Genomic DNA, 57,671 nt, shown 5'->3' with positions numbered 1-57,671 from the left:
GGCGAAGAAACATAAACTCTGGGTGATCGAAGATGCCGCGCAGGGCGTGATGTCGACGTATAAAGGCCGCGCGCTGGGCACCATTGGCCATATCGGCTGCTTCAGCTTCCACGAAACGAAGAACTACACCGCCGGGGGCGAGGGCGGGGCGACGCTGATTAATGATGCGGCGCTGGTTGAGCGTGCGGAAATCATCCGCGAAAAAGGCACTAACCGCAGCCAGTTCTTCCGTGGGCAGGTGGACAAATATACCTGGCGCGACATCGGCTCCAGCTACCTGATGGCCGATTTGCAGGCCGCCTATCTCTGGGCGCAGCTGGAGGCGGCGGAGCGCATTAACCAGCAGCGTTTACACCTCTGGCAAAATTACTACACCGCGCTGGAACCGTTTGCCGCGCGTGGACGGATCTCTCTGCCGGGCATCCCGGCAGACTGCGAGCACAACGCACATATGTTCTACCTGAAGCTGCGTGATAACGACGACCGCACCGCGTTGATTTCCTGGCTGAAAGAGGCCGAAATCATGGCGGTGTTCCACTACATCCCGCTGCACAGTTCGCCTGCCGGGCAGCGCTTTGGCCGTTTCCACGGTACCGATCGCTATACCCAGCAGGACAGTGACCGCCTGCTGAGGCTGCCGTTGTTCTATAACCTTTCTGATAATAATCAGAAAACGGTAATTGGCTCCTTACGCAGCTATCTTTCCTGATATGTCGTTGGCCAGAGCTTCCGTGTGGACCGCCGCGTCCACGCTGATTAAGATTGCTGCCGGGTTGCTGGTGGTGAAGATGTTAGCGGTGTCCTACGGCCCGTCGGGCGTGGGGCAGGCGGGTAACTTCCGCCAGCTGATTACCGTGCTGGGCGTGCTGGCAGGGGCAGGGATCTTCAACGGCGTGACCAAACTGGTGGCGCAGCACCAGCAGCAGCCGAAGGAGCTGCGTGCGGTGACCGGCACGGCGTCGGCGATGGTTCTCGGGTTTTCGCTGCTGCTGGCGGTCGGTTTCCTGCTGTTTGCCGCCCCCATCAGTCAGGCGCTGTTTGATGATGTGAAGTACCAGCAGGTGATTCGCATCGTGGCGTTTTTACAGCTGGGCATCGCCTGGGCTAACCTGGCGCTGGCGATCGTCAAAGGCTTCCGCGATGCGGCCGGGAATGCGCTGGCGCTGATTGTGGGCAGCATCATCGGCGTGGCGGCATGGTTTGTCTGCTACTGGCTGGGTGACTACGGCGGCGCGCTGGTTGGGCTGGCGATGGTGCCCGCGTTGGTGATGATCCCGGCGATGGCGGTGCTGGCCCGTCGTGACCATCTGCCGATGCACTATTTGCTGCCGGTGTTGCAGCCGCAGTATGCCCGTCAGCTCGGCAAGTTTACGGTGATGGCGCTGATTACTGCCGTCACGCTGCCGGTGGCGTGGGTGATGATGCGTAATTTGCTGCAGGAGCACGCGGGCTGGGAGCAGGTAGGGCTGTGGCAGGGGGTAAGCAGCATCTCCGACGCCTATCTGCAGTTTATTACCGCCTCGTTTAGCGTCTGGCTGCTGCCAACGCTGGCGAGACTGGAGAATAAAGCGGATATTTCTCGGGAGATTATTCGCGCGCTGCGCTTTGTTCTCCCGGCGGTAATGGTGGCCAGTTTCTGCGTCTGGCTGCTGCGCGACTTTGCCATCTGGCTGCTGTTCTCCAGCCAGTTTACCGGCATGCGCGATCTGTTTGTCTGGCAGCTGATTGGCGATGTGCTGAAGGTTGGCTGCTATGTCTTTGGTTATCTGGTGATAGCGAAGGCATCACTGCGTTTTTACATTCTGACCGAAGTGAGCCAGTTTATCCTGCTCACTGGATTTTCCCGCTGGCTGATCCCGCTGCACGGTGCGGCAGGGGCGGCGCAGGCATATATGGCGACCTATATCGCTTACTTTGCGCTCTGTGCAGGCGTATTTACTCTCTACCGTAGACGATAATGACCACAGTAATCCATCTTTTAGGCTCGGATATACCGCATCATAATCAGACGGTTCTGGGCTTTTTTAACCAGGTAATTTATGACGTGGTGCCCACGGCGGCCCCGCGTCAGTTCTGGCTGGTGTCAAACCAGCCCTCTGTGGCGGAGCAGTATCCCCAGTTACAGATACGCGTTTTCGCGGATAAAAACGCGCTGGCCGAAGCGGTTATCACTTTGGCTCGTCGCCAGCGTGAGACGCGCTTCTTCTGCCACGGCCAGTTTAATCCTAAGCTTTGGCTGGCGCTGCTGGCGGGGAAGATTTCGCGTTCACAGCTCTACTGGCATATCTGGGGAGCGGATCTGTACGAGGACGCGACCAGCCTGAAATTCCGCCTGTTCTATCTGCTGCGTCGGCAGGCGCAGAAGCGCGTGGCGCAGGTGTTTGCTACACGGGGTGATATCAATCATTTCCATCAGCGCCACCCGCGCGTGCCCGCGTCGCTGCTCTATTTCCCAACGCGCCTGGCGCAGAATGTCCCTGTCGCTCAGCCTCATCAAGGCCCACTGACGATCCTGCTGGGCAACTCGGGTGATGCCAGCAACCGCCATATCCAGGCGCTACAGGAGATCCATCAGCAGTTCGGTGATGAAGTGAAGGTTGTCGTGCCGCTGGGCTATCCGGCGAATAATGACGTCTATATCTCCCGCGTGCGTGCCGCAGCCGATGCGCTGTTTACCTCCAGTCAGGTAAAGCTGCTGACGGAGAAAATTGAATTCAGTGACTATCTGCAGCTGATCTCCGGCTGCGATCTCGGCTGGTTTATCTTTGAACGCCAGCAGGGGATCGGCACGCTGTGCCTGCTGATTCAGGCCAACATTCCGTTTGTCCTGAATCGTAAAAACCCGTTCTGGCAGGATCTGGTTGAGCAGCAGGTGCCGGTACTGTTTACCGGTGACGCGCTGGATGCCGCGACGGTCAGCGAGGCGCAGCGGCAGCTGAGCCTGATGGATAAGCAGCAGATTGCCTTTTTTGAACCGGGCTATCTGGCGGGCTGGCAGCAGGCACTGCGGCTGGTTGAGGGAGAAAGCGTATGAGTTTATTAGAATTTTCCGGGCTGCTGGTGGTCTGGCTGCTGGGCGCTGGATTTATCCTGACGCTGACCTGGCGCGAGTTCCGCCGGGTGCGGTTCAATTTTAATGTTTTCTTCTCGCTGCTGTTCTTGCTGACCTTCTTCTTTGGCTTTCCGTTTACCAGCGTGCTGGTGTTTGGCTTTAACGTCGCCGTGGTGCCGCCGGAATTCCTGCTACAGGCGTTGCTGGCGGCGAGCTGCTTCTATGCCATCTACTACGTAAGCTATAAAACCCGGCTGCGGGCACGCAGCACCAGGCCACCGCGGCAGGTGTTCACCATCAACCGGGTGGAGGCGAATCTGAGCTGGATATTGCTGGCGCTGGTCGCGCTGGGCACGGTCAGCGTGTTCTTCATGCACAACGGCTTCCTGCTGTTCAAACTGCACAGCTACAGTCAGATTTTCTCGGCGGATGTTTCGGGCGTTGCTCTGAAGCGCTTCTTCTACTTCTTTATCCCGGCGATGCTGGTGGTCTACTTCCTGAAGCAGGATTTTCGCGGCTGGCTGCTGTTTTTAGTCAGTACCGTTGCCTTCGGATTGCTGACCTATGTGATTGTGGGCGGTACGCGCGCCAACATTATTATCGCCTTCGCCCTGTTCCTGTTTATCGGCATTATCCGCGGCTGGATCACCCTGTGGATGCTGGTGCTGGCGGGCGTCGGCGGCATTGTCGGCATGTTCTGGCTGGCGCTAAAACGCTACAACCTGGATGTGAGCGGCTCGGAGGCGTTTTACACCTTCCTCTACCTCACCCGCGATACGTTCTCGCCGTGGGAGAATCTGGGGTTATTGCTGCAAAACTACGACAAAATCAGTTTCCAGGGGCTGGCACCGATCGTACGGGATTTCTACGTATTCATCCCCAGCTGGCTGTGGCACGGCCGCCCGTCGCTGGTGCTGAACAGTGCGAACTACTTTACCTGGGAAGTACTGGATAACCACTCCGGTCTGGCGATATCACCGACGCTTATTGGCTCACTGCTGGTCATGGGCGGCGCGCTGTTTATTCCACTCGGTGCCGTTGCGGTCGGGCTGATTATTAAATGGTTTGACTGGCTGTATGAAAAAGGCCAGCAGGAACAGAACCGCTATAAGGCCGCGATCCTGCAAAGCTTCTGCTTTGGTGCGGTGTTTAACATGATTGTACTGGCGCGAGAAGGTCTGGATGCGTTTGCTTCCAGAGTGGTGTTCTTCTGTGTCATTTTTGCGGTCTGCGTGGTGGTGGCGAAGCTGCTGTACTGGTTACTGGATAGCGCGGGCTTAGTCCGCGACCGTACCGGTATTCGCCCGCTTGCCGCACAGCCGGATGCGGCAAGCGGGCCGTTTTGATTTCAGACTTAAGGTAAATACCATGCATGCCTCTGTAACCGTGCCGCAGTATCAAATTCGTGGCCTGTCGCTGGCCGGGTTTCGCGATATGGCGGAGTTTGTTGATTACCTCAATCAGGATGGAAAGCTGAAGAGTGGAACGCTGGTAGCGATCAATGCGGAAAAGGTTTTGACGGCGGAAAATGATGCCGAAATCTTTAATCTCATTAACGCTGCCGAATATCGCTATGCCGACGGCATCAGCATTGTGCGTTCGATTCGTAAGAAGTACCCGCAGGCTCAGGTATCCCGGATTGCCGGGGCCGACCTGTGGGAGGCACTCATGGAGAGGGCCGGGCGCGAGGGTACGCCGGTATTTCTGATTGGCGGGCGTCCTGACGTGCTTGAGCAAACCCAGGATAAACTGCGCCGTCAGTGGAATGTGAATATTGTGGGGGCGCAGGATGGCTATTTCACGCCTGACCAGCGTGATGCACTGCTGGCGCGTATCGTTGCCAGCGGAGCAAAGCTGGTCACGGTGGCCATGGGATCGCCTCGGCAGGAGCTGCTAATGCGTGACTGCAAGGCTTTTTATCCGGATGCGTTGTATATGGGCGTGGGGGGCACCTACGATGTGTTTACCGGCCACGTTAAACGCGCCCCCAGAATTTGGCAAAAAATGGGTCTGGAGTGGCTCTATCGCTTACTTTCACAACCGTCGCGTCTTAAACGCCAGCTCAGATTGCTGAAATATCTCAACTATCACTGGAAAGGCGATCTTTAATTCTGGATAAATTGCGACGGTAATTCGTTGCTGCCGTGGTTTTTCCGTCCGAAAAGGCGGAAAAATGCTGCGAGTTTAGACGGAATGCACAAAGCGTAATCAAACGCGTTTTTTTGTGAAAAAAGCACTGGACAGGTAAGGCTCCTATCCGTAGTATGCACATCCGCAACGGCGCTACGCGCCCGTAGCTCAGCTGGATAGAGCGCTGCCCTCCGGAGGCAGAGGTCTCAGGTTCGAATCCTGTCGGGCGCGCCATTAAGTTTGTGCGCAAGAGCTGCGGTGGTATCATTACCGCGTTATAAGAAGTAAGAAGTCGGAAGTAGTTGTGGTGGCTATAGCTCAGTTGGTAGAGCCCTGGATTGTGATTCCAGTTGTCGTGGGTTCGAGTCCCATTAGCCACCCCAGATTTTGTTGAATGCGAAGGTGGCGGAATTGGTAGACGCGCTAGCTTCAGGTGTTAGTGTTCTTACGGACGTGAGGGTTCAAGTCCCTCTCTTCGCACCACAAAATCTTTAAGTAAAAAGAAGTTATGTTCGGCGAGTAGCGCAGCTTGGTAGCGCAACTGGTTTGGGACCAGTGGGTCGGAGGTTCGAATCCTCTCTCGCCGACCAATTTTAAAATCCTGCACTAGCGGGGTTTTTGCTTAAAGCCTGAGGGTTTTGAGCGATGCAGTAAGGTAGTACAGTTCGGCGAGTAGCGCAGCTTGGTAGCGCAACTGGTTTGGGACCAGTGGGTCGGAGGTTCGAATCCTCTCTCGCCGACCAATTAAGAAACCTGCTTGAAAAAGCAGGTTTTTTTTTCGTCTTTAATTTAGCCATTTTTATCTTACGGTTTCCCCCTTCTTAATAGTACCGCCATACCTGCTATTTTCGTTCGCACGATACACATTTGAATTTCGTCCATATCGGATTGAGCCAGTGGCGTGCACACTCTCTTCTATACAAACACTCCCCTATCCAATGATGTTTGCCGTTCTCACTAATTTTGCTTTTTGTCTCCAACTTGAGACATGTAATGCATTGTTTTTAAATAGATTTACCTAACTATGCAGTGGTTGTCTCCATCTGGAGACGCTTTATCAAGGCTGGTGTCCGTTTTTGACGACGGCGGTGGGATATGGAGTAATGCTAAAAATGACATTAAAAGTGATAAAAATCATAGCAGTAGAATATTAGGAATTATGGAAGTGCCATTCTGGCACAGGCTGTGCAACACTATACCTGTAGATGCTCATTCCACCCCTTATGTTTGCTGATGCTTCATAAACCTGGGAATGACGCAGAGCCACTTTACGGTACCCGTTGTCCAGCCAGCCAATATCGCTAACGCCTTATTGGAATCCAGGGCACAACGTTGAGTCGGGTACCAATCGGTTGTCTTAACCGACCTGATCGTTACACCTGTCTTCGGGCAGGTGTTTTTTTTTGCCCTAAGCGAAAAAAAAACCGCTATCTCAGAAAGATAGCGGTTTGATCAACCCGCAAACAGCAGCGCCACAACGAAGAGTCCGTGACGCTTCAGCCGTGGCTCAGGAATTATTTTTCAGCGTCAGCAACAAACCATCCCGCCGCATTGCCGCGGCCTCTTCTGGCTTGTGCTGGCGGTCCAGGGTATCAGCCAGCCAGGCATAGTCAAACGCATCAGGCCGCTGCTGTAGCGCAGCGCGGAAGGCTTCGCTGGCCTGTTCCCACTCACCGTGCTGCATCAGCAGCTGCCCCAGCGTGCTGTGGAGCAGCGGCGTGGCGCCGTGCTGCTTGATCTGCTGGCGGAGGGCTTTTTCCAGCTGCTCTGGATTGCCGGACTTCAGGCGCGGCATCAGCAACACCAGGCGTTCATCATACTGGCGCTTGAGACCGTCCAGCACAATTTGCTGCGCGGTCTCATGGTCGTCACAGACGATAAGATGATCCGCCATTGCCACCTGCAGTGCGGTTTCATGCCGCGTTTTACGGCTCTGATTTTGCCACCAGCGTTTCAGACCATCGCTGCCCTGATCGGCCATTGCCTGATTCATCAGGCCCAGCCAGGCCTGCTGCTGCAGAGCGATACGATGGTTGTCATCGCCGAGCTTCACTTTCTCCATCGCAGGCAGAATATCCAGCAGCGCGCTCCAGGCACCGGTGCGGATATAGGCCTGTTCCGCCAGACGTAGCACTTCCGGATGGCGCGGGGCGATCTCCAGAAGACGGTCGATCCCGTGACGCGCGGCATGATCCTCATTGCGCGCCAGCTGAATACGCACGCGGGTAATCTCCACCGGCAGCGGATCGCCATCGTTTAGCTCGGTAGCGCGTTCAAGATGCTGATTGGCTCGTGCTTCATCACCGCGCTGCTGTGCTGCTTCAGCCGCCAGCAGATAATTGATCATCGGCTGTTCTGCATGATCGGCATTGCGCGAAAGCAGTTTTTCAACCTGCTGATGGTCGCCTTCCGCCAGTTTCACCAGTGCGGCCTGGGTCTGTCGGCGCGCACTGCGGCGTTTCCTGCCGGTAAACCAGCCACGAGTGCGAGCTCCGGTGCGGAAAATACGGCGCAGCAGCCACTCAATACCAAGGATCACCAGCAGTGACAGAATCAAAATAATCACCAGGCCGGTCACGCTGGTTTCAATATTCCAGTTATCGGTCTGAATCAGCACGTAGCCCTGATGACCCGCGATCATTGGGCCGAGAACGACACCGGCAATCAACAGCAGAAACAGTAGAAGAACTTTTAACATCGTTATTCTCCCTGCTGCTGTGGAGTGGCCGGAGTCGCAGCGGGCTGCGCCAGCAGATTACGCACACGTGTCTGCATCAGCTTATCAAGCAGCGGCTGGCTCTCCAGTGAGTCAGGAACATCCATTGAGACGCTTTGCTGGCTGAGTTCATCCAGCTGATCGAGGAAGGCTTTGGTATTGGCATCGTTAGTGTCATACCAGGCGCGAACCCAGCCGGACACGGTATCAATCGACTGTTTATAGATCTCATCCTGATGACGCGGCACGGCCTGTGCGGCAATCAGCAGGCGTGAACGGATATTCTCACGCAGATAGACATCCTGGTTTGGTGCCAGCAGGGGTTCCGCAGTGGCATCGCGGCGGCGGATGGTAATAAAGTCATCCATGAAGTTATGCCAGCTTTTTACCAGATTTTGCCGCCATTCGCGCAAAGATGACGACAGTTCGCTGCTGTTCGCGTCCATCGGCGCATCGTCGTTATCATTATCGGCAAGACGCAGATTATCAATACCGTTAGACAGCTGGTTCAGCTTGAGGATGATGCCATCATAGTCAACCTGGCTGAGTGCAGAAAGGGTGCTGATATCGTGAGTGAGTGCACGGCGTGCCTCGAGCAGGCTCGGATCGTTCATGTCGGCCAGGCTGGCATCGGCGCTTTTCAGAAGCGCCGCCGCCGTTGTGACATCCTGATCGCTCCACAGCTTGCGGCCAGCCATTTTGACCAGGTAATCCGCCTGTGACAGCATCCAGGTATGCACATCGTTCCCGGAGATGGTCGCCACTTTTTGTTTCAGTTCGTCCAACTGCTGGCTAAGGGCTGCCTGCTGTTGCTGAGCCGTATCCAGCGCCTTGGTTTGCGTTGAAAGCTGCTCGACCAGCGACTGTTTATCGCGGGTAGACTGCTGCTGTAAATCGGCAATCTGAGCGGCAAGCGCCTGACGCGCTTCTTCCTGCTGCGCAGCCTGATGTTTGCCATTCAGCCACAGGCCGACACCCAGCGCTAATGCAATGGCAATTGCCACCGCGCCTAAAACGACGCCGTGATTTTTTGATTTATCCGAAGGCGGCTGCCCGGAGGTTGAGTCTTTAACCGCAGGGGTAACATCTTCAACCATGGCGGAGGAATCTTTTTGTTCCGTCATAATGGCTCATCCCATATTTAAGTGTGATATACCTTAATCTTCCCGCTCGCGAAATCTTAAGAGTATAAGTCCAGTGCGCGCAGCAGCGCGTCATTATCGGCACCCCCGGCGACACAGACGTTCGCCCAGCCCAAATCCCTGGCCAGAGTGGCTAAACGTTCACTGACGACCACCAGCCGACAGTGCAATAACCATGCATCCCGGTCGATGACGGGAAACAGGGCGTAGAGCTGTTGCAGCATTTCTCCACTGGTCACCACCAGCGTATCAATCCCGCGATCTCGCCATCTGCGGCCTTCTTCAGCACCGTGATAATGCTTTGCACAACGTTGATAGCATTCAATAAACTCTACCTGAGCGCCACGGTTATGCAAAGTTTCCCCCAGCAATTCACGGCCACCGTTACCGCGCAGTATTAGCGCTTTCCTGCCGGCGACCTGCTGAAGTTCAGGCAATTGGATCAAAACTTCACTGATTTCCTGCTCGTGCGGCCAGACGACCGAATGTCCGCTTACCGCGTGCATCGCCAACGCCGTGCTACGGCCTATTGCATAATAGTTCAGACTGGCGGGCCAGGTCTTGCCAACCTGCGTTATCGCCGGATTAGCATAGTGAATGGCATGCTGGGAAAGGATAAAGACCAGATCGTCTTGCCTGAGCGCGTCAAGCCGTGAGGGAAGGAGATCGAGCTGACTTCCCGGAGTGAATTCAATCAGGGGGAACGCCCAGGCAGCCTGCCCGCGGCTACGCAGCCTGCTGACCAGTTGGTCAGCGGCCGGTGACGGGCGGGTGACCAGGATATTCATGCTGGCGGATTTCCCTGATAAACTTCAGCCAGAATTTCCCTGGCACCGTTGTCCAGCAACTCTTCTGCCAGTGAGATCCCCATCTGTTCTGCATCGTCGCGTGGGCCTCGACGCTCACCGCAAATCATCCGACTGCCGTCCGGTGAACCAACCAGGCCGCGAAGCCATAATTGATCCCCTTCCAGCACCGCATAGCTGCCAATCGGCACCTGACAACCGCCTTCCAGACGCGTGTTCATTGCTCGCTCGGCACGGACCCGGCAGGCGGTATCTGCATCATTCAGTGCAGCCAGCAGGCTAATGGTTTCGGCATCGTCAAGGCGGCACTCAATGCCGACTGCACCCTGACCGACGGCGGGCAGCGATTCTTCAGCGGGCATAACCTGGCGGATTCGATCGCCCAGCCCAAGACGCTTCAGACCGGCCACGGCAAGAATAATGGCATCATATTCACCGGCATCCAGCTTGCCCAGGCGAGTACCGACGTTGCCGCGCAGAGAGCGGATCACCAGGTCCGGGCGACGGGCACTAATCTGGCACTGACGGCGCAGGCTTGAGGTGCCAACAATCGCACCATGTGGCAGTGCATCAACGGAAGCATAATGATGTGAGACAAAAGCATCATGCGGGTCTTCACGCTCGCAGATGGTCACCAGGCCCAGCCCTTCCGGGAATTCAACCGGTACATCTTTCATTGAATGCACGGCGATATCGGCGCGATCGGTGAGTATTGCCTGCTCAAGTTCTTTAACGAACAACCCTTTACCGCCCACTTTAGCCAGTGGGGTATCAAGGATCACATCGCCGCGTGTAACCATAGGCACCAGCTCAACGCGCAGCCCGGGATGGCAGGCGATCAAGCGCTGCTGTACATATTCTGCCTGCCATAAGGCCAGGGGGCTTTGTCTGGTTGCTATTCTTAAAATTTTGTCTGACATGCTCAATACCGTTTTGATCGTTCATTGATTATCCTATCATTTAACCGCGAAGGCTGTCAGTGAATAGCATTTAAACGACCGTCTGGAGAAGCATCGCGATGGTTTGGCGCAAAAATGTGCTAAACTGTTAACTAGCGCAACTTTCTTTACGGTCAATCTGTCTGATGTTAGATTGATCACGTTTCCAGCAATAATCTGCACGACTATTTTTAAAGCAAACGGCAGATTTTGGAAAAAAGAGTTCTTGTATACCCTTCTCTCTAAGGGTGTAAGCACTGGGATAATCAGGCGAGACGTCTTGTACCTCTACATTGAGACACTGAAACAGAGACTGGATGCCATTAACCAGCTGCGCGTCGATCGCGCACTGGCTGCGATGGGACCTGCGTTCCAACAGGTTTACAGTCTGCTGCCGACCTTACTACATTATCATCATCCGCTGATGCCGGGTTACCTTGAGGGTAACGTTCCACATGGCATCAGCTTCTACACGCCTGATGAAAATCAACTTGTCTATCTTAATGATTTGCAAGTGAAATCAGACAGCTCCGTGACCGCACCTCCGCGCGGCGAAATGCCGATTACCGGGGTGTATTCCATGGGGAGCACGTCTTCCGTCGGGCAAAATGCCACATCCGATCTTGATATCTGGGTCTGCCACCAGTCGTGGCTGGACAATCAAGAGCGTCTGGCCCTGCAGAAAAAATGCACGCTGCTACAAAACTGGTGTGCGGCGATGGGCGTTGAAGTCAGCTTCTTCCTGATTGATGAGAACCGCTTCCGTCACAACGAAAGTGGCAGCCTTGGCGGTGAGGACTGCGGATCAACTCAGCACATTCTGCTGCTGGATGAGTTTTACCGCACGGCGGTCCGCATGGCGGGGAAACGTATTCTGTGGAATATGGTGCCGCGTGAGGAAGAAGAGCATTACGACGACTATGTGATGTCGTTGTATCAGCAGGGCGTGCTGACGCCGAACGAATGGCTGGATCTCGGTGGTCTGGGTACGCTATCGGCGGAAGAGTACTTTGGTGCCAGTCTGTGGCAGCTGTACAAGAGCATTGACTCCCCTTATAAGGCCGTACTGAAAACGCTGCTGCTGGAAGCGTATTCGTGGGAATACCCGGATACTCGTCTGCTGGCGATGGACATTAAACAGCGCCTGCACGATGGCGAGATCGTTTCCTACGGTCTGGACCCGTACTGCATGATGCTGGAGCGAGTCACACGTTACCTTATTAGCATTGACGACCATGCGCGTCTTGACCTGGTACGCCGATGTTTCTACCTCAAAGTGTGTGAGAAACTGTCTCAGGAGACTGAGCACTCCGGCTGGCGTCGGGAAATACTCAGCCAGCTGGTAACGGAATGGGGTTGGGATACGCAGCGTCTTGAGGTACTGGACAGCCGGGCCGACTGGAAAATCGGCCGGGTGCGCGAGGCCCATAATGAATTACTGGATGCGATGATGCAGAGTTATCGCAACCTGATCCGCTTTGCCCGCCGTAATAATCTCAGCGTCAGCGCCAGTCCGCAGGATATTGGCGTATTAACGCGTAAGCTTTATGCCGCTTTCGAAGCATTACCGGGTAAGGTGACGCTGGTAAATCCACAGATCTCCCCCGATCTGTCCGAGCAGCATCTGACCTTTATCCATGTCCCGAACGGCCGCGCCAACCGCGCGGGCTGGTATCTGTACAATCAGTCGCCGGACATGAGTTCCATCATCAGCCATCAGCCGCTGGAATATAACCGCTATCTGAACAAGCTGGTGGCGTGGGCGTGGTTTAACGGTCTGCTGACCAGCAAAACGCGGCTGCATATGAAGGGCAACGAGGTTTGTGATCTTGCCCGCCTGCAGGAGCTGGTTGCCGATGTATCGCACCATTTCCCGCTGCGCCTGCCAGCGCCAACGCCAAAAGCGCTCTACAGCCCCTGCGAGATCCGCCATCTGGCGATCATCGTTAACCTTGAATACGACCCGACTTCGGCCTTCCGTAATCAGGTGGTTCACTTTGATTTCCGCAAGCTGGATGTGTTCAGCTTTGGTGCTGAGCAGCAGTGCCTGGTCGGCAGCGTCGATCTGCTGTATCGCAACTCGTGGAATGAAGTGCGTACGCTGCACTTTAACGGCGAGCAGGCGATGATTGAGGCGCTGAAAACCATTCTGGGCAAAATGCATCAGGATGCCGCGCCGCCGGATGCGGTAGAGGTCTTCTGCTACAGCCAGCACCTGCGTGGGCTGATCCGTACCCGTGTTCAACAGCTGGTTTCAGAGTGCGTTGAGCTGCGGCTTTCCAGTACCCGTCAGGAGCCAGGCCGCTTCAAAGCGCTGCGCGTGGCGGGGCAGACATGGGGACTGTTCTTTGAGCGCCTGAGCGTTTCGGTACAGAAGCTGGAAAATGCCGTTGAATTTTACGGTGCGATCTCTAACAACAAGCTTCACGGCCTGTCGCTGAAGGTTGAAACGAATCAGACCCGGCTGCCGGCGGTGGTCAATGGCTATGCCAGCGAAGGCATTATCCAGTTCTTCTTCGAAGACACCCTCGACGATCACGGCTTCAATATCTATATCCTGGATGAAACCAATCGGGTGGAGGTTTATCACCACTGCGAAGGCAGCAAGGAAGAGCTGGTGCGTGACGTCAGCCGTTTCTATTCGTCATCGCACGATCGTTTCACCTACGGCTCCAGCTTTATTAACTTTAACCTGCCGCAGTTCTATCAAATTGTTCAGGTTGAAGAGCGATTCCAGGTGATTCCCTTCCGCAGCCAGACGCTGACTCAGCTTTGCGCTGCCGTGCCGAACAGTGAAATCAGCAGCGATTATCCCCAGCGCTATCAGATGCATTGAGGCCGCTGGCATTCATCCAATTTGATTCTGCTTTTCCTGTTGCTTTTCAGTCTTCACCTGCGATGATAGACAGCAACGGGTATCTTTTACGAGCAGAATGAGAATGAAAAAAGCTATTTGCCAGCTGGCAATGTTACTTGCCGTTGTCAGCCTGGCGGGATGCGGACTCAAAGGGCCGCTCTACTTCCCGGCAGACGAAACGAGCAAACCGCAGGCCACTCAGACCTCTTCGCCGACGCAGTCCGGCAGCAGCGTGTCATCTCCTGCCACGACCTCCGGGCAGGATGTTAAACCGGTCCAGTAAACTATGACACACTCGGCGGAGCAGAAAATGCAGTTCTCGAAAATGCACGGTCTCGGCAATGACTTTATGGTGGTCGATGCCGTTACGCAAAACGTTTACTTCTCACCTGAGCTGATCCGTCGACTGGCGGATCGCAATCTGGGGATCGGCTTCGATCAGCTGCTGATCGTTGAGCCGCCTTACGATCCCGATCTCGATTTCCATTACCGCATTTTCAACGCTGACGGCAGCGAAGTTGCCCAGTGCGGCAACGGTGCACGCTGTTTCGCCCGCTTCGTTCGCTTAAAAGGCCTAACGAATAAAAGCGATATTCGCGTCAGTACGCAAACGGGTCGTATGGTGCTGAGCGTGAATCAGGATGAACTGGTTTGCGTGAATATGGGCGAGCCTAACTTCGAGCCTCAGCAGGTCCCGTTCCGCGCGAATAAAGCCGAAAACATTTACCTGATGCGGGCCGCAGAACAGACCGTGATGTGTGGCGTGGTGTCGATGGGTAACCCGCACTGCGTCCTGCAGGTGGACAGCGTGAAGACCGCCGCTGTCGAAACGCTGGGACCGGTGCTGGAAAGCCATGAACGCTTCCCTGAACGCGTGAACGTCGGCTTTATGGAAGTGGTCAACCGCGAGCACATTCGCCTGCGTGTGTATGAGCGCGGCGCGGGTGAAACCCAGGCCTGCGGTAGCGGAGCCTGTGCGGCAGTCGCGGTGGGTATTCAGCAGGGGCTACTGTCAGAGAAAGTGCGTGTTGACCTGCCGGGCGGCACGTTAAACATTGCCTGGAAAGGGCCGGGGCATCCGCTGTTTATGACCGGGCCAGCCACTCACGTTTACGACGGGTTTATTCATCTATGAAAACTGTCGGGGAGCCACAACAGGACAGCAGCGAAGTGCTGCTGGACGATCGCCTGGTTGGCGATTACCTGCTGCAAAATCCAGACTTCTTTATTCGCAATGCCCGCCAGGTTGAGCAGATGATGGTGCCGCATCCGATCCGCGGTACCGTTTCGCTGGTGGAGTGGCAGCTGGCGCGGCAGCGCAACCATATTCATCAGCTTGAAGAAGAAATCACCCTGCTGATGGAGCAGGCCAGCGCTAACCAGCAGCTGTTCGAACGCCTGTTTACCCTACAGGGACGGCTGGCCTCGGCATCGAGCCTTCAGGACATGCTGAATCGTCTGCATCTGTGGGCGCGTGAACTTGGGCTGGCGGGAGCGAATATCCGCCTGTTTAGCGAACAATGGCGTATTGGCGCGCCGTCTGATTTCACTCAGCTTGCGCTGCCAAGACCGGCATTTGAATCAGTGCGTATTCAGCGGCTGGGTAAAGAGAACCACTACCTTGGCAATCTGAACGGGCCTGAGCTGCTGCTGCTGCTCCCGCAGGCGAAAGCCGTAGGATCGGTCGCGATGTCGCTGCTCGGCGAGCGTGGCGATCTTGGTGTACTGATTTTCAGCAGCCGCGATAAGCAGCACTACCAGCGCGGCATGGGAACGGTGCTGCTTCAGCATCTGTCGTTAATGCTCCCCGATCTGCTGTCGCGCTGGGTTGAGCGCGTGTGAGCAGTGAATCGCCCCTGCTTCCTGCCGTAGAGGGCTTTCTGCGTTACCTGAAAGTTGAACGCCAGCTTAGCCCTCTGACCCTGATTAACTATCGTCGGCAGCTGACGGTAGTGGTTGAACTGCTGGATTCATTAAAAGTCACGGACTGGACGCGCCTTGATGCTGCACTGGTTCGTACGCTGGCCGCCCGCAGCAGCCGCAGCGGACTGAAGCCTGCCAGCCTTGCTCTGCGTCTTTCCGCACTGCGTAGCTTCCTCGACTGGTTGATTAGCCAGGGAACGATTCAGGCCAATCCGGCGAAAGGCGTTGCCACGCCGCGTGCGCCACGGCACCTGCCAAAGAACATTGATGTCGATGAAGTTAACCAACTGCTGGAAATCGATCTCAACGACCCCCTGGCGGTGCGCGATCGCGCCATGCTAGAAGTGATGTACGGCGCGGGTTTGCGTCTCTCTGAGCTGACCGGCATTGATGTCAACCATCTTGAGCTGGCGTCCGGCGAAGTCTGGGTAACCGGTAAGGGCAGTAAAGAACGCCGCCTGCCGATGGGGAAAACGGCGGTACTCTGGCTGGAACACTGGCTGGCGCTGCGGGAGCTGTTCTCACCGCAGGACAACGCGCTGTTCCTGTCTAAACCAGGCAAACGTATCTCCGCGCGTAACGTGCAGAAGCGCTTCGCCGAATGGGGGATTAAGCAGGGGCTGTCCAGCCACGTTCACCCCCATAAACTGCGCCATTCATTTGCGACACATATGCTGGAGTCCAGCGGCGATCTGCGCGCAGTGCAGGAGCTGCTTGGCCATGCCAATCTGGCAACCACCCAGATTTATACCCATCTTGATTTCCAACACCTGGCGTCCGTGTACGACGCTGCACATCCCCGTGCGAAACGAGGAAAGACCTGATGCATTTTTACCGACCACCGCGTCCGATCGCGGCGATGACCTTCGATCTCGATGATACGCTGTACGACAATTATCCGGTGATTGCGCGCACCACAAAAGAGTCCCATGCCGCATTACAGGCCCATCATCCGGCGCTAGAAAACTATAGCGTGGAGCAGTATCAGCAGGTGCGTCAGCGACTACTGCTGGCCGAGCCGGAAATCTATCATGATGTCAGCGAATGGCGACGCCGTGCCGTTGAGCAGTCGATGCTGGATGTGGGATTGGCTCCCGTGCAGGCGGCCGACGGCTCGCGCGAAGTGATGTCCGTATTCGCTGAATGGCGTAGCAAAATCACCATCTCTGATGAAAACCATGCCACGCTGGCGGCACTGGCAGAGCGTATTCCTCTGGTGGCGATCACCAACGGTAACGCTGAGCCGCATCTGTTTGGCCTGGATAAATACTTCCAGTTTATCCTGCGCGCGGGCCCCGATGGCCGTGCCAAGCCGTATCAGGATATGTACCACACTGCCGCAGAACGGTTGAATCTGGCACCGGAACGCATTCTGCACGTGGGTGACGACCTCACCACCGACGTTGCCGGTGCAGTGCGCTGCGGGATGCAGGCCTGCTGGATCAATTTACGCGGTGGCAATCTGATGCATATCGATGATGCGCGTCTGCTCCCAACGCTGGAGATTTCTCAGTTGGCATCGCTGACTGCGTTGTTATAATGAACTGGTTAAATAACCAGTAGGGCGGTGTGCCGCCCTCTACCCCGATGGTGCTTATGGACGTTTCCGATCTGCTCGACAGCCTGAATGACAAACAACGCGAAGCCGTCGCCGCGCCGCGCAGCAACCTGCTGGTGCTGGCGGGTGCCGGCAGTGGTAAAACCCGCGTCCTGGTTCACCGTATTGCCTGGCTGATGGCGGTTGAAAACTGTTCCCCTTACTCCATCATGGCGGTGACCTTTACCAATAAAGCCGCCGCTGAGATGCGCCACCGCATCGAACAGCTGATTGGAACCAGCCAGGGGGGAATGTGGATTGGGACCTTCCATGGACTCGCTCATCGCCTGCTGCGCGCCCACCATCTGGATGCCAACCTGCCGCAGGATTTTCAGATCCTCGACAGTGAAGACCAGCTTCGGCTGTTGAAGCGTCTGATCAAGGCGATGAATCTTGATGAGAAGCAGTGGCCTGCACGTCAGGGCATGTGGTACATCAACGGCAAAAAAGATGAAGGGCTGCGCCCGAAAAATATTGAGAGCTACGGCAACCCGATTGAACAGACCTGGTTACGCATCTATCAGGCCTATCAGGAAGCCTGCGATCGTGCCGGCCTGGTGGACTTTGCCGAACTGCTGCTGCGCGCGCACGAACTGTGGCTGAACAAGCCGCATATTCTTAATCACTACCGCGAACGTTTTACCAATATTCTGGTGGACGAATTCCAGGACACCAACAACATTCAGTATGCGTGGATTCGCATGCTGGCCGGCGACAGCGGCAAGGTGATTATCGTCGGCGATGACGATCAGTCTATCTACGGCTGGCGTGGTGCGCAGGTTGAGAACATCCAGCGCTTCCTGAACGATTTCCCGGGGGCGGAAACCATTCGCCTCGAGCAGAACTATCGCTCCACCAACAATATTCTGAAAGCCGCTAACGCCCTGATCGCCAATAACAATGGCCGTCTGGGCAAAGAGCTGTGGACCGACGGCAGCGACGGTGAACCGATTGCCCTCTATTGCGCCTTTAACGAGCTGGATGAAGCGCGCTTTGTGGTTAATCGCATCAAAGTGTGGATGGAAAACGGTGGGGCGCTGAATGACTGCGCGATCCTCTATCGCAGCAACGCCCAGTCGCGCGTGCTGGAAGAGGCGCTGCTGCAAACCAGTATGCCTTACCGCATTTATGGCGGCATGCGCTTCTTTGAACGTCAGGAAATCAAGGACGCGCTGGCCTACCTGCGTCTGATTGCCAATCGTAATGACGATGCCGCCTTTGAGCGTGTGATCAACACGCCAACACGTGGCATTGGCGATCGCACCCTCGACGTGGTGCGGCAGACCGCTCGTGAGCGTCAGTTAACGATGTGGCAAAGCTCACGCGCGCTGCTGCAGGAAAAAGCGCTGGCCGGGCGTGCCGCCTCGGCGCTGCAACGATTTATTGAGCTGGTGGACTCGCTGGCGCAGGAAACCACCGAACTGCCGCTGCATGTGCAGACTGACCGGGTGATCAAAGATTCCGGCCTGTGGCTGATGTACGAGCAGGAAAAGGGTGAAAAGGGCCAGGCACGCGTCGAAAACCTTGAGGAACTGGTCAACGCCACCCGTCAGTACAGCTATCAGGATGAAGATGAAGACCTGATGCCGCTACAGGCTTTCCTCTCTCATGCAGCGCTGGAAGCGGGCGAAGGGCAGGCGGATAAGTGGCAGGATGCGGTGCAGCTGATGACCATGCATGCGGCCAAAGGGCTGGAGTTTATGCAGGTATTTATCGTCGGCATGGAAGAGGGCATGTTCCCCAGCCAGATGTCGCTGGATGAAGGTGGAAGGCTGGAAGAAGAGCGCCGTCTGGCCTACGTTGGCGTCACCCGCGCGATGCAAAAGCTGACCCTGACCTACGCGGAAACGCGCCGCCTGTATGGTAAAGAAGTCTATCACCGCCCCTCACGCTTTGTCGGCGAGCTGCCGGAAGAGTGCGTTGAAGAGGTACGCCTGCGCGCCAGCGTCAGCCGCCCGGTCAGCCATCAGCGGATGGGTACGCCGGTAGCGAAAAACGACAGCGGCTTCACCCTTGGCCAGCGCGTTCTTCACGCCAAGTTCGGTGAGGGGACGATTGTTAACCTGGAAGGCAGCGGCGAACACAGCCGCCTGCAGGTGGCGTTCCAGGGGCAGGGGATCAAATGGCTGGTTGCCGCGTACGCGAAGCTGGAAGCGCTGTGATGAAAGGTGGGCCCGCTTGACGCCTTTTTCGTCTCAGCGTAACATGCGCCCACCATTACCCTAAGAGGACATTCGCCTTGGACACACCCAGTAGATACTGGCTCACTGACCTGCACACCAGGTACAACTCCTAAGGCTATCCTCTTTTGCCGATAGCCTTCGTGGTTGTTGGCGACCGCATTCCCCGTCGCTCTGAGTCAGTACTGTTCGCTGACTGAAACGCATGTTTCCCGTGTTCAAGCGCTCTGTCCCACTAGTCACTGCGAATTGGGAGTATTGCTATGCTGAGCGCATTTAAACTGGACCAGAGCCGTCTGACCCGTCTTGAGCTGGATGATGCCAGCGAAGAGCTGACCGGCTCCGTCTGGGTCGATCTGATCGAGCCAGAAGAAGCTGAGCGAGACCGCGTCCAGACCGAGCTGGGCCAAAGCCTGGCCACCCGTCCTGAACTGGAAGACATTGAAGCATCGGCACGCTTCTTCGAAGACGAAGACGGCCTGCACATCCACTCCTTCTTTTTCTTTGAAGATGCTGAAGATCACGCCGGTAACTCAACGGTGGCGTTTACCATTCGCGAAGGGCGTTTATACACCCTGCGCGAGCGCGAGCTGCCCGCCTTCCGTCTTTACCGCATGCGTGCGCGCAATCAGGTTCTGACCGACGGTAATGCCTACGAGCTATTGCTGGATCTGTTTGAAACCAAAATCGAACAGCTTGCCGATGAGATCGAAAATATCTACAGCGATCTGGAAAAGCTTAGCCGGGTCATTATGGAAGGCCAGCAGGGCGATGAGTTTGACTCCGCGCTGTCTACGCTGGCCGAGCTGGAAGATATCGGTTGGAAGGTGCGTCTGTGCCTGATGGATACCCAGCGCGCCCTCAACTTCCTGGTGCGTAAAGCGCGCCTGCCAGCTAATCAGCTGGAACAGGCTCGCGAAATTCTGCGGGATATCGAATCCCTGCTGCCGCACAACGAATCGCTGTTCCAGAAGGTTAACTTCCTGATGCAGGCGGCAATGGGCTTTATCAACATCGAGCAGAACCGCATTATCAAAATCTTCTCGGTGGTATCGGTAGTCTTCCTGCCGCCAACGCTGGTGGCATCCAGCTACGGGATGAACTTTGAGTTTATGCCGGAACTGCGGTGGAGCTTTGGTTATCCGGGAGCCATTACCCTGATGATCCTCGCCGGGCTGGCGCCTTACGCCTACTTTAAGCGTAAAAACTGGCTCTGATTGCCGCTGGCTCAGCCTGATTTATCGGGCTGGGCCGGTCTTAACTCTCTCAAAATGTTTCACGATCTGGTACTCCGTCCACGCTGCGGGTAATCTGTAAGTTCTTATTTCAGCTGAGATCGCTTCACTCTATGGAACGGTTATCCCTGCGATACCAGTGGGCGCTGTTGCTCATCACATCGCTGCTGTTGGGGTCTGTCCTGCAGGTTTTTCATGTACCGGCTGCGCTGTTACTGGGCCCGATGATAGTCGGCGTGGTAATGGGGCTGAGCGGTGCGCAGATCCGCATCAGTAAACGCCTGTTTGTACTGTGCCAGGCCGTGCTGGGCTGCATGATTGCCCAGAGCCTTTCACCCTCCATTCTTCAACCGCTGCTGGCCGACTGGCCCATCGTCCTGTCCGTGCTTCTGCTCACGCTGGCAGCCAGCGGACTGTCCGGCTATCTGCTGGTGCGCTTCAGCGATCTGCCTGGTCCGACCGGCGCGTGGGGTTCCTCCCCCGGAGGCGCATCCGCAATGGTGGCAATGGCCGGTGATTTTGGGGCGGATACCCGGCTGGTGGCATTTATGCAGTATCTGCGCGTGCTGTTTGTCGCTGCTGCTGCCGCGATAGTGGCACGGATCAGCCTGGGCGACAGCGCGCAGTCCAGCGGGCTGGAGTGGTTTCCGCATCTGGGGTGGGGGTTTGCCGCGACGCTGGCGGTGATTGTCCTTGGGGCGGTGCTCGGTCAGAAATTCCGTATTCCCTCCGGCGCATTGCTGCTGCCCGCGCTGATCGGGGCGACTCTGCATTCCAGCGGTACGGTAACGTTACAGGTGCCAGAGTGGCTGCTGGCGCTGGCCTATGCGCTGATTGGCTGGACGGTTGGCCTGCGCTTCACCCGTCCGGTCTTCCTGCTGGCGCTACGCACGTTACCGCAAATGGTGGCATCGATTATCGGACTGATGTTGCTGTGTGGCGCGATGGCATGGATGCTGACTCGGGTACTTCATGTCGATATGCTGACCGCATATCTGGCGACCAGCCCTGGCGGGCTGGACACCGTTGCAATTATTGCTGCCGGTAGCCGGGTCGATCTGGCTTTTGTGATGGCGATGCAGACGCTACGCCTGTTCTCTATCCTGCTGACCGGCCCGGCAATGGCCCGATTTCTTTCACGCTATGCGCGACGGTGATCGGCGCAGCGTCCAGAGTGCGTCCGCGATAAACAGTGCGAGCGCCGCCCAGATAAAGCCGAAGGTCACGGCTTTATCTGACGTCATCTGCTCACCGTAGAACAGCACGGCCAGCAGGAACATCAGCGTCGGGCCAAGATACTGGAAGAATCCCACGGTAGAGAGGCGCAGACGTGTGCAGGCGGCGGTAAACAGCATCAGCGGGACGGTGGTGATAATCCCGGCGGCGGCCAGCAGAATATTCAGGCTTGCCGCATTGTTGCCGAGGTGGCTGGTGGGACTGTCGACGATGGCGAACAAATAGACGGCAGCGGGAACCAGCAGCCAGCTGGTTTCAACCAGCATGCCGGTTTGTGCATCCACCGCAATTTTCTTACGCAGTAGCCCATACATTGAGAACGTCGCCGCAAGGCCAAGCGCGATAACGGGCACTGAACCGAACTTCCACAGCTGAACCAGCACGCCACAGGTGGCAAGCGCAACGGCCAGCCACTGTAAACGGCGGAAGCGCTCGCCAAGAAACAGCATACCGACCAAAACGTTTAGTAGCGGGTTGATAAAGTAACCGAGGCTGGCTTCCAGCATATGGTGATTGTTTACCGCCCAGATATACAGCAGCCAGTTGCTGCAGATCACCACGGCGGATACGGCCAGCAGCAGCACCTTTTTCGGCTGGGCGGCAATGGCGCGAATATTACGCCAGCTGCGGCTGATGCTGATTAATACCAGCATAAAAAAGAAGGACCAGATAACCCGGTGGGTCATAATCTCCCCGGCGGGTACCTGCTGGATCAGTTTGAAATAGACCGGAGCCACGCCCCAGATAAAATACGCTCCCAGCGCAAAGAGCACGCCCTGGCGTGTTTGTTGTGGATTCATTTCTTAACCAATCATATAGGTAGCAGTAGCGCTGGCAATGTGAACACCGGCATCGTTATGGAGTTCAACGCGGGCAACGGAGACTTTGTTACCGCCGCGCAGCAGGCTGCTGCTGGCGATAAAACGCTCGCCGCGCCCTGGCCGCAGGTAATCCACGCGCAGATCGATGGTGCCCATGCGCGACAGGCGCTGGCGAAGCTCTTCTTCGGTAATGCTTTGCTGGCGGGTCAGCGCGCTGCTAACGCAGACCAGACCCGCCGCCACGTCCAGCACCGAGGCAATCACCCCACCGTGCAGAATTTTCTGCGCATAGTTGCCGACCAGCATGGTTTGATTCGCCAGGCTTAGCTGAGCAAAGTCCGGTTCAAGGCGATCCAGCTCCAGCCCGAGCGAGCGGTTGAAGGGCATATCATAAACAAAAATTTCGCCAATCAGCCGACGTGCTGCCGCCTGATCCAAAGGTAACGCTGACATTATTGTGATCCTGTAAAGCCGGAGAAAAGTAAATCAAAGGTTAATGAGGTGAGTATCTTATGCTTCGTTGGCAGTGCTTTCCACTTTCAGAAAACAGCACTAAAGCGGGCAGCACTTTATGTGTAGAATGGCGTGCTTTTATCTTCATATTCGCCCACCGGGAGTAAATTATGGCTCTGCTGAAAGGACTGCTGGCGACAGCACTCCTGGTTCCGACAATTGCGCTGGCACAGGAAGCGACGCTAAAAGAAGTTCATGACCGGCCTGAGGTTCCCGGTAGCATCATTGCTAACCTGCTGGAAAAACACGATAACCCGTTTGTTCTCTATCCCTATGAGAGCAACTATCTGCTTTATACCTATACCAGCAATATCAACCGGGAAGCGATTGAGTCCTACAACTGGGGTAATGAAGCCAAGCACGACGAGGTGAAATTTCAGCTGAGCCTGGCCTTCCCACTGTGGCGCGGCATCCTGGGCGATAATTCTGTGCTGGCGGCCTCCTATACGCAGAAATCCTGGTGGCAGCTCTCCAACCGTGGAGCGGGGGCATCTTCACCGTTCCGTGAAACCAACTATGAGCCACAGATTTTCCTCGGCTGGGCAACCGACTACAGCCTGGGTGGCTGGACGCTGCGGGATGTAGAAACCGGTCTCAACCACCAGTCAAACGGGCGTTCAGACCCGACTTCACGCAGCTGGAACCGGGTTTATGCCCGACTGATGGCGCAAAACGGCAACTGGCTGGTGGAGGTGAAGCCCTGGTATCGCCTGCCGGAAAGTGAAAGCAACGACGATAACCCGGATATCACCAAGTATATGGGCTACTACCGCTTGACGCTGGGTTATCAGATGGGTGACAGCATCTTCAGCGTGAAGAGTAACTACAACTGGAACAGCGGCTACGGCGGCGCGGAGCTGGGCTGGAGTTACCCGATGACTGAACACGTGCGCTTCTATACCCAGGTCTTTAGCGGCTACGGCGAATCGCTGATCGATTATAACCATCGTCAAACTCGCGTTGGCGTGGGCGTAACGCTTAACGATCTGTTCTGATTTCATCTTCGCCGGGCGCAACTGCCCGGCGAATGAAACCCAGCCAAAGTCGGTTTCCCCTGTTCCGGATCTCGGCTTTGCGCAGCAATATTACGTTTTGCAGCCCGCTTCGCAGACAGAGCCATCGATGAAAAGTGACGCAGCAAAACGGCGCGAATCGCTTCGCAAATAAGCAAAATGCTCGCGATAATCCAGATCTTGCTCCGGACATGAGTTATCATTCTTCGCTGTGGTTGAGTCTTGCTCAACCGTCGGTTCTGGCATCACCATCGGGCAGGCAGTGCCCGGTAGCGCTTCACACCACTTCAGATTGGGGACAATGTGTCTACGGCAGCAGTAATCAATAATGAGACTCTGGCAGAGCAGGTACTTCGCGATACCTTCGGCTATCAGCAGTTTCGTCCGGGACAGCAAACGATTATCCAGGCATCGCTCGACGGACGTGACTGTCTGGTGGTTATGCCGACCGGTGGCGGTAAATCTCTTTGTTATCAGATTCCTGCGCTGGTTCGCGATGGGTTAACGCTGGTTGTATCGCCGCTGATTTCACTGATGAAAGACCAGGTCGATCAGCTGCTGGCAAACGGGGTGTCTGCGGCCTGCCTGAATTCTACGCAGAGCCGTGAACAGCAGCAGGAAGTGATCGCAGGCTGTCGTACTGGCAAAGTACGCATGCTGTATATCGCCCCTGAGCGGCTGATGATGGATAACTTCCTCGACCAGCTGACGCACTGGAACCCGGCGATGCTGGCGGTGGACGAAGCCCACTGTATTTCACAGTGGGGCCATGACTTCCGCCCTGAGTACGGTGCGCTGGGGCAGCTCAGACAGCGTCTGCCTAATGTTCCGGTGATGGCACTGACCGCCACCGCGGATGAAACGACGCGAAACGATATCGTTCGTCTGCTTCAGTTAGACGATCCGCTGATTCAGATCAGCAGTTTCGATCGCCCGAATATTCGCTACACGCTGGTGGAAAAATTTAAACCTACCGAACAACTTCTGCGCTATGTGCAGGATCAGCGCGGTGCGTGCGGCATTATTTACTGCAACAGCCGCGCCAAGGTGGAAGATACAGCCGCACGTCTGCAAAGCCGTGGGCTGAGCGTGGGTGCTTATCACGCAGGAATGGACAATGCGCATCGCGCGCATGTGCAGGAAGCCTTCCAGCGTGACGATTTACAGATCGTCGTGGCCACCGTGGCGTTCGGTATGGGGATTAACAAACCCAACGTGCGTTTCGTGGTGCATTTCGATATTCCGCGCAATATTGAATCCTACTATCAGGAAACCGGCCGCGCCGGTCGTGATGGCCTGCCGGCGGAGGCATTACTGCTTTACGATCCGGCAGATATGGCCTGGCTGCGCCGCTGCCTGGAAGAAAAAGCGCCGGGGCAGCTGCAGGATATTGAGCGCCATAAACTCAATGCCATGGGTGCCTTCGCCGAAGCGCAAACCTGCCGCCGTCTGGTTCTGCTGAACTACTTCGGCGAGGGGCGTCAACAGGCCTGTGGAAACTGCGATGTTTGCCTCGATCCGCCGCGTCGCTATGACGGGCTGGTGGAGGCGCAGAAGGCGCTTTCCTGTATTTATCGCGTCGGTCAGCGTTTTGGTATGGGTTATATTGTCGAGATCCTGCGCGGCGCAAATAATCAGCGTATTCGCGACATGCAGCACGACAAGCTGCCGGTTTACGGCATTGGTCGTGAGCAGACGACCGAACACTGGACCAGTGTACTTCGCCAGCTGATCCACCTTGGCCTGGTCACCCAGAATATCGCGATGTATTCAGCGCTCCAGCTGACGGAAGCGGCCCGGCCGGTATTGCGTGGTGAAACGCCGCTGATGCTGGCAGTACCAAGGCTGGTGACGGCAAAACCGCGCAGCAGCAGCCAGAAATCATGGGGTGGCAATTACGATCGTAAGCTGTTTGGCAAATTGCGTAAGCTGCGTAAAGCGATTGCCGATGAGGACAACATCCCGCCTTATGTGGTGTTCAGCGATGCGTCACTGATTGAAATGTCCGAACAGATGCCACTAACGGCCTCAGAAATGCTGAGTATTAACGGGGTGGGGCATAAAAAGCTGGAACGCTTTGGCAGGCCGTTCCTGTTGATGATTAAGGATCACGTTGACGGTGTTGATGACGATTAACCATCGCGTTAAGCGGGCCGGGTGACCGGCCCTTTTACGTTTAATCAGGCGATACGCCGCGCCGACGCCAGCAGTGCACCCACCGCCATAAATAACCCACCGAAAATTCGATTTAACAGCTTCATTTGCTGCGGGCCTTTTATCCAGACGGCAATACGCGTAGCCAGCGTGGCATAGCCAATCATCACAATAATGTCGACCACCACCGTGGTTACGCCCAGCACAAGGTACTGCATCGCCTGCGGCTGATGCGGGATGATAAACTGGGGGAACAGCGCCGCAAGGAACACGATGCTTTTCGGGTTGGTCAGGTTAACTAAAACCGCCCGCTGGAACAGTTTACGTCGCGGCATCGCCTTCGCCACGGCGTTCAGATCGATGGCTCCGGCAGAACGCCACTGTTGAATTCCCAGCCAGACCAGATAGGCAGCGCCAGCCCATTTCAAGATCTCAAATGCCAGCAGAGATTGTGAAAACAGCGCGCCCAGGCCGATCCCAACCAGGATAATATGCAATGACAGCCCGACCTGTAGCCCGGTAATGGAGGCAGCGGCCCCGCGATAGCCATGGCTGATACCGGTACTCATAGTATTAATGGCACCAGAACCTGGCGAAAGGCTCAGAATGCAGGTTGTCAGAAGGTAAGTCAGCCACCATTCGATGGTCATGGGTAAAGCTCCCGAAAAACGCTTAATTGTGACACAATACGTGAATGTTGAACGTTGTGCTATGGGTAACAATGGCCTGCTGAATGGTAAAACATCTTTCTGGAAAGAGTCTGATTGAGCCTGGTAAACCAGGCTGGTTGACCCGTGAACAGTCTTTTGCGGCCTTTGCAACGGGCCCTTTGCTGAGCTTTTGGCAGCAGCGCGAAGAAGATGAATTCGCCGGTGTTGGCAACGTGCCCATCCGCTATGCCCGCTTCATCTCTTCGCAACATGACAAGGTTATTTTGCTCTGTCCCGGTCGAATCGAAAGTTATGTCAAATATCCTGAGCTGGCTTACGATCTGTTTCACTGCGGCTATGATGTGATCGTTGTCGATCATCGTGGGCAGGGACGATCGGGGCGTTTGTTGCAGGATTCGCATCGTGGCCACGTGGCGGCCTTTGAGGATTATGTCGACGATCTGGAAACGCTTTATTTAAAAGAGATCGTCGCTCGTCATTATCGTCATCGCTATGCTCTCGCGCATTCGATGGGAGGGGCGATTCTTACGTTGATGCTGGCGCGTCAGCCTGCGGCATTTGATGCCGCTGCATTAACCGCGCCAATGTTTGGCATCACGCTGCCGATGCCGCAGTGGATGGCCCATCGAATTCTGGACTGGACGGAAAAACGCCCGGCAGTCAGCGAAGGTTACGCTATTGGTACAGGAAAATGGCGTCCGCGACCGTTTGGCCTCAATCATCTGACCCACAGCCGCGAGCGTTATCGGCGCAATCTGCGTTTTTATGCTGACGATCCCGGGCTTCGTGTCGGCGGACCAACCTATCATTGGGTGAGGGAGGGCGTGATGGCAGGTAAGATGATCCTGCAGCAGGCATCCCGCATCTCAACACCGCTGCTGCTGCTACAGGCAGAAGAAGACAGGGTCGTGGATAACAGAGCACAAAATCTTTTTTGCCAGGCAATGGTTGCCGCCGGACAGCCCTGTGAAGGGGGAGCTCCCAGAATTATCGCGGGTGCCCGCCATGAAATACTGTTTGAGAAAGACAGTATGCGGGCTGAGGCGCTGGAAACGATTATGGCGTTTTTCGCTCGCCATCCCTGATTACCCGCTGCGCAAAGTTTATGTTACCTGATGGGCCCTGCCCGCCAAATGATATTAACCAGAGGTTTTATGTACCGTATTGTTGCTTCAGATCTGGATGGCACGCTGTTATCTCCCGATCATACGCTTTCCCCTTTTGCTCGCGAAACTCTGCAGCTGCTGGTTCGCAAAGGGGTCCACTTTATTTTTGCTACCGGCCGACACTACATTGATGTCGCGCAGATGCGTGACAGCCTGGGCATCGACGCCTTTATGATCACCTCTAATGGCGCACGCGTGCATAATACTGCCGGTGAACTGGTTTTCAGCCATAATCTCGATGAAGACATTGCGCGCGAATTGTTTGCAATGCAGCACAACAATCCTGACATCTATACCAACATTTATCGCGATGAAGAGTGGTTTTTGAATCGCCATCGTCCCGATGAAATGGATTTTTTCAAAGAATCTGATTTCAACTATCAGATTTACCATCCCGGCGAACTGCCGACAGACGGTATCAGCAAAGTCTTTTTCACCTGTAATGATCCTGAGCTATTAGTTCCGTTGGAACTGGCGCTGATCGCACGATGGGGCGATCGGGTTAACGTCAGTTTTTCGCTGCCAACCTGTCTTGAGGTGATGGCCGGTGGCGTTTCTAAGGGCCATGCGCTGGATGCCGTATCGCAGTCTCTCGGTTCTTCTCTGAAAGAGTGCATCGCGTTTGGTGATGGGATGAATGATAAAGAGATGCTGAGCATGGCGGGTAAAGGATACATCATGGAGAATGCGCATCAGCGCCTGAAGGATTTGTTGCCGGAGCTGGAAGTCATTGGTTCTAATGCCGAACAGGCCGTATCGAAAACGCTGCGTACCTTGTTTGGTGTGTAGTCACTCTGAGTTATAATTTTTTACCCGCTCGATCAGCGTTGCGAACCCATAGCCAGGATAATACATATTCTCCTGGTTTTTTTATGTCTAAAATAAATATTTTTCACCAAAAATAGTTAATTTAAGATGTCGGATTTTTTTTGGTTAATTTAATTTCGTTTAAATGTGTCAGTGTGTTTTTAATTGGTAAGTTGGGTTTTTTGTCATTTCATTATGAGTCGAGTGTGAAATACTCTCGCTACAAACAATCTTCATAGCGCATTGAATTTTGAGGGATATAATTCTGTTTCCATCTTTTTTTTAGATTATAGTGTTATATTTGTTATTTGTGCTTTTATAGCATGGTTTTTTTATGTGAATTTTAGTGGTGATGTTTTTTAATCTTTTCAACGACGATCCTTGCTGTAATAATTACTGAATCAAATCATTATGGATGGTTTGATTTTGGGCCACTAAGCTGTATTCATCATGCTTTGTTTATGAAATTATTATGGTGACCCGATTAATTATCTATATTTATACTGATGTAACTTTAAATTACCTGTTAAAACTGCATGTCTGAAGTTGTTATGTATTTACCTTCTATGCTATTAGCATTCGGTGTTTTGTTTGAATTCAAAAAGAATTTGTTAAAGCACAATCCGTATCTGTGGATTGTCATAATCAGATCGTTGGGAAATCCTTGTTTAGCCAGGAGAGCTCTGGTTTGGAAAACCAGTTGATTATAATTCTTCTCTTTTGACATGGATGTGTTTCTTCCCCAAACATTTTGAATGATTTTTTCTTTTTCGATAATTTCATTCATCAAACACAGAATGAGGATTCTTTGGTTTTTACTAACCTTAGCCATAATATTGCTATCTTTAATCATTAAATACTTATCCTTTAACAGGAGTTTTTCATTTTCATACTTTACTGATTTTGGTTCTATGCTGTTCATTTTTTAAATTTCTCTTTTTTACAAGTCGGGAATGGCACCTAAAGTTTTCTTTAGGGTTTTTTATTTTTTAATGCATCATTTCGTTAGAGTTATTTTATTATTCCGGAAAGCTTAATAACAATATATATTGCCTTTTTGTGTTTTTATAGATTTTTATTTTGTTATTAATTAATTTATTAGTTTAATATTCTGTTGTTTGTTGAGTTTGTGTTGATATCTTTTAAAAGAAACCAATGGCGCGTTTATGATTAAAATGTGTTTTTTCTTAAAGTTTAAGATGGTGAATAGGTTGCTATCTTGTGGTTTTCAGGATGGCAATTATTCTGGATGATTAGGTAGCGTTGTGAATTACTTAATAAACGGGGCTTTAAAGTACAATTCCTATGATGGAACTTTGTATTTGATTGACGGTAGTGTAGATATGTTAACGCTTAGCCGGATTGCTAATGAATTGCTCTGCCTGATGGTGGAGAATAATAACAATCCATTAAGCAGAGAACATATTCTGAATGATCTTTGGACTAAAAAGGGTCTGTCATCCTCTGGTAATAATTTAAATAACTACATGTCAATATTGAGGAGGGCTTTGTCTAATCTTGGGTTCTCTGACGTGATCATTACTATTCCCCGGCATGGCTTCATGCTTAGTGCGGACGTCGAGATTATGTCAGATGATAATGATGAAGGTGAGATTTTTCTAGAGGGAAATAAGAAGTTAGCGAATGGCTTAATCAATGATGACAGCTTAAATAAAAAAATAAATTTTATTTTCTTATTTATCAGAAAGGGAAATGTGAGTCTTTTAACCGTGTTGTTACTTGTTTTATTAAGCTCCCCTTTGCTGTTTTTTCATTTTTTAGTGCGAGGTGATTGTTCTTTTAAAATAAATAATTGTAATGTGTATTTGTTGGAGAACTCCGGAGTTAAAAGAAAAACAGCGGATGATTTTTCAGTAGTCAAAAACTATGTTGTTAAATACAAAATAAACTGTGGCCGTAAAGCAGATATTTTTTATTGGTCCGGGCGGGAGGTTAGTGTAAATGAAAGCTCGACAGGTAAAGAAATTTTAGCGTACTGCGATGATAGTCGTGGAGGAGAATGCGTTAATTACGGCCTACTCAAATGAGAGAAATAGATTAATGTCTTTGATCAGGCAGCGTTATCCAGGCTGGGCGGTGGCAGTGGTACTCTCGCTGTGTATTCTCTGGTTTGGCAACACGAATAAGAGGCAAGACTTTAGCTGTAGGGCACAGTTGGGTATGGAACCTATTATTAATCAGTGTGGTAGCCGCAACCGGCTTGACCTTTTTATGGCAATAAATGGTAATGGAGAAGGATATTTGTTGCTATCAGGGAAGTTGAGATGCAAGGGGAAAGATCAAACCGTCAATGACATTCTTGATTTCGATTATGAAAAAGAAGGACGATATTATGATTTACATTTGCGGAAAAAAGATACGGTGATAAATAAATTTCTACCGCAGCTCAAGGATGAAAAAATCATGATAAAAATAAGAAAGTTAGATCGCCAAAGATATCTTCTTTCTTCTAATAAGCATGCATTACTGGTGTGTACGTCGGAGTGATGAGGAAATGAGTAGCGGTTTTATAAAAGCTATCCCGCTACTCATAATTTAATTATTTCGCATTCATTTGCTGCTTATGTTTCTTTTCGCTCATCATGGTCATGGCAAGAAGAATTACGGCCAGAATACATCCGCCAATCATAACCATAAAGCCACCGTCCCAACCAAAGTAGTCAACGGTGTAACCAACGATCGCGCTGGCGGCAACAGAGCCACCGAGATAACCAAACAGGCCGGTAAATCCAGCGGCAGTACCCGCAGCTTTTTTCGGCGCCAGTTCCAAAGCGTGCAGACCGATCAGCATGACGGGGCCATAAATCAGGAAGCCAATCACCATCATACAGGCCATATCGACGCCAGGATTACCCGCCGGGTTCATCCAGTAAACTATGGTCGCAATGGTCACGAGAGTCATAAAGAAGACGCCGGTAGCTCCACGGTTGCCCTTGAACACCTTATCTGACATCCAGCCACACAGCAGCGTGCCCGGAATACCTGCATATTCATAGAAGAAATAAGCCCACGAAGATTTATCCAGCGTGAAGTGCTTAACCTCTTTCAGATAGGTTGGTGACCAGTCGAGCACACCGTAGCGCAGCAGATAAACAAACACGTTCGCCAGTGCGATGTACCACAGCAGTTTGTTAGGCAGAATGTACTGGGTGAAAATCTGTTTCGCAGTCAGCTCTGTTTCATGTTTTTCATCATAGTCCGGTGGATAGTCGTTTTTATACTCTTCGATCGGAGGCAGGCCGCAGGACTGTGGCGTATCGCGCATCAGCGCAAAGGCGATAATCGCGATCAGAATGGCACCAAAAGCAGGCATATACAGTGCGGCTTTCCAGTCGTTAAACCAGGCCATACCTAACAAGAACAGCAGCGGAGGGATACCGCCACCAACGTTATGCGCGCAGTTCCATACGGAAACGATGCCACCGCGCTCTTTCTGTGACCACCAGTGAACCATGGTACGACCACACGGTGGCCATCCCATACCCTGGAACCAGCCGCACAGGAACAGCAGAACGAACATCACCATGATGCTGGATGTTGCCCAGGGTACGAAACCCATAAACAGCATTACCGCTGCGGCAAGAATCAGTCCGGCAGGCAAGAATACTCGAGGGTTTGAGCGGTCTGAAACGGAGCCCATGATGAACTTTGAAAAACCGTAGGCGATAGAGATGCCTGACAGTGCAAATCCTAAATCTCCGCGTGAGAAGCCCTGCTCAACGAGATAAGGCATCGCCAGCGCGAAGTTTTTACGCACCAGATAATAGGCGGCGTAGCCGAAGAAGATCCCCAGAAAGATCTGCCAGCGCAGTTTGCGATATAGCGGATCGACGCGGCTGGCATCAACGCGTGGCTGATGTGCTGCGGGTTTAAAAATACTTAACATTACGGCCCCCATGGCTCAGGTAACGATATCCCCGCCCGGCTGAGATGAAATACAAACAGCTTTCCTGGTAACGGTAAATGTTCTATTTCGAAAGCAGCATGGCGATATTCGAAGGTAACAGCTGTGAATAAGTGCGCGAATGTTACATTTTTATGACGAAATGGCTATATCTGCACCATTAAATGAGGTGATATTTTCGTATGCGAACTATAATTTGTGATTGAAGTCACACTAATGGGGCCGTTTAACGCTCTGGAGTCTGCATTTTGGATGTTTACGTTCTAATTGGAAAAATTTTTTATCTAAGGAATGTTATATCCATGGAAAAAAGCGGGATTTAAGGAGGCGATAAGATGAGCTGTGATACTGGCGTAGAAAGGGAGTACACCTGCCGTTGTTTAAATCTTTAATAAACTAAGCGTAACTCCCTGAATTTGTTAGTTAACGATAGTTGCTGGTAAATTCACCATTCACAATGGTCATACCGCTATCATCAAAATTGATAACTAAACCATCACCACCAATATTAATAACGTTGATGGGTTTATCATTGTTAATAACGGTGGTGATATTCATATTTGCCCGGCCACCGCTAACCTGATCTAACTCTATTTCTGACAATACCTGCATGATATAAACTCCCTTTTTGATTGAAGAACTCAAGAGATACTAGAGTTTCGAGTAAGAGAGCAGGTATCGTAATTTAAAGATTTTTATAAACTAACGCCCGGTTAAGGCGTTAATTATTTGAAATAGAGATGAATATTTATTTTTTAGCCGGGCGAATCTTCATTGCCAGACCTTTGAGGAAGTTGCGAAGGATTTGATCGCCGCACTCGCGATAGTTTTTATGCCCCGGCTTGCGGAAGATTGCACCAATTTCTGATTGCCCCACCGCAAAATCGGCGCTTTTCAGCAAATCAATAATATCGGTGGTTTTTAAATCGAAAGCGACGCGAAGCTTTTTCATGATGATGTTGTTCGTCATCTTGCGTTCAATCGAAGGCACCGGCGCATCTTCGCTTTTTCCACGGCGCTCGAAAATCAGACCGTTAAGGAAATAGCCCATAACGACATCCGGGCAGAGGCGATAGCCTGGCTCATCTTCTTTTTTCAGGAAGCTGTGCACTTCGGCTTCAGCCACTTCGCTCTCTGCCAGCGCCAGAATGCTCACTACTTTCGCATCGCTTAAATCCAGCATGTAACGCACGCTGCGCAGGACATCATTATTCGTCATAAACACTCTCTTCATTGAAACTATTGCAGTGAGCGCATTATAGAGCCAATTGAGCGGTTAGACAGGAAAAACCGCCGGTCTTCACTGATGAGTGGGATCAGGGATGAGTCAGCGATGTTGGCAGCGGCGTGCCCGGGAGAGAGGCATCCCGCACCCGTGGTAAATGATCGCAGGCGTGCTGCCGGGCTGAACGGATAAATGCTTCAACCACCGGTTGACGCTGCTCCCCATCGCGTACAGCCGCGTATAGCCTGCTCCACAGACCTTCGCCCAGCGCCCTGGTAGCCACCAGTCCCTGTTGCTCGAAGCTTTCCACCACCCAGTGTGGCAGAGCTGCAATGCCCATCTGCGCGGAGACCATCTGAATTAACAATAATGTGTTATCCACGCTTTTCAGAGCCGGGCTGACGCCAGCGGGCTGTAGAAAATGACGCCAGATATCAAGACGCTGACGCTGTACCGGGTAAATCAACAGCACTTCACTGGCTAAGTCTTCCGGAGAAATACGGTTCACTTTGGCCAGAGGATGGTCAGGTGCCATAACCAGCCTGACCTCGAAATCGAACATTGGCGTATAGAACAAGCCGCTGCGCGGCAGAATATCGGAGGTGAGTACGATATCCAGTTCGCCCTGCTGAAGCGCAGGCTGTGGGTCAAACGTCACGCCTGATTTAAAATCCATCACCACCTGCGGCCAGCTCTTACGGAAATTGTTCAGTGCCGGCGTCAGCCACTGGATACAGCTGTGACACTCAATAGCGATACGCAACGTAGTCTGGTGTGGCTCATGGCAGGCCTGTAATGCTTGTTGAATCTGTGGCAACACCTGCTCGGCCAGCTGCAGTAAAACCTCTCCCTGTGGCGTAAAGCGAAGCGGCTGACTTTTCCGCACGAACAGACGGAAGCCCAGCCGCTGTTCCAGATCGCTGAACTGATGGGATAACGCTGACTGCGTTTGATGAAGCTGGGCGGCAGCGGCGGCCAGCGAACCTGAATTTCGCAGAGCCTGCAGCGTTCGGAGGTGTTTAAGTTCGATCATGAGAGTCCTTCACATCGACAGTGAACATATTGCGCTTGTAGATAATACAGTACCTGCGGATTATAGCAGTGTAAACATCTGGACGTCCAAATGATAACACCTAAATTAACAGGAAGCGCATCATGACTATTCAGAACCATACTCTTGGATTTCCCCGCGTCGGCCTGCGCCGCGAACTAAAAAAAGCACAGGAAAGTTACTGGGCGGGCAATAGCACGCAGGAAGAACTGCTGGCAACCGGCCGCGAATTACGCACTCGTCACTGGCAACAGCAGAAAGATGCCGGTGTGGACCTGCTGCCGGTTGGTGACTTTGCCTGGTACGATCACGTACTGACGACCAGCCTGCTGTTGGGCAACGTACCTGCCCGCCACCGAAATAAAGAGGGTTCTGTTGACCTTGATACCCTGTTCCGTCTTGGACGGGGTCGCGCACCGACCGGTGAACCGGCCGCCGCCGCAGAAATGACCAAATGGTTTAACACCAACTATCACTATATGGTGCCGGAGTTTGTACGCGGCCAACAGTTCAAACTGACCTGGACCCAGCTGCTGGATGAGGTTGATGAAGCGCTGACCCTTGGGCATAAGGTCAAACCCGTACTGCTTGGCCCGGTAACCTACCTGTGGCTGGGGAAAGTGAAGGGCGAACCGTTCGATCGCCTGACGCTGCTAAGAGACATTCTTCCGGTCTATCAACAGGTCCTTGCCGAGCTGGCGAAACGTGATATTGAGTGGGTGCAGATTGATGAGCCTGCCCTGGCTCTTGAGCTGCCTGCTGAATGGCTGGCGGCGTTCAAACCGGCTTATGATGCACTGCAGGGACACGCTAAGCTGCTGCTAACCACCTATTTCGACAGTATTGGTCAGAACCTGGAGACCATTACCGCACTGCCTGTTCAGGGACTGCACGTGGATCTGGTTCATGGCAAAGATGACATCACCCTGTTGAATAACAACGTGCCGGCGAACTGGCTGCTGTCGGTCGGGGTGATTAACGGACGAAACGTCTGGCGTGCCGATCTCAGCAGCTGGTTTGAGCGACTGCGGCCGCTGGTCGCTCAACGCAAACAGCTGTGGATTGGGACTTCCTGCTCGCTGCTGCACAGCCCGATCGATTTGAGTGTGGAAACGCGCCTGGATGAAGAGGTGAAAAGCTGGTTCGCTTTCGCACTGCAAAAATGTACCGAACTGTCACTACTGAGCAATGCACTGAACAACGATGATGCCGCCTCACTGGAGGCCTGGAGCGCCCCAGTCCGTGCTCGAAAAACATCCACCCGAGTGCACAACGCAGCGGTGGCTCAGCGCCTCGCGTCAATTACGGCGAAAGACAGCCAGCGTCAGAATAGCTATCAGGTTCGTGCCGAAGCCCAGCGAAAGCGTTTCCAGCTGCCGGCATGGCCAACCACCACCATTGGCTCATTCCCGCAAACTACCGAAATTCGCGGTCTGCGTCTGGACTTTAAGCAGGGGCGTCTGGATGGTGCCCACTATCGCACCGGCATTGCCGAACACATCAAGCAGGCCATCGTCGAGCAGGAGCGCCTGGGTCTTGATGTGCTGGTTCATGGGGAAGCCGAACGTAACGACATGGTGGAATACTTTGGCGAAAACCTTGACGGTTTTGTCTTCACGCAGAACGGCTGGGTACAGAGTTACGGTTCACGCTGCGTTAAACCACCGGTTATCATCGGCGACGTCAGCCGCCCGCAGGCGATCACCGTAGAGTGGGCGAAGTATGCCCAGTCGCTGACCGAAAAGCCGGTAAAAGGCATGCTAACCGGCCCGGTGACGATCCTCTGCTGGTCATTCCCGCGTGAAGATGTTTCACGTGAAACCATTGCTAAGCAAATTGCGCTGGCGCTGCGTGATGAAGTGGTCGATCTGGAAAAAGCGGGTATCGGCATCATTCAGATTGATGAACCGGCCTTGCGTGAAGGCCTCCCGTTGCATAAGTCTGAATGGGCCGACTATCTGAATTGGGCGGTGGATGCGTTCCGCCTGAATGCCGCCGTGGCGCAGGATGAAACACAGATCCACACCCATATGTGCTACTGCGAGTTCAATGACATTATGGATTCGATCGCGGCGCTGGATGCGGATGTTATTACCATCGAGACCTCACGTTCCGATATGGAACTGCTGGAGTCTTTTGAAGAGTTTGACTATCCCAATGAGATTGGCCCGGGCGTTTACGACATCCACTCGCCAAATGTACCGAGTGTGGAATGGATGGAAGCCCTGCTACTGAAAGCCGCAGAGCGAATTCCAACCGAACGTCTTTGGGTAAACCCGGACTGTGGCCTGAAAACCCGCGGCTGGACTGAAACCCGCCAGGCGTTGGCCAACATGGTGACAGCGGCGCAGAATCTGCGTGCGGCAAAAGCGTCATTATCTGTGTGAATTGAGTCGTGTTGTAATCGGTTGGGGCGCTGAGCGCCCCCTTGTTTATGCTTTTGCTACTACGCCATGTTGGGCAAACCACGCCAGCATGCGCTGCCAGCCGTCGGTGGCGGACTCTGCGTGATAGCTTGGGCGATAGTCGGCGTTAAATGCGTGACCGGCATCGGGATAGACAATGATTTCCGCGTGCGCATTCGCCGCCCGCAGTGCCTGGCGCATGGTATCGACCGTATCTAACGGTATACCGTCATCTTTCGCGCCATAAAGCCCTAATACCGGTGCGTTAAGATCGACAGCAATGTCCACCGGCTGTTTCTGCTGCTTCATGGTCTTTTCACCGACCAGCTTGCCATACCATGCCACGGCCGCTTTCAGCTGCGGATTATGCGCGGCGTAAAGCCAGGTAATGCGGCCGCCCCAGCAAAAACCGGTGATGGCCATATTGCGCATATCACCCTCATGGCGCGAAGCCCAGTTCGCCACGTGGTCAAGATCGGCCAAAACCTGACTGTCCGGCACTTTACTGACCAGCTCCTTCAATAGCGTTGGGATGTCGTTATAGTCAGCGACATCGCCCTGACGGAAGTAGAGTTCTGGGGCGACGGCCAGATAGCCTTCACGGGCCAGACGGCGGCAAATATCGCGAATATGTTCATGAACGCCGAAGATCTCCTGCACAACCAGTACAACAGGTAAAGGTCCTGCCACATTGCGTGGCCTGGCGTGGAAAGCGGGCATATTTTCACCCTGAGTGGGGATCGACGTTTCCCCAGAAAGAATCTCTGCATCATCGGTAATAATGGTGGTTGCCGCGACAGGCTGGACTGCAGGTGCGAAGCTATTATTGCTCAATTTTTGAGTCGTGTTATCTTCGGTTTTCATTGTCCTCTCCATGCATGAACTAAGGCGATGGGCTAACTATAGCCAGGAAATTCTGGCACCCTCGCTGGGTACGGGCTATCTCTTTATCATCAGATAAACCCGATCTACGGGGTGGGTTGTAGCAAAAAAAGGCAACAGAACATTTATGTGTGATTTTGATCGCACTTTTTATTTTGATTGATGTAAGTTTCATTTGGATAAGCGATTTTTATCACATAAATGTGCGCCGTGTTTGCTTACAGTAGCACTCAGTTAACTATCCCCCGATTTTCGTGACAGGAGTTTGAAATGGCACAATCTGATGTTTTCCACCTTGGCTTAACGAAGGCCGATCTTCAGGGTGCCACGCTGGCGATCGTGCCCGGTGACCCTGAGCGCGTGAAGAAAATTGCGGCTCTGATGGATAACCCGGTCCATCTGGCTTCACATCGTGAATTCACCACCTGGCGTGCAGAGCTCTCCGGCAAGCCGGTGATCGTCTGTTCGACCGGAATTGGCGGCCCATCCACCTCAATTGCCGTGGAAGAGCTGGCGCAGTTAGGTGTTCGCACGTTCCTGCGAGTGGGAACCACCGGCGCGATTCAGCCGAATATCAACGTGGGTGATGTGCTGGTGACTACGGCTTCCGTGCGTCTTGATGGTGCCAGCCTGCATTTTGCTCCGCTGGAATATCCGGCCGTCGCTGACTTTGCCTGCACCACTGCACTGGTTGCCGCAGCGGAAGAAGCCGGAGCCACAACGCATATCGGCGTAACCGCCTCTTCCGACACCTTCTACCCGGGTCAGGAGCGTTACGATACCTATTCCGGACGTGTTGTCAGCCGCTTCCAGGGCTCAATGAAAGAGTGGCAGCAGATGGGCGTGCTGAACTATGAAATGGAATCGGCTACATTGCTGACCATGTGTGCCAGCCAGGGACTGCGGGCCGGTATGGTTGCCGGTGTGATCGTCAACCGTACCCAGCAGGAAATCCCTGACGCGGAAACCATGAAGCGTACCGAAAGCGATGCGGTGAAAATCGTTGTTGAGGCTGCTCGCCGCCTGCTCTAATCGTCAAAATACTTGGGCTGCGGCACCTGCCGCAGCCATGAAATTCCTGCAACAAAACCCCCGCTTTTTCGAGCCGTTATCCAGTTCGCATTTAAATCACCATACATCCTTCTTCCTCGCGCTTTTTATCTGGACATTCATACAGTGTGCCTCTATTTTTCCCCTGTTGTCGTTGATGAGAGGGAAAGCAGAGTGGATGCAACAATCAGTTACGCCGCAGTCATTGGTCTGGCGGGAATACTGGCAGGGTGGATATTTGCCTGGTTTCTCGGTCACCAGCGATTCGCTAAGCAGGAAACCGAGCGGCAGCTGCTGGTACAAGCTGCTGAGCAGAGTCAGACAGAACGTCAGCGCCTGCAGCAGCAGCTGGAGCAGCAGGCTGTGATGCAAAGACAGAATGAGCAGGAGTTACGCCAGCTGCACGGTAATCTCGCCGCCGCGCAGGAAAAACTGCATCAGTTCGATCACTGGCGGGGAGAAGCGGAACAGTTATCACGTGAACTGCGTACGCAGCTGGAGATTAACAGCGCGCAGGAAGCTGAACTGCGTGAAGTTACCATCCGGCTGGAAGAAACTCGGATGGCTGCAGAAGAAAAACAACGGCTGCTGGTCAACAGCGAGCAGCGGCTTAACTCGCAGTTTGAAAACCTGGCCAATCGCATCTTTGAAAATAGCGGACGCCGCGTGGATGAGCAGAATCGTCAGAGCCTGCATGGCCTGATAACCCCGCTGCGTGAACAGCTGGAAGGATTTCGCCGCCAGGTGCAGGAAGGCTTTGGCCAGGAAGCGCGCGAGCGCCATACGCTTTCCCATGAGATACGTAACCTGCAGCAGCTCAATGCCCGTATGGCACAGGAGGCGCTCAACCTGACGAAGGCGCTGAAGGGTGACAATAAAACTCAGGGTAACTGGGGAGAGGTCGTGCTGAGCCGCGTGTTGGAGGCATCAGGATTGCGTGAAGGGCATGAGTATGAAACTCAGGTGAACATCCAACTGGAACAGAATGGCCGCATGCAGCCGGACGTCATTGTGCGTCTGCCCCAGGGTAAAGACGTAGTGATTGACGCCAAAATGACCCTGGTGGCCTACGAGCGTTACTTCAATAGTGAAGATGAGCTACAGCGTGAAGCGGCAATCAGCGAGCATATTGCGGCGATCCGCGGCCATCTTCGCTTACTCAGCCGAAAAGATTATCAACAATTGCCGGGTTTACGCTCGCTGGATTATGTGTTGATGTTTATCCCGATTGAACCGGCCTTTTTACTGGCAATCGACCGCCAGCCAGAGTTGATTAGTGAAGCTTTGAACCAGAACATTATGCTGGTCAGTCCGACCACGCTGCTGGTTGCGCTACGGACGATTAACAATCTGTGGCGTTATGAACATCAGAGCCGCCACGCCCAACGCATCGCCGACCGTGCCGGGCGGCTGTATGACAAAATGCGGCTGTTTGTTGATGACATGACCAGTATCGGGCAGAACCTTGACAAGGCTCAGGACAGTTACCGCCAGGCGATGAAAAAACTATCAGAAGGGCGGGGCAATCTGATTGCGCAAACGGAAGGATTTCGTCAGATGGGAGTGGAGGTGAAGCGTCCCATTAACCCTCTTCTGGCCGGGCAGGCGGTATCTGAGGGCGATGATGAAAATGCGGAGCAAGGCGACACTCAGCAACCGCGGGTTGAAGCTGGCGATCCAGATGTTTACGCTACGCGCGGGCAGCGTCAAATCAATGAATAAGCGAGCGGCATGTGCCTGGCCTGCCTGACTCTGGTACACTTGGCAAATATTTGATTGTAGAGCAGGCAAAACAAATGGCAGATGAATCAAAGGACACTACCCACTTCGGTTACCGCACCGTTGCGAAAAGCGACAAAGCCGACATGGTTGCTGATGTTTTCCACTCCGTTGCGGCCAAATACGATCTGATGAATGATCTGATGTCATTCGGTATTCACCGCATCTGGAAGCGTTTTACCATTGACAGCAGCGGCGTGCGCCGCGGGCAGCGCGTGCTGGATTTAGCCGGCGGTACAGGCGATCTGACGGCGAAGTTTTCTCGTCTGGTTGGCGAAACTGGCGAGGTCGTGCTGGCTGATATCAACAGCTCAATGCTGAAAGTCGGCCGCGAAAAGCTACGCAATAAAGGCATTATCGGTAACGTTAATTATGTTCAGGCCAATGCAGAAGCCCTGCCGTTCCCGGACAACTATTTTGACTGTATTACCATCGCTTTTGGCCTGCGTAACGTGACGGAAAAAGAGAAGGCACTGGCATCGATGTTCCGCGTCCTTAAGCCGGGCGGACGCCTGCTGGTCCTGGAGTTTTCCAAGCCGGTGCTGGAGCCGCTGAGCAAAGCTTATGATGCCTACTCTTTCCACATCTTGCCGCGCATCGGTGAAATGGTGGCGAAAGATGCCGGCAGCTATCGCTATCTGGCTGAGTCCATCCGCATGCATCCAGACCAGGAAACGCTTAAGCAGATGATGATGGATGTCGGCTTCGAAAACACCACGTATCACAATCTCACGGGCGGCATCGTTGCCTTGCACCGCGGATTTAAGTTCTGATCGGGAAAGCGAATGACTTTAACGCCGTTGTTAACTGCCAGTCTGGAGACCGCGCTTAACCAGATTCTGTATCGCGATCGTGGCCTGAAAGCGGCGCGTCAACGCCTGAGTGGTAAAAGCCTTGCTATAGAACTGGCTGAACTGAAGCAGTCCGTGACCTTTATCTTCAGCGATCGTCAGGTCGATGTGATAGGTGACTGGGCTGATAAGCCCGATTGTACGGTGAAAACTCGCCTGGCTACGTTGCCGAAGCTTCGCGATCGTCAGCAGCTGACTGCGCTCATCCGCAGCGGAGAACTGGAAGTTGAAGGCGATCTGCAGCTGGTTCAGCAGTTTTCTGCGCTGATGGATCTGGCCGAGCTGGACCCGGCAGAGTACCTCGCCCCGTGGATTGGCGATATCGCCGCTCAGGGGATTTCGCAGTTTGCCCGCCGTGGTTTTCAGGCCGTTCGCCGTGATGTGCAGCGTAAACAAAGCTATCTGGCGCAAACGCTGACCGAAGAGTGGCGAGTTGCCCCGGGTGCGCTCGAGCTGGCATGGTTTGCTGAAGAAGTTGACGCGCTTTCGGCCTCTTTCGAAGCGCTGGAAGCACGCCTGCGCAAACGGGAGGCTAAATGAGTTTCGGAGAGTTACGCCGCCTGTATTTGATCATTCGCGTGTTCCTTACTTATGGCTTAGATGAACTAATCCCGAAGATGCGCATTACCCTGCCGCTGCGTCTGTGGCGAAAATGCCTGTTCTGGCTTCCGAATCGCCATAAGAATTTGCCGCTGGGCGAGCGTCTTCGCCTGGCGCTGGAGCAGCTCGGCCCGGTATGGATTAAGTTTGGGCAGATGATGTCTACGCGACGTGATCTGTTTCCCCGGCAGATCGCCGATCAGCTGGCGATGTTGCAGGATCGCGTTGCGCCATTTGATGGAGCTAAAGCTCTGAAGTTGATCGAGCAGTCGTTAGGCGCACCAATTTCCAGTCAGTTTGATGATTTTGACATCACCCCGCTGGCATCAGCATCCATTGCTCAGGTGCATACGGCAACGCTGAAAGAGAATGGTAAAGCGATCGTTATCAAGGTGATTCGCCCCGATATCCTGCCGGTTATTAAAGCGGATATGAAGCTGATTAAGCGTATGGCGCGCTGGGTTCCACGTTTGCTGCCGGATGGCCGTCGTTTACGACCGCAGGAAGTGGTCGCCGACTATGAAAAAACGCTGCTTGATGAGCTAAACCTGCTGCGTGAAGCAGCGAATGCCATTCAGCTGCGTCGTAACTTCGACGGCAGCAATATGCTGTATGTTCCTGAGATCTACTCAGACTATTGCAGTGAGACGATGCTGGTTATGGAGCGCATCTACGGCATCCCTATTTCGGATGTGGTAGCGCTGGAGCAGCACGGCATCAATATGAAGCTGCTGGCTGAGCGTGGTGTGCAGGTGTTCTTCACCCAGGTATTCCGCGACAGTTTTTTCCATGCGGATATGCACCCGGGGAATATTTTTGTCAGCTACGAGCATCCTGAGGACCCACAGTATATCGGCATCGACTGCGGCATTGTGGGCTCACTCAACAAGGAAGATAAACGATATCTGGCCGAGAACTTTATCGCGTTCTTCAACCGCGACTATCGCAAGGTGGCAGAATTGCACGTTGACTCAGGCTGGGTTCCGCCTGATACCAATGTTGAAGACTTTGAGTTTGCCATTCGTACGGTTTGTGAACCCATTTTTGAGAAACCTCTTGCGGAAATCTCATTTGGCCATGTGTTGATGAACCTGTTTAATACCGCGCGCCGTTTTAATATGGAAGTTCAGCCTCAGCTGGTATTACTGCAGAAAACGCTGCTGTATGTTGAAGGGGTAGGCAGGCAGCTTTATCCACAGCTGGATCTGTGGAAAACGGCGAAGCCGTTCCTGGAAGACTGGATCAAAGATCAAATCGGTATTCCAGCTATTGTCCGGGCGCTAAAAGAAAAAGCACCGTTCTGGGCAGAAAAACTGCCGGAACTGCCCGAACTGTTTTACGACAGTCTGCGCCAGCATAAGCATTTGCAGCACAGCGTCGATCGTCTGGTCAGCGAGCTCAAGGATGAAAAAGCGAAGCAGCATCAGTCGCGCTATCTGTTCGGTGTTGGTGCTACTCTGCTGCTGAGCGGTACGGCGATTCTGCTATTTCGCCCAGACTGGGATCTGCTTTCAGCCGGATCGATTGCGGGCGGCATCGTCGCCTGGCTTCTTGGCTGGCGCAGAACAAAATGATTGTCATGAATGGTAAATAGGCAGTTTATTGCGCTGCTGCGTCAGTTTGCGCATCGTCAGCGGCAGATAAGCTGTTATATACTGCTTAACCGGCTTCAACTATTGATATCTAGAGGTAACCATGGGCATTACTCTTCCACACTTACTGATCATCGCTGTGCTGGTGGTCCTGCTGTTCGGCACGAAAAAACTGCGTTCGCTGGGCTCCGATCTCGGTTCGTCCATCAAGGGCTTTAAAAAGGCTATGAGCGATGAAGACGATAAAGCAAAATCCACGACGCATACTGAAGATGCTGACTTTAGTGCCAAACTGGCCAATCAGCAGCAGCATAGCGAAGTGAAGAAAGAAGACGTCAAAAACGACAAGGTATAAACCGTGTTCGACATAGGCTTTAGTGAACTGGTACTGGTTTTCATTATTGGTCTGGTAGTACTCGGACCGCAACGTTTACCCGTAGCGGTCAAAACCGTTGTTGGCTGGATTCGGGCATTACGTTCGCTGGCGACCAGCGTGCAGAATGAACTGGCGCAGGAGTTGAAACTGCAGGAATTGCAGGACGGCCTGAAGAAAATCGAAAAGGCCAGTATGGACAGCCTGTCCCCCGAGCTGAAGGCCTCTGTAGAGGAACTGAAGCAGACGGCAGAGTCGTTCAAGCGTTCCTACCTGGGCGACAATGAGAAGGCTGCGGATGAAGAAGCGCACACCATTCACAATCCGCTGGTGAAAAATGAGACTCCTCATGACGGTGCGACACCCTCGCAAGCCGATCATCAGGCGTCTGCACCTGCTCAGGCACCGGAAGCGGCTGAACCGTCCGTGGCCGCTGCCGCTGAACCAAAAGCGTCAAAGATCCCAGAGACGGAGAGCGTGGTTTCCCTGCAGAAACCAGTGGCTCCCACGGCTGCTCCTGTAGCCGCAAAATCCACACAACCGAGCGATGAACGATAAATATGGCCGTTGAAGATACCCAGCCCCTTATCAGTCATCTGATTGAATTACGTAAGCGTCTGTTAAACTGCATTATCGCCGTTCTGGTGATTTTCCTCTGTCTGATCTATTTCTCTAATGACATTTATCAGATGGTTGCTGCGCCGCTGATCGAGAAGATGCCTTCAGGTGCCAGCATGATTGCGACGGATGTGGCTTCGCCATTTCTGACGCCAATTAAGCTGACCGTAATCGTGTCTATTTTCCTCGCCGTGCCGGTTATTCTTTATCAGATCTGGGCGTTTGTTGCCCCAGCCCTTTACCGTCACGAACGTCGGCTGGTCATGCCGCTGCTGTTTTCCAGTTCATTCCTATTCTACCTTGGAATGGCTTTCGCCTATTTTATCGTCTTCCCGTTGGCGTTTGGCTTCTTCGCAAAAACCGCGCCGCAGGGCGTACAGATTGCGACGGATATCAATAACTATCTCGACTTTGTCATGACGCTGTTTATGGCGTTTGGCGTGTCGTTTGAAGTGCCGATTGCCATCATTCTGCTCTGCTGGACAGGGGTGACCACCCCGGAAGATTTGAAGGCCAAACGCCCTTATGTACTGGTAGGCGCGTTTGTGGTGGGAATGTTACTGACACCGCCGGATATTTTCTCCCAGACGCTGTTAGCCGTTCCGATGTACTGCCTGTTCGAAGTTGGCGTGCTGGTTTCTCGTTTCTACGTTGGGCAAAAGCGTGGCGACGAAGAGGAAGAGCAGGATACTGAATCGCAGTAGGCTTCTGCTACCGGCTGCTCAGGCAGGACAAACACTATTTTCTAACCGCCCGTCAGGGCGGTTACTGTTTGGAAGAGACTATGTTTGATATTGGTGTAAACCTGACCAGCACCCAGTTCGCTAAAGACCGTAAGCAGGTGGTGAAGCGCGCGCGTGACGCCGGCGTTAACGGCATTTTGATCACCGGCACCAATGCGCTGGAGAGCCAGCAGGCGCAAAGCCTTGCGCTGCAACATCCTGACTACTGTTGGTCCACCGCGGGTGTACATCCCCATCATGCCAGTGAATGGTCAGGGGAAACGGAGACGACCCTGCGCAGGCTGGCTGAAATGCCGCAGGTTGTTGCCATTGGCGAATGCGGTCTGGATTTTAATCGTAATTTTTCCGAGCCGGAACAGCAGGCCTATGCCTTCAATGCCCAGCTGGAGCTGGCCGCCGAGCTGTCATTACCCGTTTTTCTACACTGCCGGGAAGCCCACAGCCGTTTTATCTCTATTCTTCAGCCCTGGTTGCCCAGACTGCCTGCGGCAGTACTGCACTGCTTTACCGGTAATCGTCAGGAGTTAGAGGATTGTCTTGCGCTGGGATTATCGATTGGCATTACGGGATGGGTTTGCGACGAGCGAAGAGGGCTGGAGCTGCGTGAGCTGATGCCGCTGATCCCTGCGGATCGATTGCTGCTTGAAACCGATGCGCCCTGGCTGTTGCCAAGAGATATGCGCCCGCGTCCTGCCTCGCGTCGTAATGAACCCTGTTTCCTGCCGCATATCGTCGAGCAGGTTGCGTTGCTGCGCGGCGACGATGCTCATCAGCTGGCAGAGAAGACGGCGGAAAATGCGCGTCGGATTTTTCAGCTGTAAATAAGCGATATTAAGCGGGAGGCACCGATCGTCGGATGTCGATCGGCGCTTAACGTTTGGGGAATCGCTACAGTTTCTCGAACTGACAGTTGCCTATGCTGCGGATCACCTGCTTGTTGAGCAAATTCAGCAGCAGAATCGAGCGTGTTTCACCATCGGGCTCGGTATAGATAGCCTGCAGCCCTTCGAATGACCCTTCGGTAATAATCACCGTATCACCCGGCTGAGCAAGACCCTCATCAAAGCCGCTCAGAACAGGCTCATTTTGCAGCGCATTGATCACTTTGAGTGGCACAATTGCGGGCTGATTCCCAAAACGAACAAAATGGCTGACGCCACGGGTAGCGCTAATGGTGGTGGTGTGAATCGCCTCGGGATTGAATTCAATAAACATATAGTTGGGGAACAGGGGTTCATCGACCTGAGTTCGTTTGCCGCGCACGATTTTTTCCAGCGCAATCATTGGGCTGAAGCAATGCACGTCCTGGCGCTCAAGGTGCTCTTTCGCGCGCAGTAACTGACCTCGTTTGCAGTAAAGTAAGTACCAGGATTCCATAACGTCACTTTTAAATTATCCGACCGATAAGAATAGCAAAGTCATCTTCAGAGATATAGCGAGATTGGCGTAAGGGGAGCGCTGCGGGCGTAAAGTTGCCAACAAAACTAACCCTCAGCGGCGAATCGGCACTATAATGGCCGACTCACTGACCATATTGATGGAAAGTCATGAAATACCACGACTTACGCGACTTCCTTTCTCTGCTTGAACAGCGTGGGGAATTAAAACGCATCAAACATGAGATCGACCCCGATCTGGAAATGACCGAAATTGCCGATCGCACGCTGCGCGCCGGCGGTCCGGCATTGCTGTTCGAAAACCCGAAAGGCTACAGTATGCCAGTACTGTGCAACCTGTTTGGCACGCCGGATCGCGTTGCGATGGGGATGGGGCAGGAAGATGTGAAAGCACTGCGCGATGTTGGTCGCCTGCTGGCTTTCCTGAAGGAACCCGAGCCGCCGCGTGGTTTTCGTGATTTCTTCGATAAAATGCCGCAGTGGAAGCAGGTGCTGAACATGCCGACCAAACGGCTGCGTAATGCCCCATGCCAGCAGCAGATCTGGCAGGGCGACGAAGTTGATTTAAGTCGGATTCCGGTGATGAAATGCTGGCCGGATGATGCAGCACCGCTGGTAACCTGGGGGCTGACCGTGACGCGAGGCCCGCTAAAAGAGCGCCAGAACCTCGGCATCTATCGCCAGCAGGTTATCGGTAAGAACAAGCTGATTATGCGCTGGCTTTCCCATCGCGGCGGTGCGCTTGATTTTCAGGAATGGTGCCAGCAGCATCCCGGTGAACGCTTCCCGGTCTCCGTTGCGCTGGGTGCCGATCCGGCGACCATTCTTGGAGCCGTTACGCCGGTACCGGATACGCTGTCCGAATATGCTTTTGCCGGCCTGCTGCGTGGAACGAAAACCGAAGTTGTGAAATGTATTTCTAACGATTTAGAAGTACCTGCCAGTGCTGAAATCGTGCTGGAAGGGTATATTGAACCGGGAGAAATGGCGCCAGAAGGGCCATACGGCGATCACACCGGTTACTATAATGAAGTGGATAGCTTCCCGGTCTTTACCATTACCCATATCACCCAGCGGCAGGATGCAATTTATCATTCAACCTATACCGGACGGCCGCCAGATGAGCCTGCTGTGCTGGGTGTGGCGTTGAATGAAGTCTTTGTACCGATTCTGCAAAAGCAGTTCCCGGAAATTGTCGACTTCTATTTGCCGCCGGAAGGCTGCTCGTACCGCCTGGCCGTGGTAACCATCAAAAAACAGTACGCCGGGCACGCAAAACGCGTGATGATGGGCGTATGGTCATTCCTGCGACAGTTCATGTACACCAAATTTGTTATCGTATGCGATGACGATGTGAACGCACGCGACTGGAACGATGTTATTTGGGCGATCACTACACGTATGGATCCCGCCCGTGATACCGTACTGGTAGAAAACACGCCGATCGATTACCTTGATTTCGCATCACCGGTTTCCGGGCTGGGGTCCAAAATGGGCCTTGATGCCACGAATAAATGGCCTGGTGAAACGCAGCGTGAATGGGGAACGCCGATCCGCAAAGATCCTGCCGTTACCGCCCGCATTGATGCAATTTGGGATGAGTTAGGCATCTTGAGTGATACACCGGCGCGCTGATGCACCGGTGGTCAAATGATAATGACGACCCGACAGAGGGACCGCATGACAACCTTAAGCTGTAAAGTGACCTCGGTAGAGGCGATTACCGATACCGTGTACCGCGTCCGTATGATCCCGGAAGCTGATTTCAGTTTCCGCGCAGGGCAATATTTGATGGTGGTGATGGACGAGCGTGATAAGCGCCCGTTCTCTCTGGCTTCTACGCCGATGGAAAAAGACATCATTGAGCTGCATATCGGCGCATCCGAGCTGAACCTCTATGCGATGGCGGTGATGGAACGTATCCAGCAGCAGCGCCAGATTACCGTTGATATTCCGCACGGTGAGGCGTGGCTGCGTGAAGAGGGCGATCGTCCGCTGGTGCTGATTGCCGGTGGTACTGGTTTCTCCTACGCGCGCTCTATTCTTCTGACGGCGCTATCGCAGCAGCCCGATCGTCATATCGCCATTTACTGGGGCGGACGTGAGCTGAAACATCTGTACGATCTCGATGAGCTGAACGCGCTGGCGATTAAGCATCCGAACCTGAAAGTTGTACCGGTTGTTGAGCAGACGGAAGAGGGCTTTACCGGACGTACGGGTACCGTACTGACCGCCGTGATGCAGGACTACGGCAGCCTGGCCGATCACGATATCTATATTGCTGGCCGCTTTGAGATGGCGAAGATTGCCCGTGAACGTTTCTGTGCCGAGCGTGGCGCTCAGGAAGCGCGCATGTTTGGCGATGCGTTTGCTTTCTTCTGATGCAAGAGGGCAGTGAACCTGCCCTGTTCATCCTTAGCGTAAAAAACCCGCCCCTGACAGGCGGGAAATTGAACAGTAAAACTTCCAGACTAACGTATCAGACCCTTTCAAATACCGTCGCGATCCCCTGACCCAGCCCGATACACATGGTCGCCAGACCAAACTGTTTATCGTGGCGTTCCAGCAGATTTAGCAGTGTTGTACTGATCCTCGCACCCGAGCAGCCAAGTGGGTGGCCCAGCGCAATGGCTCCGCCGTTAAGATTCACCTTGTCATCCAGCTTATCCAGCAGCCCCAGATCTTTAATACACGGCAGGGTTTGTGCGGCAAAGGCTTCATTTAGCTCAAAGATATCAATCTCGTTGATGCTCAGCCCGGCGCGTTTCAATGCCAGCTGCGATGCTGGCACCGGGCCATAGCCCATAATTGACGGATCGCAGCCAACCACAGCCATAGAACGAATGCGTGCTCTTGGTTTCAGGCCCAGTTCTGCACTGCGTGACTCACTCATTACCAGCATGGCAGCGGCGCCATCAGACAGCGCCGAAGAGCTGCCTGCGGTGACGGTGCCGTTAATGGGGTCGAACGCCGGGCGCAGCGATGCCAGACTTTCTACCGTGGTATCCGGGCGGATGACTTCATCAAAGTCGTAGCGTTTAAGAACGCCATCGGCATCGTGGCCGGAGACCGCGACAATCTCATTGTTGAAATGGCCTGCCTGGGTGGCTGCCCAGGCGCGCTGATGAGAGCGTGCGGCAAACTGGTCCTGCATTTCACGCCCGATCCCGTGGAGGCGGGCCAGCATCTCGGCCGTCAGGCCCATCATACCGGCGGCTTTGGCCACGCTTCGGCTCAGGCCCGGATGGAAGTCTACGCCATGGCTCATTGGCACATGGCCCATATGCTCGACGCCGCCAATCAGGCAGGATGATGCATCACCAACCATGATGGCCCTTGCTGCATCGTGCAGCGCCTGCATGGATGAACCGCAAAGCCGGTTGACGGTGGTTGCCGGTACGCGATGCGGGATTTCCGCCAGCAGCGCCGCATTACGGGCGATGTTAAATCCCTGTTCCAGCGTTTGCTGCACGCAGCCCCAGTAGATATCATCCAGTGATGCAGCATCCAGTGCCGGATTACGGCTTAACAGACTGCGCATCAGATGCGCTGAAAGATCCTCTGCACGTACATGGCGGAAGGCTCCGCCTTTTGAGCGGCCCATTGGCGTGCGGATGGCATCAACAATAACAACTTTTTCCATTTTCTTTTCCTCACGCCGTTTTCAGGGTTGTGTCACTCAGCGGTGCCGCCAGGGGATACCAGGTTTCCGCGTTATTGGCTTTCTCACGCAGCATTTCCGGGATTTCATACAGCGCCCCCAGATTAATAAAAGGTTCAGCCTGTGCGACGAACCGATCGCTGCCCAGCGTATCCAGGTAACGGAAAACACCACCGTGGAACGGCGGGAAACCCAGTCCGTAAACCAGCGCCATATCGGCTTCTGCCGGTGAAGCGATAACACCTTCTTCCAGACAGCGCACAACCTCGTTGATCATCGGGATCATCATGCGTGAAACGATCTCGCTATCACTGAACTCACGCTTCGGTTGGCAAACTTCCTGAAGAATAGCGTCGGTCGCGGTATCGCTGACTTTTTTTGCTTTGCCTTTGCTGTCCGTTTCCCAGCGCCAGAAGCCAAGTTGGTTTTTCTGCCCGAAACGGCCAGCATCAAACAGGACATCAATCGCATCGCGATAGTTTTTGCTCATGCGCTGCGGGAAACCCGCCGCCATTACGCTTTGTGCGTGATGGGCGGTATCAATGCCCACGACATCCAGCAGCCACGACGGGCCCATCGGCCAGCCAAACTGCTTTTCCATCACTTTATCGATCTGGCGAAAATCAGCGCCGTCGCGCAGCAGCTGACTGAAGCCAGCGAAATAGGGGAAGAGTACGCGGTTAACAAAGAAGCCCGGGCAGTCGTTCACCACGATGGGCGTTTTACCCATTTTACTGGCCCATGCCACCACGCTGGCGATAGTGCTGTCGGCAGTCTTTTCACCGCGAATAACCTCGACCAGCGGCATACGCGGCACCGGGTTAAAGAAGTGCATACCGCAGAAGTTTTCCGGGCGCGTTAGCGCCTTCGCCAGCTGGCTGATAGGAATAGTCGAAGTATTAGATGCCAGGATGGCATCTGGACGAATCTGTTGTTCTGTTTCAGCCAGCACGGCGGCTTTCACTTTGGGGTTTTCGACAACCGCTTCAACGACGATATCAACGCGTTCGAAACCCGCGTAATGCAGCGTTGGCTGGATGGTGCCGATGACGCTGGCCAGCTTCAGACCGTCAATTTTCCCACGCGCCAGCTGTTTATTAAGCAGCTTCGCGGCTTCACTCATGCCGGTATGCAGGGATTTCTCGCTGATATCCTTCATGATGATCGGTACGCCTTTCCATGCCGACTGGTAAGCAATACCGCCCCCCATAATTCCGGCGCCCAGCACGGCGGCCTGTTTGGGCGTGTCGGTATCACGGGTCAGTTTTTTAGCTTTGGCTTTTATCGCCTGATCGTTGAGGAAGATACCCACCAGGGCCCGCGCTTCATTAGATCGCGCCAGCGGTACGAACGCAGCGGTTTCCAGCTTCAATGCGTCGTCGCGGCCCAGAGTGGCAGCGGCTTCAATGGTTTTGACCGCGGTTATCGGTGCGGGATAGTGCTTACCGGCGGTTTGCATCACCATGGCTTTGGCGGTGGTAAAACTCATGGCCGCTTCAATTTTACTCAGCTTCAGCGGTTCAAGCTTCGGCTGGCGACGCTCGCGCCATGGCTGTTTATTGGCGATGGCTTCTTTCAATACGGTCAGCGAGGCTGCAGCCAGTTTTTCTTCCTTAACGACCGCATCAACCAGGCCTACTTTGAGCGCCTGACCCGCGTCGATATCTTTTCCGGCGGCGATGATTTCCAGCGCACTGTCGGCCCCCAACAGGCGCGGCAGGCGTACCGAGCCGCCAAAGCCAGGCATAATCCCTAATTTTGTTTCCGGCAGGCCGATGCGTGTATTCTCGGTAGCGATGCGGAAATCCGTCGCCAGTACACACTCGCAGCCACCGCCCAGCGCATAGCCATTAATGGCGGAGACGGTGGGGACCGGTAAATCCTCCAGACGGTTGAAAATACCGTTGGCAAAAGCCAGCCATTCCGCCAGCTGTTCAGCCGGTGCGGTGAACAGCGAAAGGAATTCGGTAATATCTGCCCCAACGATAAAGGCGGGTTTTGCAGAGCTGAGCAGTACGCCACGCAGCTGTGGTAGCTGTTCCAGCACTGCAATCGCCTCTCCCAGACTGGCCACGGTCCGGGTATCCAGTTTATTGACTGAGCCTGGGGCATTGAAAACCAGTTCGGCTATGCCATCTTCCAGCCAGTCGAGGGAAAGCGTTTCGCCTTGGTAGAGCATGTCTGTCTCCTGAGCTGCGGTAAAAGGATCTGGTCATACCAGATGATCGTGAGTGTGGAATCTATGTTAATTATTTGCAAATGAGAGTTTGCTAATTTGCAAACAAGATCACAGCTGAGGCAAAACGGCACGGCCAGACAGGCTGTGGTAAGATGCGGACAATTTGATCATCACGGAGACAGGGCAATGGAATCACTGGTAACGCTTTATCAGGATCATGTGAAAACGCTGCAGCAGCGTGCGCAGCAGGTACTGGCGCGCCACAATCTTGATGCAATGCTGATTCACTCAGGGGAACTACTGACGGTGTTCCTCGACGATCACAGCTATCCGTTTAAGGTTAATCCTCAGTTCAAAGCCTGGGTGCCGGTCACGCAGGTCCCCAACTGCTGGCTGTGGATCGATGGCGTCAACAAGCCGAAACTGTGGTTCTACTCTCCGGTGGACTACTGGCATAACGTAGAGCCGCTGCCGCAGAGTTTCTGGACTGATGAGATTGAAATTATTGCCCTGAAAAATGCTGATGATATTGCGCAGCAGCTGCCTTCAGCGCGCAACAATGTCGCGTATATTGGCCCGGTTGCCGCGCGCGCTGCGCAGCTGGGATTCAGCACTGAGTCGATTAATCCGGCGGGCGTGCTGAATTATCTGCATTACCATCGATCCTATAAGACCAGCTACGAACTTTACTGTATGCGCCAGGCGCAGAAGATTGCCGTCAGCGGCCATCGTGCAGCGAAAGAAGCCTTCCTGTCAGGTATGAGCGAGTTCGACATTAATATCGCCTATCTTAGCGCGACCGGGCACCGTGATACGGATGTTCCCTATGACAACATCATTGCACTCAATGAGCATGCTGCAGTGCTGCACTACACTAAACTGCAGCATCAGGTACCGGAACATCGGCGCAGTTTCCTGATCGACGCCGGGGCGGAATATCAGGGCTATGCGGCAGATTTGACCCGCACCTATGCGGCGAGTGAAAGCAGCGAGTATGCGCAGCTGATTAAAGATATGAACGCTGAGGAGCTGGCGCTTATTGCCACGATGAAAGCCGGTGTGCGCTATACCGAATATCATCAGCAGATGCATTTCCGCCTTGCCGGCCTGTTGCTTAAACATCAGCTGGTAAAAGGGATCAGCGCCGAGGCAATGGTTAAAGAAGATATCACCGGGCCGTTTATGCCTCACGGTGTGGGCCATCCGCTGGGATTACAGGTGCATGACGTCGCTGGATTTATGCAGGATGACAGCGGTACTCACCTGGCGGCACCTGCGCAGTATCCTTACCTGCGCTGCACGCGTATCCTGGAACCGGGTATGGTACTTACGATCGAACCCGGGATTTATTTCATCGACTCGTTGCTGGAGCCCTGGCGCAGCGGTAAGTTCAGCCAGCATTTCGACTGGGATAAAATTGACGCGCTCAAGCCTTATGGCGGTATCCGTATTGAGGATAACGTCGTGATTCATGCGAATCGGGTGGAAAATATGACCCGCGACCTGCATCTTTCCTGATGGAGGCCTGGGAAGTTCCTGCTGAGTCTTGCAGCTACAGCGAGGAAATTAAGAAAAGCCGCTTTATTACCCTGCTGGCGCATACGGACGGGGTTGAAGCGGCTCGGGCTTTCGTCCAGCAGATTAAGCAGGAGCATCCAACGGCCCGGCATCACTGCTGGGCATGGGTGGCCGGTGCACCGGATGATTCGCAAAAGCTGGGGTTTTCCGATGATGGCGAACCTTCTGGCACTGCCGGAAAGCCGATGCTGGCCCAGCTGATGGGTAACAATATTGGTGAGATTACTGCCGTCGTAGTGCGCTATTATGGCGGTATCCAGCTTGGGACGGGGGGGCTGGTTAAGGCTTACGGCGGTGGGGTGCAGCAGGCGCTGCGTCTGTTAACCCGCAAAATAAAAGTCCCGATGCTGAATTTCCTGCTGGTCTGCGACTATGCGCAGCTGGGGGATATTGAACGAATGATTGCTCGCTTTGACGGACTGCTGCTGAATAGCGAGTTTCTGCAAAATATTACGCTTACTCTGGCGTTACCTCATGCTCAGGTTGCAGATTTCTCTAAGAATCTGTCGGACTTCAGCCGGGGCTTACTACATCTGGTCCCGCTCAAATAACTTTTACGTCAGGAAAGGAACGGCAGAATGCATTTTCGTGCCATTACCCGCATAGTGGGTGTACTGGTCATTTTGTTCTCAGGCACGATGATTGTGCCGGGGCTGGTGGCTTTAATTTACCGTGACGGGGCCGGACGTGCATTTACGCAGACGTTCTTTATGGCACTGATGATCGGCACCCTGCTGTGGTGGCCAAACCGCAAACAGAAAAGCGAGCTTAAACCACGAGAAGGATTCCTGATCGTCGTACTGTTCTGGACCGTACTGGGTAGCGTAGGGGCAATGCCCTTTATTTTTGCCGAACAGCCAAATCTGTCCATTACTGATGCATTTTTCGAATCCTTTTCCGGCCTGACGACAACGGGTGCGACGACGCTGGTTGGGCTGGATTCACTGCCTAAGGCGATTCTGTTTTATCGGCAAATGCTGCAGTGGCTCGGCGGTATGGGGATCATTGTTCTTGCCGTGGCTATTTTGCCTATCCTTGGTGTTGGTGGGATGCAGCTGTATCGTGCAGAAATGCCCGGCCCGCTGAAAGATAATAAAATGCGCCCGCGTATTGCGGAGACGGCCAAAACGCTGTGGCTGATCTACGTATTGCTCACCGTTGCCTGTGCCGTTTCATTATGGGTCGCCGGGATGCCGCTGTTTGATGCGATAGGCCATAGCTTTGCCACGATCGCGATTGGCGGATTCTCCACGCACGATGCCAGCGTTGGCTACTTTAACAGCCCAACCATCAACACGATTATCGCCATCTTTTTGCTGATCTCCGGTTGTAACTACGGTCTGCATTTCTCTTTATTAAGTGGCCGCAGTCTGCGGGTCTACTGGCGCGATCCTGAATTCCGTATGTTTATTGGCGTACAGTTAACGCTCGTCATTATTTGTACGATCGTTTTGTGGTTCCATGGGGTTTATAAAAGCGGGATGCAGACGCTGAATCAGGCGTTCTTCCAGGTTGTCTCTATGGCGACAACCGCCGGATTTACGACCGACAGTATCGCCCACTGGCCGCTATTCCTGCCCGTACTGCTTCTTTGTTCTGCCTTTATTGGCGGCTGTGCGGGTTCAACGGGCGGTGGGCTGAAGGTTATTCGTATTCTGCTGCTGTTTAAGCAGGGCTCACGTGAGTTGAAAAGGCTGGTACACCCTAATGCGGTTTATACCATCAAACTCGGTAACCGCGCGCTGCCGGAGCGTATCCTGGAAGCCGTGTGGGGGTTTTTCTCAGCCTATGCGCTGGTGTTTATTCTCAGTATGTTGGCGATCATCGCAACCGGGGTTGATGACTTCTCCGCCTTTGCAGCCGTAACTGCAACGTTGAACAACCTCGGCCCGGGGCTGGGCGTTGTGGCTGATAATTTCACCTCAATGAATGATACCGCCAAATGGATACTGATTTTGACGATGCTATTTGGGCGTCTTGAAGTCTTTACGTTGTTAGTTCTTTTTACGCCGACCTTCTGGCGTGAGTAAGTGAGAGTGTAATCATGAAAGCGCTAGTTCTATTTTCCAGTCGTGATGGTCAGACCCGCGAAATCGCCTCCTATATAGCAAACTTACTGAATAAGGAGAGGGAGTGTGATGTTTTCAATATTCATCACGTTGGTGAGATTGACTGGACACAGTACGATCGGGTGTTGATAGGTGCATCCATTCGCTATGGGCATTTCCATCCGCAGGTGGCGAAGTTTGTGAAAAAACACCTTCATTCTTTGCAACAGCGCCAGAGTGGTTTTTTCTCCGTAAATCTGACCGCACGAAAAGCGGAGAAGCGTACGCCGCAGACCAACGCTTACACACGTAAGTTCCTTATCCAGTCGCCATGGGAACCTGACTGCTGCGCGGTGTTTGCAGGCGCGCTGCGATATCCCCGCTATGGGCTGTTCGATCGCTTCATGATTCAGCTGATTATGCGCATGACTGGCGGCGAAACGGATTCAAGTAAAGAAGTGGAGTACACAGACTGGCAGCAGGTGGCCCGTTTTGCCCATGAATTTGCTGTATTACCAGGCAAACTGTAGTAAAAAACCGCGGTTCGTTGAAAAAAAGCTCGCTCGGTAATTTTTTTGCAATAAAGACTTGTCAGCCGTCGAGAACTGCCTATAATGCGCAACCACTGAGACGGCACAGCGGCTTACGAGTCAGCCACTCAGGAGGTTCAGGAAGTTGTCTGAACCGCCGGAAAAAACTTCTCAAAAAGAAGTTGACTCCGAAGGAGGAAAGCGTAATATACGCCACCTCGCAGCAG

At 53.5% G+C, this 57,671-nt stretch carries 53 protein-coding genes and 5 tRNA genes (1 of these 58 running past the window's edge); 42 read left to right on the top strand and 16 right to left on the bottom strand.

The features are described from left to right. The 10 genes from rffA to JOE09_RS24860 all read left to right on the top strand — a co-directional run. On the top strand, positions 1–709 hold the 3' portion of the coding sequence (gene rffA, locus JOE09_RS24905) for a dTDP-4-amino-4,6-dideoxygalactose transaminase (RefSeq protein WP_105595137.1). It extends 422 nt beyond the left edge of the window; the window shows 709 of its 1,131 coding nt (coding positions 423–1,131); its start codon lies off the left edge, out of view; it ends in the stop codon at positions 707–709. 1 nt (position 710) lies between these two features. Then, the gene (wzxE, locus tag JOE09_RS24900) at positions 711–1,958 is read left to right on the top strand and encodes a lipid III flippase WzxE (RefSeq protein ID WP_205067732.1); all 1,248 of its coding nucleotides are present in this window, start codon (positions 711–713) and stop codon (positions 1,956–1,958) included. Beyond that, the gene (wecF, locus tag JOE09_RS24895; RefSeq protein ID WP_205067720.1) at positions 1,958–3,034 is read left to right on the top strand and encodes a TDP-N-acetylfucosamine:lipid II N-acetylfucosaminyltransferase; all 1,077 of its coding nucleotides are present in this window, start codon (positions 1,958–1,960) and stop codon (positions 3,032–3,034) included. The genes wzxE and wecF overlap by 1 nt, the downstream gene beginning before the upstream one ends. Then, entirely contained in the window at positions 3,031–4,398 is a 1,368-nt protein-coding gene (gene wzyE, locus JOE09_RS24890; RefSeq protein WP_105595140.1) for an ECA oligosaccharide polymerase, read from the top strand. The genes wecF and wzyE overlap by 4 nt, the downstream gene beginning before the upstream one ends. 22 nt (positions 4,399–4,420) lie before the next feature. Then, positions 4,421–5,161, top strand: coding sequence for a lipopolysaccharide N-acetylmannosaminouronosyltransferase (wecG, locus tag JOE09_RS24885; protein WP_205067719.1), 741 nt, complete (start codon positions 4,421–4,423; stop codon positions 5,159–5,161). 178 nt (positions 5,162–5,339) lie between these two features. Beyond that, positions 5,340–5,416: transfer RNA gene (locus JOE09_RS24880), tRNA-Arg, on the top strand. A gap of 73 nt (positions 5,417–5,489) precedes the next feature. Further along, a tRNA-His gene (locus tag JOE09_RS24875) sits at positions 5,490–5,565 on the top strand. A gap of 13 nt (positions 5,566–5,578) precedes the next feature. Beyond that, positions 5,579–5,665, top strand: a tRNA-Leu gene (locus JOE09_RS24870). 30 nt (positions 5,666–5,695) lie between these two features. After that, positions 5,696–5,772 (top strand) — tRNA-Pro (locus JOE09_RS24865). A gap of 76 nt (positions 5,773–5,848) precedes the next feature. After that, positions 5,849–5,925, top strand: a tRNA-Pro gene (locus JOE09_RS24860). A 764-nt stretch (positions 5,926–6,689) separates the two neighbouring features. Here the strand turns inward: JOE09_RS24860 and hemY are convergent. From hemY to hemC, 4 genes are read right to left on the bottom strand one after another with little or no spacing between them, the layout of a single operon-like run. Further along, on the bottom strand, positions 6,690–7,880 hold the full coding sequence (hemY, locus tag JOE09_RS24855) for a protoheme IX biogenesis protein HemY (protein WP_105595142.1): 1,191 nt from the start codon (positions 7,878–7,880) through the stop codon (positions 6,690–6,692). 2 nt (positions 7,881–7,882) lie between these two features. After that, the gene (gene hemX / locus JOE09_RS24850; protein ID WP_205067718.1) at positions 7,883–9,022 is read right to left on the bottom strand and encodes a uroporphyrinogen-III C-methyltransferase; all 1,140 of its coding nucleotides are present in this window, start codon (positions 9,020–9,022) and stop codon (positions 7,883–7,885) included. A 56-nt stretch (positions 9,023–9,078) separates the two neighbouring features. After that, positions 9,079–9,828 carry a uroporphyrinogen-III synthase gene (gene hemD, locus JOE09_RS24845; RefSeq protein ID WP_205067717.1) on the bottom strand — a complete coding sequence of 250 codons (750 nt, stop codon included), beginning with the start codon at positions 9,826–9,828 and terminating at the stop codon, positions 9,079–9,081. Further along, a complete protein-coding gene (hemC, locus tag JOE09_RS24840) occupies positions 9,825–10,766 on the bottom strand; it encodes a hydroxymethylbilane synthase (protein WP_205067716.1) in 942 nt (313 codons plus the stop codon). The genes hemD and hemC overlap by 4 nt, the downstream gene beginning before the upstream one ends. Positions 10,767–11,064: 298 nt before the next feature. On the opposite strand from hemC, the gene JOE09_RS24835 reads away from it, so the two are divergent. From JOE09_RS24835 to JOE09_RS24795, 10 genes are all read left to right on the top strand, one after another. Continuing rightward, positions 11,065–13,620 carry a class I adenylate cyclase gene (locus JOE09_RS24835; protein WP_200562719.1) on the top strand — a complete coding sequence of 852 codons (2,556 nt, stop codon included), beginning with the start codon at positions 11,065–11,067 and terminating at the stop codon, positions 13,618–13,620. Between the two features lie 103 nt (positions 13,621–13,723). After that, on the top strand, positions 13,724–13,924 hold the full coding sequence (gene lptM, locus JOE09_RS24830) for an LPS translocon maturation chaperone LptM (protein ID WP_200547541.1): 201 nt from the start codon (positions 13,724–13,726) through the stop codon (positions 13,922–13,924). A 27-nt stretch (positions 13,925–13,951) separates the two neighbouring features. Then, positions 13,952–14,776 carry a diaminopimelate epimerase gene (dapF, locus tag JOE09_RS24825; RefSeq protein WP_105595188.1) on the top strand — a complete coding sequence of 275 codons (825 nt, stop codon included), beginning with the start codon at positions 13,952–13,954 and terminating at the stop codon, positions 14,774–14,776. After that, positions 14,773–15,483, top strand: a complete 711-nt coding sequence (locus JOE09_RS24820; protein WP_205067715.1) for a DUF484 domain-containing protein — start codon at positions 14,773–14,775, stop codon at positions 15,481–15,483. Before dapF ends, JOE09_RS24820 begins: the two co-directional genes overlap by 4 nt. Beyond that, positions 15,480–16,388 carry a tyrosine recombinase XerC gene (gene xerC / locus JOE09_RS24815; RefSeq protein ID WP_205067714.1) on the top strand — a complete coding sequence of 303 codons (909 nt, stop codon included), beginning with the start codon at positions 15,480–15,482 and terminating at the stop codon, positions 16,386–16,388. The genes JOE09_RS24820 and xerC overlap by 4 nt, the downstream gene beginning before the upstream one ends. After that, complete coding sequence (gene yigB, locus JOE09_RS24810; protein ID WP_205067713.1) at positions 16,388–17,104, top strand: 5-amino-6-(5-phospho-D-ribitylamino)uracil phosphatase YigB; 717 nt, start codon at positions 16,388–16,390, stop codon at positions 17,102–17,104. The genes xerC and yigB overlap by 1 nt, the downstream gene beginning before the upstream one ends. 56 nt (positions 17,105–17,160) lie before the next feature. Then, complete coding sequence (gene uvrD, locus JOE09_RS24805) at positions 17,161–19,323, top strand: DNA helicase II (RefSeq protein ID WP_105595151.1); 2,163 nt, start codon at positions 17,161–17,163, stop codon at positions 19,321–19,323. Positions 19,324–19,400: 77 nt separating this feature from the next. Continuing rightward, positions 19,401–19,457 carry a YsgD/CorL family protein gene (gene ysgD, locus JOE09_RS26480; RefSeq protein ID WP_370348498.1) on the top strand — a complete coding sequence of 19 codons (57 nt, stop codon included), beginning with the start codon at positions 19,401–19,403 and terminating at the stop codon, positions 19,455–19,457. 147 nt (positions 19,458–19,604) lie between these two features. Next, positions 19,605–20,558, top strand: a complete 954-nt coding sequence (corA, locus tag JOE09_RS24800) for a magnesium/cobalt transporter CorA (protein ID WP_105595152.1) — start codon at positions 19,605–19,607, stop codon at positions 20,556–20,558. A 131-nt stretch (positions 20,559–20,689) separates the two neighbouring features. Next, complete coding sequence (locus JOE09_RS24795; RefSeq protein ID WP_205067712.1) at positions 20,690–21,733, top strand: AbrB family transcriptional regulator; 1,044 nt, start codon at positions 20,690–20,692, stop codon at positions 21,731–21,733. On the opposite strand, the gene rarD is transcribed toward JOE09_RS24795, so the two are convergent. Together rarD and JOE09_RS24785 are read right to left on the bottom strand one after the other, a co-directional pair. After that, positions 21,713–22,612 (bottom strand): EamA family transporter RarD, encoded by a 900-nt coding sequence (rarD, locus tag JOE09_RS24790; protein WP_105595154.1) that lies wholly within the window; start codon positions 22,610–22,612, stop codon positions 21,713–21,715. The genes JOE09_RS24795 and rarD overlap by 21 nt on opposite strands. A 3-nt stretch (positions 22,613–22,615) precedes the next feature. After that, positions 22,616–23,086 carry a thioesterase family protein gene (locus JOE09_RS24785; RefSeq protein WP_105595155.1) on the bottom strand — a complete coding sequence of 157 codons (471 nt, stop codon included), beginning with the start codon at positions 23,084–23,086 and terminating at the stop codon, positions 22,616–22,618. A gap of 170 nt (positions 23,087–23,256) precedes the next feature. Between JOE09_RS24785 and pldA the strand changes: the two genes are divergently transcribed. Both pldA and recQ read left to right on the top strand, forming a co-directional pair. Then, positions 23,257–24,141 carry a phospholipase A gene (pldA, locus tag JOE09_RS24780; protein WP_105595156.1) on the top strand — a complete coding sequence of 295 codons (885 nt, stop codon included), beginning with the start codon at positions 23,257–23,259 and terminating at the stop codon, positions 24,139–24,141. 321 nt (positions 24,142–24,462) lie between these two features. Beyond that, a complete protein-coding gene (gene recQ / locus JOE09_RS24775; protein WP_105595157.1) occupies positions 24,463–26,295 on the top strand; it encodes an ATP-dependent DNA helicase RecQ in 1,833 nt (610 codons plus the stop codon). A 44-nt stretch (positions 26,296–26,339) separates the two neighbouring features. Here recQ and rhtB read toward each other — a convergent pair whose 3' ends face one another. Then, complete coding sequence (gene rhtB / locus JOE09_RS24770) at positions 26,340–26,963, bottom strand: homoserine/homoserine lactone efflux protein (protein ID WP_105595158.1); 624 nt, start codon at positions 26,961–26,963, stop codon at positions 26,340–26,342. A gap of 83 nt (positions 26,964–27,046) precedes the next feature. Between rhtB and pldB the strand changes: the two genes are divergently transcribed. Next, a complete protein-coding gene (gene pldB / locus JOE09_RS24765) occupies positions 27,047–28,069 on the top strand; it encodes a lysophospholipase L2 (RefSeq protein WP_205067711.1) in 1,023 nt (340 codons plus the stop codon). Positions 28,070–28,138: 69 nt separating this feature from the next. Further along, a complete protein-coding gene (gene yigL / locus JOE09_RS24760; protein ID WP_205067710.1) occupies positions 28,139–28,939 on the top strand; it encodes a sugar/pyridoxal phosphate phosphatase YigL in 801 nt (266 codons plus the stop codon). Between the two features lie 544 nt (positions 28,940–29,483). On the opposite strand, the gene JOE09_RS24755 is transcribed toward yigL, so the two are convergent. Further along, positions 29,484–29,879: a winged helix-turn-helix domain-containing protein gene (locus tag JOE09_RS24755; protein WP_205067709.1), complete on the bottom strand. Its 396-nt coding sequence runs from the start codon at positions 29,877–29,879 to the stop codon at positions 29,484–29,486. Between the two features lie 343 nt (positions 29,880–30,222). Between JOE09_RS24755 and JOE09_RS24750 the strand changes: the two genes are divergently transcribed. Further along, positions 30,223–31,005, top strand: a complete 783-nt coding sequence (locus JOE09_RS24750) for a winged helix-turn-helix domain-containing protein (RefSeq protein ID WP_205067708.1) — start codon at positions 30,223–30,225, stop codon at positions 31,003–31,005. 13 nt (positions 31,006–31,018) lie between these two features. Beyond that, complete coding sequence (locus JOE09_RS24745) at positions 31,019–31,465, top strand: hypothetical protein (protein WP_205067707.1); 447 nt, start codon at positions 31,019–31,021, stop codon at positions 31,463–31,465. Between the two features lie 52 nt (positions 31,466–31,517). Here the strand turns inward: JOE09_RS24745 and glpT are convergent, their stop codons facing one another. The 4 genes from glpT to metR form a co-directional block, all read right to left on the bottom strand. Then, positions 31,518–32,864 (bottom strand): glycerol-3-phosphate transporter, encoded by a 1,347-nt coding sequence (gene glpT, locus JOE09_RS24740; RefSeq protein ID WP_205067706.1) that lies wholly within the window; start codon positions 32,862–32,864, stop codon positions 31,518–31,520. Between the two features lie 441 nt (positions 32,865–33,305). Further along, entirely contained in the window at positions 33,306–33,494 is a 189-nt protein-coding gene (locus JOE09_RS24735; protein WP_205067705.1) for a hypothetical protein, read from the bottom strand. A 136-nt stretch (positions 33,495–33,630) separates the two neighbouring features. Beyond that, entirely contained in the window at positions 33,631–34,101 is a 471-nt protein-coding gene (locus tag JOE09_RS24730) for a YehS family protein (protein ID WP_205067704.1), read from the bottom strand. A 97-nt stretch (positions 34,102–34,198) separates the two neighbouring features. Next, entirely contained in the window at positions 34,199–35,140 is a 942-nt protein-coding gene (gene metR, locus JOE09_RS24725; RefSeq protein ID WP_200562743.1) for an HTH-type transcriptional regulator MetR, read from the bottom strand. A 122-nt stretch (positions 35,141–35,262) separates the two neighbouring features. Here metR and metE point away from each other — a divergent pair, with 122 nt between their 5' ends. Then, positions 35,263–37,545: a 5-methyltetrahydropteroyltriglutamate--homocysteine S-methyltransferase gene (gene metE / locus JOE09_RS24720; RefSeq protein ID WP_205067703.1), complete on the top strand. Its 2,283-nt coding sequence runs from the start codon at positions 35,263–35,265 to the stop codon at positions 37,543–37,545. A 45-nt stretch (positions 37,546–37,590) separates the two neighbouring features. Here metE and JOE09_RS24715 read toward each other — a convergent pair whose 3' ends face one another. After that, positions 37,591–38,427 carry a dienelactone hydrolase family protein gene (locus JOE09_RS24715; RefSeq protein ID WP_205067702.1) on the bottom strand — a complete coding sequence of 279 codons (837 nt, stop codon included), beginning with the start codon at positions 38,425–38,427 and terminating at the stop codon, positions 37,591–37,593. 288 nt (positions 38,428–38,715) lie between these two features. Here JOE09_RS24715 and udp point away from each other — a divergent pair, with 288 nt between their 5' ends. The 9 genes from udp to tatD all read left to right on the top strand — a co-directional run bounded on the left by udp (position 38,716) and on the right by tatD (position 46,872). Further along, positions 38,716–39,477 (top strand): uridine phosphorylase, encoded by a 762-nt coding sequence (udp, locus tag JOE09_RS24710; protein ID WP_123337867.1) that lies wholly within the window; start codon positions 38,716–38,718, stop codon positions 39,475–39,477. Positions 39,478–39,669: 192 nt separating this feature from the next. After that, positions 39,670–41,217, top strand: a complete 1,548-nt coding sequence (gene rmuC, locus JOE09_RS24705) for a DNA recombination protein RmuC (RefSeq protein ID WP_205067701.1) — start codon at positions 39,670–39,672, stop codon at positions 41,215–41,217. A 74-nt stretch (positions 41,218–41,291) separates the two neighbouring features. Then, on the top strand, positions 41,292–42,047 hold the full coding sequence (gene ubiE, locus JOE09_RS24700; RefSeq protein WP_105595172.1) for a bifunctional demethylmenaquinone methyltransferase/2-methoxy-6-polyprenyl-1,4-benzoquinol methylase UbiE: 756 nt from the start codon (positions 41,292–41,294) through the stop codon (positions 42,045–42,047). 12 nt (positions 42,048–42,059) lie between these two features. Further along, positions 42,060–42,665, top strand: coding sequence for a ubiquinone biosynthesis protein UbiJ (gene ubiJ / locus JOE09_RS24695; RefSeq protein WP_105595173.1), 606 nt, complete (start codon positions 42,060–42,062; stop codon positions 42,663–42,665). Beyond that, positions 42,662–44,299: a ubiquinone biosynthesis regulatory protein kinase UbiB gene (ubiB, locus tag JOE09_RS24690; RefSeq protein WP_200547562.1), complete on the top strand. Its 1,638-nt coding sequence runs from the start codon at positions 42,662–42,664 to the stop codon at positions 44,297–44,299. The genes ubiJ and ubiB overlap by 4 nt, the downstream gene beginning before the upstream one ends. A gap of 121 nt (positions 44,300–44,420) precedes the next feature. Then, positions 44,421–44,672 (top strand): twin-arginine translocase TatA/TatE family subunit, encoded by a 252-nt coding sequence (tatA, locus tag JOE09_RS24685; RefSeq protein ID WP_105595175.1) that lies wholly within the window; start codon positions 44,421–44,423, stop codon positions 44,670–44,672. A gap of 3 nt (positions 44,673–44,675) precedes the next feature. After that, entirely contained in the window at positions 44,676–45,248 is a 573-nt protein-coding gene (tatB, locus tag JOE09_RS24680) for a Sec-independent protein translocase protein TatB (protein ID WP_205067700.1), read from the top strand. A gap of 2 nt (positions 45,249–45,250) precedes the next feature. Continuing rightward, complete coding sequence (gene tatC, locus JOE09_RS24675; RefSeq protein WP_205067699.1) at positions 45,251–46,012, top strand: Sec-independent protein translocase subunit TatC; 762 nt, start codon at positions 45,251–45,253, stop codon at positions 46,010–46,012. A gap of 80 nt (positions 46,013–46,092) precedes the next feature. Beyond that, a complete protein-coding gene (tatD, locus tag JOE09_RS24670) occupies positions 46,093–46,872 on the top strand; it encodes a 3'-5' ssDNA/RNA exonuclease TatD (RefSeq protein WP_205067698.1) in 780 nt (259 codons plus the stop codon). Positions 46,873–46,939: 67 nt separating this feature from the next. Here tatD and rfaH read toward each other — a convergent pair whose 3' ends face one another. Continuing rightward, entirely contained in the window at positions 46,940–47,428 is a 489-nt protein-coding gene (gene rfaH, locus JOE09_RS24665; RefSeq protein ID WP_205067697.1) for a transcription/translation regulatory transformer protein RfaH, read from the bottom strand. Between the two features lie 170 nt (positions 47,429–47,598). Between rfaH and ubiD the strand changes: the two genes are divergently transcribed. Then, on the top strand, positions 47,599–49,083 hold the full coding sequence (ubiD, locus tag JOE09_RS24660) for a 4-hydroxy-3-polyprenylbenzoate decarboxylase (protein ID WP_105595180.1): 1,485 nt from the start codon (positions 47,599–47,601) through the stop codon (positions 49,081–49,083). Positions 49,084–49,128: 45 nt separating this feature from the next. Continuing rightward, the gene (gene fre / locus JOE09_RS24655) at positions 49,129–49,830 is read left to right on the top strand and encodes an NAD(P)H-flavin reductase (protein WP_105595181.1); all 702 of its coding nucleotides are present in this window, start codon (positions 49,129–49,131) and stop codon (positions 49,828–49,830) included. Between the two features lie 97 nt (positions 49,831–49,927). Here fre and fadA read toward each other — a convergent pair whose 3' ends face one another. After that, positions 49,928–51,091 carry an acetyl-CoA C-acyltransferase FadA gene (gene fadA / locus JOE09_RS24650; protein ID WP_205067696.1) on the bottom strand — a complete coding sequence of 388 codons (1,164 nt, stop codon included), beginning with the start codon at positions 51,089–51,091 and terminating at the stop codon, positions 49,928–49,930. 10 nt (positions 51,092–51,101) lie between these two features. After that, positions 51,102–53,288: a fatty acid oxidation complex subunit alpha FadB gene (gene fadB, locus JOE09_RS24645; RefSeq protein WP_205067695.1), complete on the bottom strand. Its 2,187-nt coding sequence runs from the start codon at positions 53,286–53,288 to the stop codon at positions 51,102–51,104. A gap of 186 nt (positions 53,289–53,474) precedes the next feature. Between fadB and pepQ the strand changes: the two genes are divergently transcribed. The 4 genes from pepQ to hemG are packed head-to-tail and all read left to right on the top strand — an operon-like array spanning position 53,475 to position 57,444. Next, entirely contained in the window at positions 53,475–54,806 is a 1,332-nt protein-coding gene (gene pepQ / locus JOE09_RS24640; protein ID WP_205067694.1) for a Xaa-Pro dipeptidase, read from the top strand. Then, entirely contained in the window at positions 54,806–55,417 is a 612-nt protein-coding gene (locus JOE09_RS24635) for an IMPACT family protein (protein WP_205067693.1), read from the top strand. Before pepQ ends, JOE09_RS24635 begins: the two co-directional genes overlap by 1 nt. 27 nt (positions 55,418–55,444) lie before the next feature. Next, positions 55,445–56,896 (top strand): Trk system potassium transporter TrkH, encoded by a 1,452-nt coding sequence (gene trkH, locus JOE09_RS24630; RefSeq protein WP_200547571.1) that lies wholly within the window; start codon positions 55,445–55,447, stop codon positions 56,894–56,896. Positions 56,897–56,910: 14 nt separating this feature from the next. After that, entirely contained in the window at positions 56,911–57,444 is a 534-nt protein-coding gene (hemG, locus tag JOE09_RS24625; protein ID WP_200547572.1) for a menaquinone-dependent protoporphyrinogen IX dehydrogenase, read from the top strand. The last annotated feature ends 227 nt before the right edge of the window (positions 57,445–57,671 follow it).

Source organism: Pantoea coffeiphila (assembly GCF_016909495.1).
GTDB lineage: Bacteria > Pseudomonadota > Gammaproteobacteria > Enterobacterales > Enterobacteriaceae > Erwinia > Erwinia coffeiphila.
The sequence above is the reverse complement of the archived record's forward strand: the minus strand, read 5'-3'. Positions and strand labels throughout refer to the sequence as shown.

Coding starts and splice junctions, on each gene's coding strand:
- wzxE (WP_205067732.1), top strand. CDS start 711: ATGTCGTTGGCCAGAGCTTCCGTGTGGACCGCCGCGTCCACGCTGATT.
- wecF (WP_205067720.1), top strand. CDS start 1,958: ATGACCACAGTAATCCATCTTTTAGGCTCGGATATACCGCATCATAAT.
- wzyE (WP_105595140.1), top strand. CDS start 3,031: ATGAGTTTATTAGAATTTTCCGGGCTGCTGGTGGTCTGGCTGCTGGGC.
- wecG (WP_205067719.1), top strand. CDS start 4,421: ATGCATGCCTCTGTAACCGTGCCGCAGTATCAAATTCGTGGCCTGTCG.
- hemY (WP_105595142.1), bottom strand. CDS start 7,880: ATGTTAAAAGTTCTTCTACTGTTTCTGCTGTTGATTGCCGGTGTCGTT.
- hemX (WP_205067718.1), bottom strand. CDS start 9,022: ATGACGGAACAAAAAGATTCCTCCGCCATGGTTGAAGATGTTACCCCT.
- hemD (WP_205067717.1), bottom strand. CDS start 9,828: ATGAATATCCTGGTCACCCGCCCGTCACCGGCCGCTGACCAACTGGTC.
- hemC (WP_205067716.1), bottom strand. CDS start 10,766: ATGTCAGACAAAATTTTAAGAATAGCAACCAGACAAAGCCCCCTGGCC.
- lptM (WP_200547541.1), top strand. CDS start 13,724: ATGAAAAAAGCTATTTGCCAGCTGGCAATGTTACTTGCCGTTGTCAGC.
- dapF (WP_105595188.1), top strand. CDS start 13,952: ATGCAGTTCTCGAAAATGCACGGTCTCGGCAATGACTTTATGGTGGTC.
- JOE09_RS24820 (WP_205067715.1), top strand. CDS start 14,773: ATGAAAACTGTCGGGGAGCCACAACAGGACAGCAGCGAAGTGCTGCTG.
- yigB (WP_205067713.1), top strand. CDS start 16,388: ATGCATTTTTACCGACCACCGCGTCCGATCGCGGCGATGACCTTCGAT.
- uvrD (WP_105595151.1), top strand. CDS start 17,161: ATGGACGTTTCCGATCTGCTCGACAGCCTGAATGACAAACAACGCGAA.
- corA (WP_105595152.1), top strand. CDS start 19,605: ATGCTGAGCGCATTTAAACTGGACCAGAGCCGTCTGACCCGTCTTGAG.
- JOE09_RS24795 (WP_205067712.1), top strand. CDS start 20,690: ATGGAACGGTTATCCCTGCGATACCAGTGGGCGCTGTTGCTCATCACA.
- rarD (WP_105595154.1), bottom strand. CDS start 22,612: ATGAATCCACAACAAACACGCCAGGGCGTGCTCTTTGCGCTGGGAGCG.
- JOE09_RS24785 (WP_105595155.1), bottom strand. CDS start 23,086: ATGTCAGCGTTACCTTTGGATCAGGCGGCAGCACGTCGGCTGATTGGC.
- pldA (WP_105595156.1), top strand. CDS start 23,257: ATGGCTCTGCTGAAAGGACTGCTGGCGACAGCACTCCTGGTTCCGACA.
- rhtB (WP_105595158.1), bottom strand. CDS start 26,963: ATGACCATCGAATGGTGGCTGACTTACCTTCTGACAACCTGCATTCTG.
- pldB (WP_205067711.1), top strand. CDS start 27,047: ATGGTAAAACATCTTTCTGGAAAGAGTCTGATTGAGCCTGGTAAACCA.
- yigL (WP_205067710.1), top strand. CDS start 28,139: ATGTACCGTATTGTTGCTTCAGATCTGGATGGCACGCTGTTATCTCCC.
- JOE09_RS24755 (WP_205067709.1), bottom strand. CDS start 29,879: ATGAACAGCATAGAACCAAAATCAGTAAAGTATGAAAATGAAAAACTC.
- JOE09_RS24745 (WP_205067707.1), top strand. CDS start 31,019: ATGTCTTTGATCAGGCAGCGTTATCCAGGCTGGGCGGTGGCAGTGGTA.
- glpT (WP_205067706.1), bottom strand. CDS start 32,864: ATGTTAAGTATTTTTAAACCCGCAGCACATCAGCCACGCGTTGATGCC.
- JOE09_RS24735 (WP_205067705.1), bottom strand. CDS start 33,494: ATGCAGGTATTGTCAGAAATAGAGTTAGATCAGGTTAGCGGTGGCCGG.
- JOE09_RS24730 (WP_205067704.1), bottom strand. CDS start 34,101: ATGACGAATAATGATGTCCTGCGCAGCGTGCGTTACATGCTGGATTTA.
- metR (WP_200562743.1), bottom strand. CDS start 35,140: ATGATCGAACTTAAACACCTCCGAACGCTGCAGGCTCTGCGAAATTCA.
- metE (WP_205067703.1), top strand. CDS start 35,263: ATGACTATTCAGAACCATACTCTTGGATTTCCCCGCGTCGGCCTGCGC.
- JOE09_RS24715 (WP_205067702.1), bottom strand. CDS start 38,427: ATGAAAACCGAAGATAACACGACTCAAAAATTGAGCAATAATAGCTTC.
- udp (WP_123337867.1), top strand. CDS start 38,716: ATGGCACAATCTGATGTTTTCCACCTTGGCTTAACGAAGGCCGATCTT.
- ubiE (WP_105595172.1), top strand. CDS start 41,292: ATGGCAGATGAATCAAAGGACACTACCCACTTCGGTTACCGCACCGTT.
- ubiJ (WP_105595173.1), top strand. CDS start 42,060: ATGACTTTAACGCCGTTGTTAACTGCCAGTCTGGAGACCGCGCTTAAC.
- ubiB (WP_200547562.1), top strand. CDS start 42,662: ATGAGTTTCGGAGAGTTACGCCGCCTGTATTTGATCATTCGCGTGTTC.
- tatA (WP_105595175.1), top strand. CDS start 44,421: ATGGGCATTACTCTTCCACACTTACTGATCATCGCTGTGCTGGTGGTC.
- tatC (WP_205067699.1), top strand. CDS start 45,251: ATGGCCGTTGAAGATACCCAGCCCCTTATCAGTCATCTGATTGAATTA.
- tatD (WP_205067698.1), top strand. CDS start 46,093: ATGTTTGATATTGGTGTAAACCTGACCAGCACCCAGTTCGCTAAAGAC.
- rfaH (WP_205067697.1), bottom strand. CDS start 47,428: ATGGAATCCTGGTACTTACTTTACTGCAAACGAGGTCAGTTACTGCGC.
- ubiD (WP_105595180.1), top strand. CDS start 47,599: ATGAAATACCACGACTTACGCGACTTCCTTTCTCTGCTTGAACAGCGT.
- fre (WP_105595181.1), top strand. CDS start 49,129: ATGACAACCTTAAGCTGTAAAGTGACCTCGGTAGAGGCGATTACCGAT.
- fadA (WP_205067696.1), bottom strand. CDS start 51,091: ATGGAAAAAGTTGTTATTGTTGATGCCATCCGCACGCCAATGGGCCGC.
- fadB (WP_205067695.1), bottom strand. CDS start 53,288: ATGCTCTACCAAGGCGAAACGCTTTCCCTCGACTGGCTGGAAGATGGC.
- pepQ (WP_205067694.1), top strand. CDS start 53,475: ATGGAATCACTGGTAACGCTTTATCAGGATCATGTGAAAACGCTGCAG.
- JOE09_RS24635 (WP_205067693.1), top strand. CDS start 54,806: ATGGAGGCCTGGGAAGTTCCTGCTGAGTCTTGCAGCTACAGCGAGGAA.
- trkH (WP_200547571.1), top strand. CDS start 55,445: ATGCATTTTCGTGCCATTACCCGCATAGTGGGTGTACTGGTCATTTTG.
- hemG (WP_200547572.1), top strand. CDS start 56,911: ATGAAAGCGCTAGTTCTATTTTCCAGTCGTGATGGTCAGACCCGCGAA.